The following is a 57671-nucleotide window of genomic DNA, read 5'->3' on the forward strand; positions in this document are numbered from 1 at the left end:
TTTCTGGGGCTCCTAAATACGAAGGTTTTAAACCTCCTGTATCAATCAGTATTTTTTGAAGCACAATTCCCGGATCTAAAACTCTGAAACGAAGCATATGTTTTCCTGGTTTCAGAATCGTATGTTTTGTTGTGGAATGAATCATGTGCTCTGCCTGCCATTTTCCTAATTCACCTTTATAATGTCCATTAAAATTGACCAGCTGCGGTTTTTCGCCATCAAAAGATATTTCATATCGAAGTCCTTTGTTGCTATTAAAATTAAGGGTTGGAGCCAGTAAAAGTTCAACATTGCATTCTCTCGCTGAAGCAAAATTAATCTCGTATTCTACAAATATATTATCTTCTGCCGTAGGATAACCATTTTGCGGAAAGGTCGTAATGCCGCTTTGTGTTTTTCCAAAATCTGGAATTATTTCCCAATATATTTTTTTAGAATTATTCATTTTAGAAAAATGTTCGGCATAAATAGAAACGTAGCCGTCTTTTTCTACAAAAACTTTCGGAGATACTATTTCGCTATCCGACAGGTATTTTAAATCTGGAAGAATATTTTTAGGACCATCATGCCAAGCTTTATATCCTATGCGCATCTGATCCATCATGTGAGGCCATTTGCCTCCTGAAATCTCATTATTGTATTTGTTTTGAAGAATCGAATCGCGTTCAAATTTAACTTTAACCTCATCGGCATAATAATTGGCAAGACTATTTTTTTGCTCTGCCAGTTTCTTATTTTTTGCTTGCGCGAAATACATTTCATAAAGATTGCAGCAGGCATCTATTGGATATAAAACCAACTGAAAATAAGCATCTTTATATTCGTTAGGAAGTTCGTTGTAAATTCTATAAGCATCCAATGCCAAGTTTTTATAATCGTTGACAACGGTTTCAAACTCATTGTAGTTTTCTAATGAGTAGGTTTTGCTGTCCAGCATTTCTGGAGTCACACGGCGGTTGAATTTTGGATAAGTATTTAATAATCTGGCGATTTCTTTAGAATATTTGCTCCCAAACTGTTCTGCTGTCCAGTTTTCTGTGTATTGGAAAAGATTTTGAGAGTTGAAGTTTTTAGGATTCCAAGCCATATCTAAAAAGAAGTTTATTGGAAATTCCATTGGTTTTAAATCGCCAACATTAACGATCCATACTTTGTCTACTCCATTTTCGTAGCTCAGATTCATCTGTTCCCAAACTCTTTGTATTGGACTTATGTTAATCCATTTTGAATTTCTTGGTGCGCCTACATAATCAAAATGATAATACATTCCGTATCCACCTTTGTGCAAAGGTTTAGAAAGATCTGGAAGTTTGCGGACATTTCCCCAGTTATCATCACAAAATAGAAGAATTACATCATCAGGAACGCGCATTCCCTGATCGTAATAATCTTGAACTTCTTTGTATAAAGCCCAGACTTGCGGTGTTTTATTGGCACTTTTACCAGTTTCTTTCTCAATAATTTTGCGCTGCTCTTTTACAATATTTTCGAGCAGACTTATATTGGTGCCTTCACTCATTGCTTCGTCTCCATCGCCACGCATCGCAATGGTTACGAGTTTTTCCCAGTTTTTGCTTCGCTGAATACCTGTTTTCCAGAATTCGTCCAAAACCGTTTTGTTTTTAGAATAATCCCAAATATTCGGCAAATTATTTTTCTTAATGTAACGTCGCCAGTCGGTTTGTGCCAAAGCCATTGGTTCATGATGAGAAGTTCCCATTACGATTCCCATTTCATTTGCTAAAGGTCCGCTGGCTGCATCATCATCATAAAACGCATTTCCCCACATGGCAGGCCAGATGTAATTGCCTTTCAGTCTCAGGATTAACTCAAAAACTTTTTCATAAAATTTGCTGTTAAAACCGCCAAAAGTAGCTTTTGCCCAACCGCTTAAGGCTGGCGCTTCATCATTAAGGAAAATGCCTCTGTACTTTACGGCAGGTTCTCCTTCTGTGTACGTTCCTTTAATGAAGTAAATGTTTTCTTTGTGTTTTACAGGCACATCAGCCCAATAATACCACGGAGAAACGCCAATCTGTTTAGACAATTCATACACTCCATAAATGGTTCCGCGTTTGTCGCTTCCTGCAATTACGAGTGCTTCTGCTACTCCTTTGAAAGGATTTTTAACCTCTTGTATGATGAATTTTTCATTCTTGCCTTTGAGCTCTTTTCCGTCTATTTTTTTTTGTTTAACTAAATCATCAATAACCGAATTAGATCCGATCATTCCAATAATAATGAGCGGTGATGAAATATTGGAATTTTGATTTAAAATAATGGGACGCTGACCTGTAACTTTTTCAAAATCTAACTGAAGATTATTTACAGCACGCAAAACTCCTGCATCTAAATTTGAATTTACAAAAAAAGAAAGTGAAAGCGATTTTTCTTTCAGCACCATAACATTCTGGCTTCTATCTTCTGTTATAAAAGGTTGAGAAGCCTTTAACAATGTACTTGATAAAATAATAATTACAGTGCTTATAAATTTCAAATAGTTTTTCATTAGATGCTTTTTATCAATTCAATCCAGATTCCATTTATTTTAAATCAAAATCTTCAGCTTATTTTGTATTTCTTATTTAAACAATAACTGTGAGTACAGAAATAAATCATGTCTCCATACCGGCCAAGTGTGTCCGCCAGGATATTCACTGTAGCCGTATTTAATGCCAAATTGATCGAATTTCTTCATCATAATTTTACAGTTCTCGTAGGCTATATCTTCTTTTCCTCCCATCGAAATCCAGAAATTCTTTAGATTAGCATTAATAGTCTGGGCATTGTTTTTCATAAAATCATATTGAGGATCTGATAATTTTGGGTTGTTTGCCCACCAGCCAGAACTGAATACTCCTAAACTTGAAAACATACCCGAATTTTGAATTCCGGCATAAAGCGTTTGCAACCCGCCCATTGATAAACCGGCTAAAGCTCTGTTTTTACTGTCTGTAGCCACTTTAAAATTGCTTTCTACAAAAGGTATTGCTCCGTTTTTCAGCTCGTTTTCAAAAGCTTTTAATGTCTCTTCTCCAAAAGCTGCAATACCGCCAGTACTTCCCATATTTCCGTCAAGCATTACAATAAGCATTTTCTTTGCTTTATTTTCTGCAATCAAATTATCCAAAATCAAATTTGCTTTTCCTTGAGTGCTCCAACCTCTTTGGTCTTCTCCGCCTCCATGCAAAAGGTATAATACAGGGAATTTTTCCGATGAAGTTTCGTATCCTGGCGGGGTATACACATACATTTCGCGCCATGAATTGGTTCCTTTCGAAAAGTATCTCATTATCCTTACCTCGCCATGCGGAACTGCTTTTAATTCATAAAAATCTCCGTCTCTTTTCGGAATTTCGATTCCGCTTGCCATACGGCTCATGCCATAAAAAGTCTCACTTGACGGATCTGCTACTGCCACGCCGTCAATTAAAAGCGAATAGTAATTAAACCCTCCGTTTATTACATCGGTTGTAACATTCCACACGCCTTGTCCATCTTTCTGCATATCGTATTTTCGTCCTAAATCGATCTGCACTTTTGTGGCTTCTGGCGCATTGACTTTAAAAATCACTCTGTTATCTGGCAGTATCTGAGGATATTTGGCATTTCGAATATTGGTTTGCGCTACTGTTCCTAAAACAGTGTATTTTGCAAAACTTGATTCGTCAACAGGTTTGAACAATAACTGCGAAAACATGTATAAACCGTTTTTCCAAACTTTAAAATCATGAACGCCTGGTTCTAGATAATAAATGTGAGGCACATTATTTTTATATAGATAATCGTGTGTGCGTTTGCTGTTTTCAAGAAGCCAGTCATTGTCTCCGCAAGAAATCCAAAGCAGTTTCAGTTTCTTTTTTGTTTCTTCAGGATTCGGCACTAACTCTTCTGTTTTCTTAGTGTTTGGAGCTGATGAAAAGCCTCCAATCCAAGCAAATTTATCTAAGTTTGTTAAACCGAAATTCAAAGACTGTCCGCCTCCCATAGAAAGTCCTGCAATGGCACGATGATCTCTATCTTTAAAAACACTGTATTTTTTTTCGATAAAAGGAATTAAATCCTTCAATAAATCTTTTTCAAAGTCTGAAAATGCCTGCACTTTGTCTGGCGCCATTATATTTCCTGTGGCGCTGTCATCTTTCATTGCTCTTCCGTTTGGCATAACCACAATCATGGGCTCTAATTTTCCTTCTGCATAAAGATTGTCCAATATAATCTGCGGACTTCCTCCATTTAGCCATTCCTTTTCATCTCCACCAATTCCGTGCAAAAGATATAAAACTGAATATTTTTTGTTTTTAGCATATCCAGGCGGCGTATAAACCGTTGCTTTTCTAACTGTTCCTACTGTTTTTGACTCATAACTTACCGTTTCAACTTTTCCTGCTGGAACTGCTGGATTTAGCTGGTCAAATCCAATTGGTGCCTGAACTATAAAAGGATCATTTGGATTATTGGATTTATACCCTAAAAGCGAAAGCATTTTTTCGGCATAACGTCTTCCTAATTCTCTGTAACCTGCCGGATTAAAATGCAAGAAATCTGGAGCAACCGCACAGCCTTTTGAAGAAATTACATATGATGTTGGAATAGTTTGAGGCAGAGTTGCAATGATTTTATTCATGCTGGCGCATTTCCCGTTTTGTTCTTCATGAACTACTTCTCCAGAAAGCAAAGGCACTTTTTTAGGATCTAAGTTCAAGTCTTTCATCAGATTGTCGTACACTATTTTGACCTTTTTTGGCCATAATGTATCACCTGTGTTAGATTCTCCCTGATGCAGTAAAATTCCTTTTATAACTCCTTTTATTTGTGCAATTTTTGCCATTTCCACAAGCCTCGCATACGGACTGCCATTATATTCTTTAATCATACCCAGCATCCAATCTGGCGCTGTTTTCATATAATTATCAAAATTGTCTTTATCAAAAAGTTCTATTTTGCATCCTCCTACCGCAACATTTACCACTCCCACTTTTATATTTTTGGGAAGATTGGCAACCATAGTTCGTCCAAAATTGTCTGTTAGCGTCAATCCTGTTTTACATCGGCATAATGGCGGAATTGCCGTGTACCATTTTCCCATTTCACGATTCAAATCTGGACAGTCTACTGCTTCCAGAACCTGAAAACGAGGATCTACATTTAGTTTGTCTTCAGCTTCTATTGGAGCCGCGCCTTCCATATTGGACTGGCCAAAACTTAAATAAACATGAAAATTTGGATCTTGAGAATATCCCTTCTGCCCCATAAATAAAAGAACAGCAACTGCGAAAAATCTAATTATTGATTTCATGATATCTTGTTAAATTTATTGTACTGCCAGAAACAACTGGCTGATATATCTTTTTAATAATGGTTAACCCGTTGCGTGAAATTACTTTTAACACATAGAATCATAGTCCCAAAACATCATTAAAAAAGGCGTTTCACTAATTTTAATTCACATAGCTATGTGTTAAAGCTTGCTTTTTCGACAATCTTAAACAAAAGCAAAAAAATCTATGTTTCTATGTGTTAAAAATTAAATCTGTTTTATTTAAATAAATTTAAATCTATTACTTCGCCCATTCTCTGATATCCTAACTCATTGGGATGCAAAAAATCGCCATCATGCATATTGCCTAAGATGGTTTTAGCATCTTCTTTTGAAGCCATTTCTTTGTCGAAATCTATTACCGCATCAAAGTTGTTATTTCGAATCCATGCATTTACAATATCTCTCGCCTCTTGTTTAAAAGGCGCATCGTAAAATGATTTTTGAAAGGGCAAAATCGTGCATCCGTAGACTTTTAAGCCTTTGACATGCGCTTTTTCAATCATAATTTTATAAGCGTCTATAATTTCCTGCGCTTTTGCAGGGGCATCTTCAGCTCGTTTAATTCCGCCGATATCATTTATTCCTTCCAAAATTACAAGCCATTTCGCGCCTGCTTGCGAGAGCACATCGCGATCAAAACGTTCTAAAGCCGTTGGCCCAAGTCCGCCTCTTACAACACAATTTCCTCCTATTCCTAAATTTAAAACTCCAATGTTTTTAGTCGTTTTATTTGTTGCAAGTCGAGCTGCCAAAATATCGGTCCAGCGGTTTTGCTTGTTTGTTCCAGATCCGCGTCCGTCTGTAATGGAGTTTCCTAAACAAATGATATTCGATGTGTTTTTTGATGCCATAACATCGAGTCCCATAATAGAATACCAATGATCTGTTTTTACTGCACCCGAGAAAACGTCATCGCTAAGATGATCGCCAGGCAAAATATAAGAAGTTGTTCTCGAGCCAGGATGTCCAGATGTTTTTTCTGATGAAACTCCGTAATAAATAGTGATGGCAAGAAGCTGACCTGCTTTTAACTGAAAATTCAAGTCATCTGAAAATACCTCAGCTCCGGGCTTTACTATTATTTCTTGATTTCCATTAAAACTGAGGATCTTTTGCGTGTTTTTATCTATTGCTGGAGCTTCAAGCACATTGCCTATGCTGACTTTTTTTAAAACTGTCGGCTGATCACTAAATAAATTGGAGAAGCGCAGTCGAATATGTTCTCCTCCAATCGAAACTTTTATAATTTGGCGCAATGTATTTTCGGCCAAACCTGGAGCTGGAGGCATATTGTGCGGTTCTACAAGCATTTGTGCACACGCCCACGATCCTACCCAATTTGCCGAAGCCGACTTTCCAGAAGAATTTACTAATGACTGATTGGTCTTACATTCTATTATTAAAATAAAAAGCGGTAAAAGCAATGCATATTTTAAATATCTTTTCATATTTACTTTTAAAGTTTAAAAGATTCTATTCTATCTAAAAGCACATTAATAAAGTACTTCTTTGCTGGCTATTGCTATTTTACATTTGAATTATTAGATGCAGTAGCATATAATCCTATCAAAGCTCCTGTAAATCCGCCTGCAACATTTGTGGAAAGAATGTCTCCTGAAACTGGGTTTCCAAGGTTCTGAAAATCAACACCGTTTAAAGCATAGCTAAACTGGTAATTGTCTCCTTCGGCTTTTACTTGCAGACGTAAAGTTCCTTTGATTTCTATTTTTGCGCTTGAAATAATTTCTGATTGTCCTTTTTCAGTTCTTTCTAAAAGTACATAAGTATCTTTTCCTTTTTTAGTTACACCAAAAACATAGTTGTACTGTTCATTTTGCAGACACACGATTCCTGCCAGATCATTTTCAGATTCTGGTTTATACTCTAATCCTGTTGAAAAAGTAAAAGTATTGTGCTGCTGTCTGTAAAATAAGGTAGACGTTGGTTTTAATTCTTTGATGTTTACCGGAAACGGATTAATCTGCAATCCTTTTTTAACCACAGAAATAAATTTTTCTCTTGGACCTCTTAACCCGATCCATCTGTAATCTAATTTTTCTGAAGTAAAATTTTCTGTAAATGTAAAATTGCCATTAGGGAAAAATCCTTCTTTGCCCGTTTTATTTACCACACCGTTTGGCATTTTTAATTTTGGTCCCATTGGAACTAATCCATTTTCAAAAACAGGAAAAGTGCCAGACCAGTCTACTGGCAGCATAAATGTTTCGCGTCCTGCATTTACTCTATCTTTTTCATTTGGACGAATTCCTAAAAATACACCATAATATTTGTTATCTGGCCCAAGTACCAAATCGGCGTGTCCTGCCCAATCTACTTTGTTTGGCCTGTTTTGAGGAAAATATCTCTGGGTTAAAATTGGGTTATTAGAAGATGGTTTAAAAGGCCCCTTTGGACTATCGCTAATAAAAACAACTTCGCTGTGGTTTCCTCCTGTACCACCTTCGGCACACATCAAATAATAATGATTGTCTTTTTTATACAAATGAGGCGCTTCAATCCAAATTGGTTTTTTAGAAAGATCGACACCACCATCTACTATAATTTTATCTGTACCTGGAATTACTTGATCTTTTTCCAAATCATATTCCCAAACCTTAATTACACGGTGTCCGTTATACAATTCCTTTCCTTTATCAGGAGCATCGTTATGAACAACATAACCTTTTCCATTATCATCGAAGAAAATAGATGGATCAATTCCGTTAAACGCTAATTTAATTGGGCTTCCCCAGCCTTTTTTAGGATCTTTAGTTTTTACAATGATATTACCTAAACCGCCTGTAAAAGCAGTAACAATCATATAGAAGGTATCATTGTGAGGATTATAAGTAATTCCCGGTGCGTAAACACCTGCACTGATTCCTGTATCGTGAGGGTTAAATTCTGAAACGTTATTTAATACTCCTCCTAAATCGGTCCAGTTTACTAAATCTTTAGAATGAAAAATTGGCACTCCTGGAAACATGGCAAATGAAGAGCATACCATATAAAAATCGTCTCCTTTTCTAGTAATGGCAGGATCAGGATAGCATCCTTGAAGAATAGGAGAATAAAACTCATCTTCTTTTAACGGATTGTTTTTATAAATTTGATCATCTCCTTTATAGATGACGTTCGAAAAAATTGGAGCTTTCCCGTTTTTCTTTTTCGAACTGCTTTCTTGAGCCTGTAAATTTGCAAAACTTAGCAGCAAAGATGCCATTAATAAAAATGTCTTTTTCTTGTTCATTATATTGTTATTTAAAGAAATATTTTGAAAATACAATAAAAAGCCGAGAGCATTACTCTCGGCTCTAATTCAAACTAACTTAAACCGTAACAGAAGTCATTTATAAAATTAATACTATTAGGAATGTTAGTTTTTAAAAAAATGAGAATTTAGTACCCTGGATTCTGATAAGTTGCTTTTTCATCAGCAGACATTTCCATTCCGTCAATCTGTCCTTGCGGAATCGGTCTTAGGTAATGGTGCGGGTCAATTGTTCTGGTCACTACTTCAGGTGTGTGTTGTCCATAGTTAGATCCTCCGATAGAGTATTTCCCCGCAATTTCATTCCATTTTTGTGTTCTCACTAAATCATACCAGCGGTAACCTTCTCCAAAAAATTCACGTGAACGTTCTGCAAGAATGTAGTTAATATCAATTACAGCTGGAGTCGCATTGGTCATAGCAGTACTATTATCCTGTATTTTAGCTGTATTTCCATTATTGTCCCATTTCCATTTTCCTGCTCTGGCTCTTAGCACATTTACAAGAGATCTGGCACTCCATGATCCTGTAGCTCCTTTAACAGCTGCTTCTGCTGCAACAAGGTATAATTCAGAGAATTTTGCCACTGGGAAAGGTCTTGTGCTTCCTGCATTAGGTTGGCCTAGTCCGCCTGCATTGTCTGTTCTGTATGGTCCAAGTTTCCAGAAACCTGGGTATACAATTCTGCTAATGCCTTTTGGAGAAATTACATAATCTGCTCTTCCTGGCAATACTCCTGCACCTACTCCGCTGTCTCCTTGTCCAGAAGGATAAGTTATGGCTGTTGCAGGCTCATCATTAAGGAAAGTTAAAACAGCATCTCCCGGTTTAATTGTCAAGCCATTAGCATTAGTTAAAGTAGCAACGCCTGTTAGACCTGTTCCTGTAAGATTCCAATTTCCTCTAAAAACAGTTGTGAATGTTCCATCGTATCTAGAATCGTTGGTTTTATCAGCAAAAGTGTTGGTAAAAACTTCGATTGGCGGCGCCATTCTTGTCCACGGACGTCCTAGGAATTGGTTTGCTTCTCTTTGAACTGAAGATACCGCAGCAGTTCCGTTTTTACTTCTAATAGCAGTATAGTTCCAAGTCACCATCCAGCCTGAAAAGTTGTCCGGGGCACCACCGCTACCATAAGTAAGGCTGGCTCCATTATAATATTCGCTTTCCTGTGTATGATCTGCATAAAGCATTACTTCTTTGTTTCTGTCATTTGCCCCCGCATTCACATCATAATAAGAGTCTAATAACCCATAAGAACCCGGATTATTTATTCCCTCAACAGCCAAGTCATAGGCTTTCTGAAAATACCATTGCGCATCATGCCCATCAGGATCTGTTCTTGGAGCATCTGGATAAGTTGGTATATTGTTAGGATTTTGCAACCACCAAGCATACGTTAGGTAAGCTTTGGCCAAAAACAAACGTGCTACCGTTTTGGTCACCGTACCAGTCAATCTCGGCGCATCAGGAAGATCTTTGACCGCTGTAACCAAATCCGGAAAAATGGCTTTTGTATATACTTCAGGAACTGTGTTACGTTTAGAATATCTTGATGGTTTACTGTTGAACTTTAATTCTCCAGCTCCTAAATCTAGCGGTACACCTCCAAAAGTCTGCACAAGCAAGAAATAATCAAATCCTCTGAAAAATTTCGATTCGGCAATTAAACTGTTGGCAACTCCAACGGCTGCACCATTTTCTATAATACCGCTAGCCGTATTAATATCATAATAAGAGTTATTCCATAAAACATCCGAACGGCTTGAAGTTGGATTAATAATACCTACTCCAGATAAATCGTGATCCTTAAAGTTTCCATCTGCACTCTGCGCATAAGTTGCTTCATCTGTACCTGTTTGGCAGGCATTATAAAAATAAGCCTGTCCGTAAATCCAGCGCAAGTGTGCGTAATGAGAAGTTAATCCCTGTTTAACTCCCTGCTCTGTTTTAAAGTAGCCAGGTTCATAAAAGTCATGAGGTTTTTCTTCTAATATATCAGAACAGCCAGCTAAGGAGAATAAAACCGCTGACCCTATAATTAAATTTTTAAAAATATATCGTTTCATGTCTTCGTCAGATTAAAATGTTAAATTAAGCCCAAATAAATAATTTCTGGTAGTAGGCGTATTGGTACCGATAACCGAAAATCTTCTCTGATAAGAGGCAACAGCCTGATTTTCGTCTCCAAATGAATTCGTTTCAGGATCCATTCCAGATTTATCATGATATGGAGAAAATAAAACAAACGGATTCTGTGCTGTGAAATATAATCTCAATTTGTCGATTCCTAAATTTCTTGTAAAGTCCTGATCTATAGTATATCCTAGAGTAAGCGCTCTAATTTTAACATAAGAAGCGTCAAAATACCCCATAGTCGACATGTACTTCGGATTATCACCGCTTCTGATACCTCTTGGGTTAGGGAATTCTGCATCTCTATTATCAGGAGTCCAATAATCTACATCAACATTACTTCTACGTCCGTTTAACAAGTTCATATAACTTGCTCCTCCATAAAGTGTACTAATTAACACTCCGCCACTTTTAAATGCTCCAACTAAATTAAAATCAAATCCTTTATAAGTTACGTTACTGTTGAAACCTCCTTGAAAGTCTGGATCTGTTTCAATAATCTGGCGATCACTCGCATTTATAGCACGTGTTGGAGAACCATCTGCGTTATAATCTCCTGTATATTTCACTTTAATAGATCCTACAACGGTTCCCTGCTGGTTAATTCCTGTTGGCCCTGGCTCATAAATTGACATATACGGATCTCCTTCTTGCCAGATTCCCACTTTTTGATAATCATAAATAGAGTTAATGTTATATCCAACAAACCAGTTGTTGGCTTCATCGCGGCTAGCTCCAGAAGCTAGAGCCACCAGCTTGTTTTCGTTTTTGTAGAAGTTAACTCCCACAGTCCAAGTCACACCTTTAGGATTATCTAAAATAACGCCGTTTAATGAGATCTCATAACCTTTATTCTGTGTTTCTCCCACATTGGCTACATAACTGTTTACACCAGATGTTGCTGGAAGTCCTACACGTTGCAATAGATTTTTTGTATTGGTTTTATAATATTCAACTGTGCCTGATAAACGATTGTTGAAGAATCCGAAATCTAAACCATAGTTCCATGTTGTTGAAAACTCCCATCCTAAATTAGGGTTTGGCAATTCTGTTACATATACACCAGTCGAATTAGTGCTTCCAAAATTGTAAGGTCTTGTACTTAAAGCTCCTAAAGTTGCATACGGAGATACTGCTTGATTGGATGTTTCTCCATATCCTGCTCTCAGTTTCAATAAACTAATAGAACTCACATTTTTAAGGAAAGACTCATTAGAAAGTGTCCATCCTGCTGAAACTGCTGGATAAGTCACCCATTTGTTTCCTGGAGAAAGTCTTGAAGAACCATCAGAACGAACAGTTCCCGAAATGAAATAGCGATTATCATAAGAATACATCAACCTTGCCATGTAAGACGTTAATCCCCATTGTGTATAATCCTGATCGGCTGGATTGATAACAGCTTCTTCCTCACTCTGTCCTAAATTATAAAATTGGAAGGCATCGGAAGTAATACCATTTCTAGTCACTCTTGAACTCTGTCCTGTATATTGCTCATTTGAATACAATCCCACAAAATTTATCGTGTGTTTCTGTGCAAAAGTTTTATCGTACGTTAGTAAATTCTCTAAAAGCCATTGCGTAGACCAACCGTTTGTGATTGCCGCATTAGAAAGTGTTGTTGGGTTTACATCAAATACTCCCTGACCTTCATAATATCCAGCATTTGATGTGCGGAAATTTAAACCTGTATTCAGTCTGTATTTTAAACCTTCAACCCCCGGAATTTTTACTTCTGCAAAAATATTATTGTACGAACTGAAAGCTCTGTTTAGGTTTACATAACCATCTCCTAAATTTTTAATGGATTGTCTTGTATAAACCCATTGGTCATCTGCAGCCATACTAACTGTTCTTTTCAAAGAACCATCTGCATTGTACGGATTTGCAAGTGGTGAAGTCTGCAAAATAGTTCCCGTTCCTATATTATCGCCATTCGTAATCGTGTAATTGCTATTGGTATTAAATCCTAAGCGGATAGATCTGTTGATCTGCTGATCTAAACCTGCTCTCAGACTAAAACGCTCGTAGCTTTGGCCAGGAAGTACAGACTCTTCTTTATAATAGCCTAAACCTGCGTTGTAAGCTCCAGTTTCGGTTCCTCCAGAAACGCTTATATCGTGGCTGATCATTTCTCCTGAACCATATAGTGAATCCTGCCAGTCTGTATTTACATTTCTTTTCTCATCAACCCCATCTGCATAAAGACCTGCATAGTCACGCAAAGCCGCAAATTTCTGTCCATCCATCATAGGATATTTAGACCACGCCTGTTTGATACCGCTGAAACCATTGTATGTAAATGTTGCTTTCTGATTTTTTTTCCCTCTTAAAGTAGTAACCAAGATTACACCATTTGCTCCTCTCGAACCATAGATCGCAGTCGCAGAAGCATCTTTTAAAATGTCGACAGACTTAATATCTGAAGGATTTATATCTCCAATTGATCCTGCAAATGGCACTCCATCCAATACCACCAACGGATCGTTACTTCCTGTTAATGATCTAGTTCCTCGTATTCTGATCTGCATTGCTGCTCCAGGTTTTGAAGAAGTCTGAGTCATTTCGACTCCAGGAAGTCTTCCTTGAAGCGCTTGGGTAATATTGGCTGCTGGAACCTCGTTCAATTCCTTGCCACCAAGAGAAGCAACAGATCCTGTAACCGCTTCTTTAATTTGTGTACCGTATCCGATTACCACAACTTCTTTTAAGTTATTGGCATCTTCTTCAAGTGTTACATTAATATTTTTCTGTCCGTTTACAGCTACTTCTTTGCTTTTTAATCCGATGAAACTAAAAATAAGTACTCCGTTTGCCGGTACATTTATAGAATAAGTACCATCAAAACTGGTGCTTACACCGTTTTTGGCTCCTTTTAAATTAACATTAGCCCCCGGAATCGGGCCGCTAGCATCAGTTACCGTTCCTGTAACTGTTGTCTGTGCTTTAGATTGAAATGAAAACGCAAACATCAGCATAAAAAAACATAAACATTTTAAATGTCTCTGTTTACTTGCAGTAAAGTGGTTAGTCATAAAAATTGATTTAATTATTAATTGGTTTTTGTTAGTAAGTTTTCCAACTTATATATAGGTGTAAAAAACACCACTACAGATAAGTGTATTTATTACAAATATAGAAAACAATTTTTCACACACAATCGGTTGTGTAAATTATTTTTTATCGAATAAGAAAAAAAAGGCTAAAAAAAAGATGTTTATCGTATAATTAACTATAAAATATTGGATATAAATCAAAATTAACTACAACGTTATAGCAATATTTAGGAATAATATTAGGATTACGCAATATTCTTAAAGAAACCATAAAATTGAAGTTTTTATGCTTTTTTTCTGTGACTTAAAAACTTTGTAATAGCTGTAATTACTTAGGCTTATGAATTTTACAGTTAAATATTACAATTTTTAAAATCGACCCATTGTATAGGAAATACAAAAACATAAAGCAATCGATTGCTTATTGAAAACTCAAAATTGAGAGGAAAACTTAAGAAGGGAAAAAGGCTAAAATGGAATAACGTTTAAGTGATTTTAGACTCCACTTATATAATTAAGGAAAGAACAAATTTATCTTTCAAAATAAAAACGTTCTTGAACTATCAGAAAAGATATTTGAAAAGGAATTTAGTCTAAAGCCAATCTATCAAAAAATGAAATTAAATTTTGCATTCCAACTTACCTCATCTTTTGGAACATTTAGGCTGTAAAATTGAGCTGCTCGATAAGATACTCCTTCTTCTTTTTCATCTAAACTGCACACCAATCTTCTTTGCAAAATCTTTCTTCTAAAATTTACTTTGTTGATTTTCATTCCTAAAATTTCCTCATACAATTTGACAACTTGGAGCAAAGTAAATTTTTCCGCCAAAAGATTAAAGCCCACTGCACTGCAGCATATATTTTTTTTCAGCTCCTTAAGGCTAAAATCTAAAATTGTTCTGTCGCTGCTCTCTAAATAAGTAGCATTATTTGCTTCTATCCAAATTACATCAGAATTTAAGTCTTCCTCCTCAATTGCATTTTCTTTTCTCACCATTGCATAATAGACAATTGAAATATTTTCTTGTAATGGAGAATGATGGCCAAATGCTTTTAATTGATCCAAAAAGAAATCATCTGAAGAAATATGTTTTTTTAATATTTCTTGTGCCGTTTGTAGCATTGGCTTTCCAGCTAAGCCTGCACTAGGCAATTTCCATTTAAAGCCGTTAAGACTAGTTTCATTTTTAACCAGGAGAACTTTTAGTTTTTTCTCCTCAAAACAGAATATCACACAGTTTATTTCGATCTTACTTTCATGATGTGGATTCTGGCAAATTCTCTCCTCTGATTCTTCTTTTTCCATAGAAAATAAAATTAAAATTATTCTTAATCGACCAGTCTTCTTATTCCGTGAGGATACGCCTTTTGACAGCCTGGAATCATGGTAGAACAGATCCCATACGCATCGACATCGCAGATCGAGATTAAATTTTCACTTAAAAACAATCGGTTGTGTAAAATTATGCAAAAAAATGTATTATGCAAATTTAGTTCACTTTATTTAAAGAGTTTTTAAAATAACAACCGATTGTATATAGTTTTGGTAATTACATTTTTCTCTGTAGTTTTTTAAATCAGGAAATTGATATTAAAGTGGACATAAAAAAAAACAGCTCTTGCATTTATGTGCAAGAGCTGTTTTTTTTATGAATAAGAAATTTAAACTTTTTTTGATGATTCACGAACAAGCACTTCTGTATTTAAGAAAGTAATTTCTTTTACTTCCTCTTCCTTATGAGACTCTATATTATCAATCACAATATTTGCCGCTGCTTTTCCCATTTTCTCTGCGGGATGCGTAATGGTTGAAATATTAGGTTCGATGATCTCCGAAATAGGGTCGTTATTAAAACCAATTACCGCAAAATCGTCGGGCACTTTAATGCCTCTCTTTTTGGCCGTCTGTACAGCACTAACAGCAAGAATGTCCCCTGGAGCAAAGAGTCCGTCTGGCGGGATTTTTAGGCCAAACAATTTGTTGCAGGCTTTAACGCCAGCATCGTAGGTCATGGCCTTCAGATTTATAATCAATTCTTCGTTTAAGGGTATGCCGTGTTCAGCCAAGGCATCAATATAACCTCTCTTTCTCTCGTTGTACAAATTGCCAAATTCTGCACCGGCGGTCATGTGTGCAATTCTCTTGCATCCTTGATCGATAAGATGTTTGGTTGCTTTATAACCCGCTGTATAATTATCGATTACCACTCTAAATGCATTAAAACCTTTAGGAACGCGGTCGACAAATACAAGAGGAATATTATTGTTTAAAAACTGTTCAAAATGCGAAGTGTCTTTTGTTTCCATAGCCAGCGAACAAATAACACCGCTTACTCTACTGCTATAAAGCGACTTTGCCATATTAACCTCCTCTGCATAAGAATCATGCGACTGCATAATAATGACTGAATAATTGGATTTTCTTGCTGCAACTTCAATACCGCTAATTAATGACGATAAGAAAGGTTGGGTTATCGTGGGAATCAAAACCCCAATTGTTTTAGATTTATTTCCTCTCAATCCTGCTGCCAAAGTATTTGGAACAAACCCCATTTCTTCGGCTGTTTTTTTAACTTTCCTAATGGTTTTGTCACTTATGCTATGATGGTCTTTTAATGCTCGTGAAATTGTAGATGTGGCTAGATTAAGTCTCTCCGCAATATCATAAATAGTTACATGTCTATGTTCTTCCATTACTATACAATTAGTCGTAAATATAATATAATTTTAAAATGAGTTATGCAGCTATGAATATTATTTTTACAACTATATTCATAAAATTTATTAATAAAAAATATAATGCGTAATTTTTGTCATAAAAAACAACAAATAAGATAATATAAAGTTATTTTTTTTTGATTAAAATTTCAAGTTATATATATTTTTCTTTTCTTTACGCAATCGGTTGTATCATTTTTTACAAGCAGTTCGAAAATTTGGTAAACTTCAAAATAAAAAAATCATTTCTTATGAAAACAAAAAATATAAAGTATTCTATTCTGATCTTATTCTCATTTTGGTGTTCAGCCCAAAATAAAGTAACTAAATATCCTTTTCAGAATACGGATCTTACTTTTGAAGAACGAGTCGAAAATTTAGTCAGCCAATTAACATTAGAAGAAAAAGTAGCGCAGATGCTAAATGCTGCACCCGCAATACCTCGCCTTGGAATTCCGGCTTATGATTGGTGGAACGAAACGTTGCATGGCGTAGCCAGAACTCCTTTTAAAACAACGGTTTTTCCGCAGGCTATTGCAATGGCAGCAACTTTTGACAAAAATTCACTTTTTAAAATGGCTGATTATTCTGCTCTAGAAGGTAGGGCAATCTACAATAAGGCCGTTGAGCTTAATAGAACCAATGAACGTTATCTTGGATTGACCTATTGGACTCCAAATATTAATATTTTTAGAGATCCAAGATGGGGCCGCGGACAAGAAACGTATGGCGAAGATCCGTATCTTACGGCAACTTTGGGCGATGCTTTTGTAAGAGGGCTTCAAGGTGACGATCCTAAATATTTAAAAGCCGCAGCTTGTGCAAAACACTACGCCATTCATAGCGGACCAGAATCTTTACGCCATACTTTTGATGTTGATGTAACACCATACGAACTTTGGGATACTTACCTGCCTGCTTTTAAAAAATTAGTAACCGGTTCTAATGTTGCAGGAGTTATGTGCGCGTACAATGCATTTAGAACGCAGCCTTGCTGTGCCAGCGATATTTTAATGACTGATATTCTTAGAAATCAATGGAAATTTACCGGATATGTAACATCTGACTGCTGGGCGATAGACGATTTTTTTAAAAACCATAAAACACATCCTGATGCAGAATCGGCGTCAGCAGATGCTGTGTATCACGGAACGGATGTAGATTGCGGAACTGATGCGTACAAATCTCTTGTGGCGGCTGTTAAAGACGGAAAAATTACTGAAAAACAAATCGATATTTCTGTAAAACGTCTTTTCATGATTCGCTTCAGACTAGGAATGTTTGATCCAGTTTCAATGGTGAAATATGCCCAAACTCCTTCTTCGGTTTTAGAATGCGATGCACACAAAGATCATGCTTTAAAAATGGCTCGACAGTCTATTGTATTGCTTAAAAATGACAAAAACACGTTACCATTGAGCAAAAAACTGAAAAAGATCGTAGTATTAGGTCCAAACGCTGATAATGCAATCTCTATTCTTGGAAATTATAACGGTACTCCATCAAAACTAACCACGGTTTTACAGGGAATAAAAGAAAAAGTAAGCCCAGAAACCGAAGTAGTTTATGAAAAAGCTATCAATTTTACTAATGATACCTTGCTGGTTTATAAAGATTTTAAGAACCGTTATTCTTATGAAGGAAAACAAGGCTTTAAGGCAGAATATTTTAACAACACCACACTATCTGGCAAACCTGAAACGACAAGAACAGAATCTGAAATCAATAATTTCTGGCAGGAAGGCGCCATGGTTACCCAAAATATAAAAGCCAATAATTTTTCGGCACGCTACACTACTAATTTTAAAGCGGATGAAAATGGTTTTATAAATTTCGAAATCCTTGCAGATGACGGATATAGATTTATAATTGATGGAAAAGAAGTTATAGATTCATGGGACAAAAACCGCTGGGGAGAAAAAACATATAAACTGCAAACCAAAAAAGATGCAGTTTACAAAATAGTGCTGGAATACTGGCAAGGAGAAGGAAAAGCAGAAGTATCTCTACAGACCGGAAATTTTGTAAAAACCGACTTCAATACTTTAATCGAGCGTCATAAAAATGCAGATGCCTTTATTTTTGCGGGAGGTATTTCACCTCAGCTTGAAGGAGAAGAAATGCCTGTGAATGCGCCTGGTTTTAATGGCGGAGACCGTACCTCTATTTTACTTCCAGAGGTGCAGACAAACCTTTTAAAAGCGCTTAAATCTTCTGGAAAACCAGTAGTTTTTCTGATGATGACAGGCAGCGCGATAGCAATACCTTGGGAAGCTGAAAATATTCCGGCAATACTCAATACTTGGTACGGAGGGCAATCTGCAGGAACAGCCTCTGCAGATGTTATTTTTGGAGATTACAATCCGGCGGGCAGGCTTCCTGTTACATTTTACAAAAATGATTCTGACTTGCCTTTGTTTACTGACTATAAAATGGATAATAAAACATATCGCTACTTTAAAGGCACTCCGCTTTATGGATTTGGGTATGGACTTAGTTATACCGAATTTAAATACAGTGGGTTAAAAACTCCGCTTAAAATAAAAAAAGGAAAGCCAATTACTGTATCTGTCAAAGTAACCAATACAGGAAAAATGGAAGGGGAAGAAGTTGCACAGCTGTATTTAATTAATCAAAATTCAGCAGTAAAAACACCATTAAAAGCGCTTAAAGGATTTGAAAGATTTAACTTGAAACCTGGCGAAAATACTATTGTTAACTTTAATCTTTCTCCTGAAGATCTCTCTTTTGTTACAGAAGACGGAAGCTTAAAACAGTTTGCCGGAAAAGTTCAAATTGCAATTGGAGGCTCTCAACCTGATGAAAAAAATCAAACCAAAAGCAATGTTGTAACCCAAATTGTAGAGATAGAAAATTAATAACTGAATAAAAACTTATAACATTAATTAAAACAAAAAACGGATGAGCGCTTAACACTCATCCGTTTTTTGTTTAATCGCAAAGGAAACTGACTGCTCCCAATAAGGCCGCAACTTCATTATCATTTGAAATGGAAACCTCAACTTTCAATCCTGATTCCTGAATTGTTTTATTGAATGCGGATAAAAACAAATCGCTCGCATTGGCAATTTTTCCACCAATAATAATATGATCTGCCGTAAAGTTTTTAATCCACGGAATAACAACTGCCGCTAAGTCCTCTCCCATTCTTTCAAATACTTGAATCGCTAACTGATCGCCGTTTTTTGCTAGATTATACAATTCTAAGCCATTCTGCAGCTCAATTCCGTTTAAGGATTTGTAATGTGATAAAAGACCTCTTACGGAAACATAATCTTCTGCAATGCCATCTTGATAAGGCAGATTGTAAATTTCTCCATCGGCAGGAACAGAATTTCCTGAACTTATTGAGACTCCTTTATCAATAAAACAAGCTCCAAGTCCTGTGCCTAGAGTTACCGCCATTACTTTTTTAGAAAGATTTTCTTGCTGTTTAAAAACTTCTCCTTTTCCAAAACAAACGGCATCATTTTCAAAAAGAACAGGAAAATCCGCTGAAAAACCAAGCGTTTCCAAAAGCAGCTCTCTAATGTTTAATCCGTAAAAATGTTCGTATTTAGACTGGTCTTTAATCCAGCAGATGCCATTTTTATAGTCAAATGGTCCTGGCATGCAAACCGCTATTCCGGTAATATCTTTTATTTTAGAATTTTCGATTGAAGTGCAGATTACTTTTTTCCAGATATTCATGACCTGATCTGTAGGCAAATTCGAATCAAAAGATTCTTTACAGAGCGAAAAGTCCAAAACTTTCATATCTGTTTTATTAATTACCGCAGCGGTAATATGCGTTCCTCCTATATCCAGCCCAATGGCGTGTGATGTATTCATTCTTACTTATTTAGCTTTTTTGTACTAGATATTTTTGTCTTTTAAAATTTGAGGATAATGAAGGCTCGTGTGCACAATCATTTCGCCAAAAAGTGTATTGGCCCAAGCAAACCATTTGCGGGTAAACTTGTTGACATCGTCTTTATGAAATGATTCGTGCATGAATCCAGTATCGGCATTGGTTTTAATTAAATTGCTAATGCAGGCTTTTATTTCTTTTTCATCTACACTTGTAATCGCCCTTAAAACAATACTCATGGGCCAGATTGTATCGACTCCAGTATGCGGACCACCAATACCTTCTCCTGCTTTTCCTTTATAGAAAAACGGATTGTTTTCTGATAATACCACTTTTCTTGTATTGAGATATAATGGATCGTCTGGAGCAATAGCGCCTAAATAAGGCAATGATAATAACGAAGGCACATTGGCATCGTCCATCATGTGGAAACTGCCATATCCGTTGACTTCAAAGGCAATAATTTTTCCGAATTTTGGATGATTGATGATTCCGTGTTCGTTTAAACCTTTTTGCACCTGATCTCTTAATTCTGTCGCTTTTTCAACCAGATCATTGTCTTTTAAAGCAGGAAGAGAGAAAATCTCGATCAAATAACCTAGTACTTCAATAGCAAACATATTACTCGGAATCAAATAACCGAACAAAGTAGAATCATCGCTTGGTCTGAAAGTCGAAACAATCAATCCGCAAGGTTTCACTGGATAACCGTAACCGCCTAACGGAACTCCGTCTGTAGCCCAAGCCGTTTGACGCTGAAAACTGTAAGGTCCGCCTTTTCCATCTAATCTTTGCTGTTCTTTAAAAGTCTGTAGCACTAAAAGCATGGCTTCTTTCCATTTTGCATCAAACAAACTGATGTCTCCTGTTTCTTTCCAATAACCGTGCGCTAATCGAACTGGATAGCACAAACTGTCGATTTCCCATTTTCTTTCATGAATTCCAGGCTGCATTTTGGTAAGGTCGTTTTTCCATTCGCTTTCCTTCGTAAAATCTTTATAAAAGGCATTCGCATACGGATCTAGCAGAATACATTTCGCTTGACGATTAATAACTCCTTTTACCAATTCTGCCAGTTTTGGATCTTCTTTTACAAACGGGATATACGGCCAAATCTGCGCTGTACTGTCTCTCAGCCACATGGCATCGATATCTCCTGTAATTACATACGTATCTGGTTTTCCGTCAATAATTTCAAAATCAACTGTCGTGTCTAATGTATTAGGAAAACAGTTTTCGAATATCCAAGCCAATTCAGGATTAGCGATTTGTTTTTTAATGCGTACGATAGCAGCTTCAATTGCTTTGCTTGTAAATTTTCTTTCGCCAACAGGAGGCCTTTTCGAAACAAAATCTTTTAGCGGCAACTGAAAAGTGTCTGAATTAAACCCGAAAGCTTCTGTTTGGAGTGCTAATAATCCTGCTGAAAAAATGCCTGCGTTTCTTATAAATTTTCTACGTGACTGCATATCTTTTTATTTTGAAGTTGAATAAGAATATGGGTATGCTTCTTTTGTTGTGCCTCTTTTTAAATTAGGAGAACTAGTCATCTCAAAATTTAACTCTCCGCCTTTTAATACATCAAAATGATTGATATAATTTTTGGTATAAAGCGTATTATCCCATTTTAATTCGTTTACATATCTGCTGATTTCTGAATTATTTGGCGCATTAATAATCAGCTGTTTCCCATTTTCTAATTGTAAGGTTGCTTTCTTAAACAATGGCGCTCCCAGAACGTATTCTTCTGTTGCTGGACACACGGGATAAAATCCCATAGCCGAAAATATATACCATGCAGAAGTCTGGCCGTTATCTTCGTCTCCGCAATAGCCATCTGGAGTTGGTTTGTACAAACGGTTCATCACTTCTCTAGACCAATATTGCGTTTTCCAAGGCTCTCCCCCATAATTGTACAAATAAATCATGTGTTGGATAGGTTGGTTTCCATGAGCATATTGTCCCATATTCATAATCTGCATTTCACGGATTTCGTGAATAACAGATCCGTAATAACTATCATCAAAAACTGGAGGCGTTGTAAATACAGCATCTAATTTTGCTGTAAAATTTTTCTCTCCACCCATCAAATCGATCAAACCTTGAATGTCATGAAAAACACTCCAGCTGTAATGCCAGCTGTTTCCTTCGGTGAAAGCGTCACCCCATTTAAACGGATTAAAATGGGCTGGAAAACTGCCGTCTTTATTTCTGCCGCTCATTAATCCAACAGAAGGATTGTAGAGATTTTTATAATTCATCATTCGCTTTTCGAGCAGATTGATTTCTTTTTTAGGACGGTCTAATGCTTTTGCTAATTTCCAGATTGCAAAATCATCATAAGCGTATTCCAGAGTTCTGGCTGCATTTTCGTTAATTTTTACATCATACGGCACATATCCTAAAGTGTTGTAATATTTAACTCCTTTTCGTCCCACTGCATCCATTGGCCCTTCATTATTGGCTCCGTGCTGTAAGGCTTCGTACAAAGTATTAATGTCGTAACCGCGAAGTCCTTTCATATAAGCATCTGAAACGACAGAAGCAGAATTATTTCCAACCATTACATTTCTAAAGCCAGGACTTGACCATTCTGGCAGAAATCCGCCTTCTTTATAATCGTTTATTAATGCTTCCTGCATTTCTTTGTTTATTGAAGGATAAACCAGATTTAACAAAGGATACAAAGCGCGAAAAGTATCCCAAAATCCGGTTCCTGCGTACATGTAACCCGGAAGTACTTTTCCGTTATACGGACTATAATGCACTATATCTCCATCTTTATTGATTTCGTATTGTTTTTGAGGAAAACAAACGGTACGGTATAAGCAAGAATAAAAAGTTTTTAACTGGTCTACATTCGTATCTTCAACAGTTATTTTTCCTAAAACTTTATTCCATTCTGCTTTAGATTGGGCAACAGTTTCTTCAAAAGAAGCGGTGCCGAGTTCGTTTTTTAAATTCAATTCAGCTTGCTCAAAACTTATAAAAGACGATGCTATTTTGACATTTACTTTTTCTCCTTTATTCGTTTTAAATCCTACTACAGCACCCGCATGACCAGCAGTTAATTCTAACTTTCCTTTTTCTAAAGTAGTATCACTAAAGGTAGAATTGGTTAAAAACGGCTTATCAAAATACAAGACAAAATAGTTTTTAAAATTATCTGGAACACCGCCGCTATTACGGGTCGTGTATCCTATAATTTTATTTTCTGATGGAATAATTTTAATATAAGATCCTTTATTAAAAGCATCAATTACAATATAAGAATGTTCGTTTTCTGGAAAAGTAATCTGAAAATGAGCGGCTCTTTCTGTTGTAGTAATTTCGGTTGTAACGTCATGATCAGCCAAATAAACGCTGTAATAATACGGTTTTGAAACTTCTGCTTTATGGCTGAACCAGCTTGCGCGATCGTCTTCGGCGAAAGCCAATTTACCTGTAACAGGCATAATCGAAAACTGTCCGTAATCGTTCATCCAAGGCGAAGGCTGATGCGTTTGTTTAAATCCTCTAATTTTCTCGGCTGTATACGTATAAGCCCAGCCATCGCCCATTTTTCCCGTTTGAGGCGTCCAGAAATTCATTCCCCACGGTCTGCAGATTGCCGGATACGTATTTCCATTCGAGAGATTATGCAGCGATTGCGTTCCCATCAAAGGATTTACGTACTCTACAGGATCTACCGTTTTTACCTGTGCATTTAAAAAAAAGCAGGACTGTAATATTCCTAAAAAAATTAAACTCTTTATTTTCATATTTTTTGCTTTATGCTTTAAGCCGTAAGCTTTAAGCTTTTAATCTTTGTCTAAATACATACAAGGAAATCTAAAATCAGAAATCTTAAATTATTGAGGTCTATCTTCCTTTTTAACTCCCCAAGTTGCTGATGGTTTGTTTCCCATATACAGTTTTAATTCTCCACCTTTTACAATCATATCTTGTGTGATGTACGATTTTGTATATGGTTTTCCGTTGTATTCTGCTTTTTGGATGTAGATATTTGAAGCGCTGTTGTTAACCGCATTTATCGTAAAAGAAATATCTTTTGTGTGATGAATTATGGCTTTGTTTACTAGCGGACTTCCTAAAACATAAATTCCATTTGCGGGATTAACGGAATAGAATCCCATTGAAGACAGAATATACCAAGCCGACATTTGTCCTAAATCTTCATTACCGCATAATCCGTCTGGTTTTGTAGAATAAAATTTATCATCGATTTCACGAATTAATTTTGCTGTTTTCCAAGGCTGTCCTGCATACGCATACAAATACGGAATGTGATGGTTAGGTTCGTTTCCGTGAGCATATTGACCAATTAAACCACTAATATCTGGCGAAACATCTTCGCCTTCTACTTTATCTGTCAGTAAGAAAAGTGAATCGAGTTTAGCAATAAATTTTTCTTCGCTTCCAAATAAATCAATTAAACCGTACGGATCCTGAGGTACCAGCCAAGTGTATTGCCAAGCATTTCCTTCAACATAATCGTCTTTACGGTGCGCTGATGAAAGCGGATTAAATGGTGTTCTCCAATTTCCGTTTGTCAATTTGCCACGCATAAAAGTGGTTTCTTTATCGAAATACTGTTTGTATAAATTGGCTCTTTTGGTAAAATAATTATAGTCGTCTGTTTTGTTTAAAGATTTCGCCATCAAAGCAATACAATAATCATCGATTGCATATTCTAAAGCATTTCCAACAGATTCTAATAATTTATCCGCTGGGATATATTCTAGTTTTTGAACATAATCCATACCGTCGCGCGTTTGCATCGCTGTTTTTTTGATGGCTTCGTAGGCTAAATTGATGTCATAATCACGATATCCTTTTAAGTAAGCATCAACAATAACGGCTATAGAATGGTTTCCGTTCATTGTATTGGTTTCGTTACCCATTAAATGCCAAACTGGTAATCTGCCTTGCTGCTCATAAATTGCTAGGAACGATTTTACAATATCATTGATTTTTTCTGGCTGCGTAATCGTGTATAATGGATGTAATCCTCTATAAGTATCCCAAAGCGAAAAAGTCGTGTAATTGGTAAAATTGGCTTTCTCGTAGACTTTTTTATCTGTTCCTCTGTAATCTCCATTAGCATCATTAAAAATAGAAGGCGCAAACATCGTATGATACAACGAAGTATAGAAAACTTTCATTGTTTTTTCATCTGCTTTAATCTGAACTTTATGGAGTTCTTTATTCCATTTGGAATCTGCTAATTTTACAATGGCGTCAAAATTCCAATCTGGAATTTCTGCTTTTATATTCGCAGATGCATTTTCTGTACTAACTGGCGAAATACCAACTTTTACCAGAATCTGTTTGTTTTTTAAGGTTTTAAAATCTAAAACGGCTTTTATTTTTAAGCCTTCTCCTTCTGTTCCTTCCACCACAGCTGTACTGTCATAAACCATCATATTGCTAATCGGTTCAGAGAATTCCATTGCAAAATAAATACGCTGATCTGCCGCCCAACCTGTAGAATAGCGATATCCTTCAATCTTAGTATCGCTAACTTTTTTAATGAACGTTTTTACAGGTCTATCCCAACCAATTCCGTCAGCAAGATCAATTAAAATATGTGAATCGTTTGTGTTTTCGAAAGTATATTTATGAAAACCAACTCTTTCGCTGGCCGTTAATTCGGCCTTGATTTTATATTTGTCTAATAAAACACTGTAATATCCAGGTTTGGTTATTTCATTTTTATGAGAGAAATACGATCCATAACCATTTTCCATATCCTCTTTCGTTCCCTTAGTCAAACCGACTTTTCCGCTTACTGGAAGTACCAAAATATCATTTAAATCGCCAATTCCGGTTCCGCTTAAATGTGTGTGGGTGAAACCTAAAATGGTATTGCTGGCATAGTTGTAACCGCTGCACCAATCCCAGCCCTCAAAAATATTTACTGGACCTAACTGCACCGCTCCAAAAGGAACATTTGCGCCCACAAATACGTGTCCATGACCTGCAGATCCGATAATTGGATCGACATACTGTGTGTAATTAACAGTATTCTCTATTTTCTTTTTTTGAGAAAATACAGCGCCGCAAAACAGATTAAAAATTAAAACTCCGCTAAAAATTAGTTTGCTGTTTATCATTTGTAATTTTTTATTTTTTTCGAATTCATAAGGAGACGCACTGCGGTGCGCCTCTACAGAAAACCTTTGTCACTTTGTTTCTCTGTACCTTTGAACCTCTTATTTATTTCTTTCTAAAACATCGAACAAAGAATAAATCTTAATCTCTGATTTTGTTATTTTTCTTTCAAACGAAATTGTTTTTTCTTCTCCCGCCGCTAAATCAAAATAATTGTCGCTCCATTTTCCTGTATATCCTTTGGCCGAAATGCAAATATATTTAGCAGCTTTTGCTGCTTTTAGAACAATTGCATTTCCTTTTATCTGCCAAGTTATTTTTGGATCTTCGAGTTTTAAATTTATCGGACGCGTTAAATCGATTTCTGGTTTTATATCATCTCTATACGCTTCTTTTATAGCGTACCAAGCTGCTTTCGGCTGCCGGTTCTCGTAATCAGTAATGCTCCAACTTGCAACTGGCCAACAGTCGTTTAGTTGCCATACTAAAGTTCCCATATTATAAGGCGCTTTCGAACGATGGATGCCCACAATATTTTTTATGGAATAATACTGCATGCACTGGCTCAAGTACGTGTAATCTTCCAAATTCATCGTTTTTATTTTAGATGGATCGATAAAATATTTTCCCAAATAGGAATCTAATTTTTCAAAACCTTTGCCTGCCTTTAAATGTAGTTTTAGTATATCAGAATATAAATGACGGTCTTCTGGCGATGTAAAACTTTCAACTGAAGCATAATTTGGCAAAGAAAGCATTCCGTATTCGCTCACAAAACGTCCTGTTTTGGTGTTAGCCTTTTCAATATCTTCCAATCCCCACCAGATTCCCCAATAATGGCTGTCTCCTTCGGTGATACTTTTGGCTTTTGACCAATGGTGTAACGGTGACGAACTTAAATACGGACGTTTATCATCTACTTCTTTTACCCATTTCGGGATGCTGTCATGAAACAAACGAGTGTAATCTTTCCACAAACGAATAGAATCTTGCTTGGAAATTTTAAAGCTTTTCATCCAGCCCCAATTTTTAAAGGCTTCATCAGCTTCGTTGTTTCCGCACCATAAAACGATGCTCGGATGATGGCGCAATCTTTTTACTTGGTACTGGACTTCTTTTTTTACATTATCAAAAAAAGCATCGTCTCCAGGAACCATTGTGCCTGCAAACATAAAATCCTGCCAAACGTTTATTCCGTATTTATCGCACAGGTCGTAGAAATAATCATCTTCGTAAACACCTCCGCCCCAAACGCGAAGCATATTCATATTGGACTCTTTTGCTAATGCAATTACTTTTTCATATTCTTTTTTGGTTACTCTCGAAAGAAAAGCATCAGACGGAATGTAATTGGCTCCTTTCATGTAAACCGGTTTTCCGTCAATTTTAAAATAAAAAGAGCGGCCCAAACTATCCCGTTCTTGTATTAGTTCGATCTTTCGATTTAGAACATACGGTTTCTCAGGAGTCTTTTCGTCATAAGCTTCTAATCGAGGAATTTTGGTAATGCCGCAAGTTGTAAATTTTGGTCCCCAATCCCAACCGAAATGATATTGGGCTTTGCGTACATAAGCACGCGGATTGTCTGGAATTACAAACGGGTAATCTTTTTTTGCCAGTGAATCGACAACATTTTGCGCCGATTGAAAAACGATCCTCAAATCGTTATTTCCTGATTTCAAGATTTTCTTGACCTCAACACGCCATTGGCGAAACATATTATCGGCTTTTAAAACCAACTGCTTATTGACGTAAACTGACGCATAAGTATCTAATCCGTCAAAAACTAATTCTGCATTTTTCTTTTTCAGCATGTTTGGTGTGACCTGAAAAGTGGTTTTATATTCCCAGTTTTTTCGATCAATCCATTGCAATTTTTCTTCGTTATCTCTGTAAAACGGATCTGGTATTAATTTGCTATTGAGCAAATCGGTATGAATTTCTCCTGGAACAGTAGCCGTATACCATTTTTGTGTTTTTTCTTCACGGTAAGTCCAATTGCTTTTTAAATCAATACTTTGCGCAAAAGCAATTGAAGTAAAACCTGTCAAAAACAGGCATCTTAGCCAATGAAGTTTTATTTGATAATTCATTCTACGGAGTATTCTATATTAATACCTTCTAAAATTAGTAAAAAGGCATATAATTTGGCAGTTTAGAGAAGGAAACAAATGACCAAGTTTATTCCTTCTCTTCAGAAATTTATTCTTTGTTAGTAACTCTAAAATACAACTAGAAATTTTTTCTTTACTACTGCCATTGCTTTATTTGGGTTTGATATGGATCGTTTTTAATTCAAATAATGAATAAACTTTAAGCATCTAATTTTAAATCTTTAAAAGCAGGAAATAAATCCATCTTTTTCAGCAGAATCTCTCTCAGTTTGCTGCGAAAAAAAGGCATTTGACTCTGCAAATTAACTTTTGAAATTGTCTCCTTTTTAGTTTACTCTTTTAATTGATTTAAAAATAAGCCGGGTATGCTCAGTACCCGACTTATTTTAACTAACCAACCAAATTTAAAAATTATTTATCCCACCAGATTCTTGTGGTCATTAAATCTAAACCTTGACGTTGAATTGCTTCTTTATAATTAGCCTCGTTTGTTATAAGTTCTGACTGATCATAAATTAATCTTCTCGGAATTGTTCCTTTTGTATCTCCCGTTGGGTCATTAACTGGAACTAAAACTGGGTAACCTGTTCTTCTATATTCTGAGAATGCTTCAAAACCATTGAACAATAATACAATCCATTTTTGGGTAATAATCTGTTCTATTTTTTGTGCTTCTGTTCCGGCAGATTTAAAAGGATAAGTGGTAATGTAAGTGTTGTATTCTGCTGGTGAAACGGCAGGCACTTTGTCACCAAAAATCGTTAGAATATTCATAGCACCTCTTACCCCGTTTTCATAATACGTTTGGGCAGATCCGCCAACGTTCCATCCTTTTACTGCTGCTTCTGCCAATAAGAACTGAACCTCAGCATACGACATGATTAATGTTGGAGCATCTAAACGCAATACTGTAGAGGTATTTGGATCTGAGAAAAGTTTTTTGTCTCCTCCCGGAAACTCTTTTGCATCATTTGCCAAACCTTGCTGATTTGCCGGATTATTATCTCCTGTTGCTTCTAGTTTTGCATAAATTCTTAAACGAGGATCGTTTGTATTTTTCAATAAATCGATAAAAGTTTTACTGAATTTGATGTTTGAATCACCGCCGTTCAAATCGTTTCTAACCCATGAAGAAGTAATTGGATTGGTTTTAACTCCTGCTGGACCTGCATCATGGCGTAAAACCAAACTGTCATCATTTGAAGTAAAAACTCCTTTTGAATAGGCTTTTTCTACAAATTCTTTTGCTTTTGCAGGGTTTACTTTAGACAGACGCATTGCTACTCTCAGCATTAAAGAGTTGGCCAATTTCTTCCATCTCGCTACATCGCTTTGGTAATACAAATCGGCACTGCCTACAAAAGGTTTCCCTGCGTCTAGTGCAGTTCCTGCCTCATCCAATTCTTTTAAAAGATCGTTGTAAATAGCTTCTTGCGTATCATATTTTGGAGAAAATACGTTTCCGTTGTATCCTTTTCCGGCTTCAAAATATGGAACTTCTCCATAAGTATCAGTCAGTTTTTGAAACAAAAACACTTTCATAATTCTACAAGCCTGAATCATATTTGAATTTTCAGGCGTATTTTCTACCACAGATAATAATTGGAAAATCTGATTTAATCCTTTTCCGTAAGTTTCTCCAAAAAGCGCAGCCGAATATTCAGAAGAATAAGTGTATTTTGAACCTGGTCCTCCAAGTGAAGAAAATTGCTGTACAATTTGTGCTGCGTATAAATTGTTTCCTCTTGTATTAGAAAAATCCTGTCCGTCTACATAAATCTCAGCAAGCGTAAACATTGATTTTACCGCTGGATCTGTTAAAGCATTAGGATTCTTATTCATTTCTTCGAATCCTTTATCGCATGATGCCAATGTCAAAGCACTAACAATTGCGACACAAAATATTTTGATATATCTATTTTTCATCTTTTTTAGTATTAGAATTTGACATTAAGTGCAAAACCATAATTTCTTGTCAAAGGCATAGAAGCTCTCTCCATACCTTGCGCATTACTGTTTGAGTAATTTGACTCAGGATCGATGTTTGGAACTTTGTCATAAATAGTCCATAAATTATGTGCTGAAAATGATAAACTAATAGCCTGGAATGGTGTTTTTTGCAAATATGTTTTCGGGAAATTATAAGCAAATGAGATTGCTCTAAGCTTCACAAAATCGGCATCGTAAACAAAGTTTGATGTTACGTCGCTATAACTTCTCCAGTAATTGTATGCCGAAACTGTTGTATTAACTGGGTTTCCGTTAACATCTGTTCCGCTTACTTGAACACCATTTTCACGACCTGGCAATGTGATGTCACTTAATCCGTAACGAGTTCCTAACTGGTTTGTAGCTGAGTAGATTTCTCCTCCAAATTTAGCATCCACAAAAACAGAAAGAGTGAAATTTTTATATGAAAAATCATTTGAAAGTCCCATAGATGTTGGCGCAACACCTTGTCCTGCAATGATTAAATTTCCTCTTAAGAATTTTCCGTCCGTGCCAAGCACTATATTTCCATTAGCATCTCTTAAATAGTCGTACGCTTTAATAACTCCAAAAGGCTGTCCTTTTTCTAAAACTACATTAGCTCTTCCGTCTCTGTTTCCTTCTAATGTTTTTGTTGTGATTTTATCAGAAAGATTTAGAACTTCACTATGGTTGTAAGCAAAGTTATAACCTACATTCCAAGAAAAACTTGGTGTTTTAATTGCTTTTACATTAACAGCAAACTCTACCCCTTTATTTAAGATTTCTCCAACGTTGATTTTTGTAGTTCTATATCCTGAAGCCTGAGAAACATCTGCATCTGTAATATCATTGGTTGTTTTTTTGCTGTAGAACGTTAAATCTGTACTTACTCTGTTGTTGAAGAATGTGTTTTCAAAACCAAACTCGATTGTACTTACATTGTATGGTTTTAAAGTTCTATTTGGAATTGTTTCTCCATTTACACCCAAAATTGGCTGTCCTAATGAATCTGTTTGTCCGTCTGGCGTTGTGTACGTTAAAGATAAAGCGTAAGCGTCTGGCAATGCACCTCCTACGTTACCCCATCCTGCTCTAATTTTACCGTAAGAAATCCATTCAGGAAGACCGATAACTTCAGAGTAAATAAAACTTGAACTTACAGAAGGATAAAATGTACTATTATTGGCTGGATCTAAAGTTGAGAACCAATCTTCACGTCCTGTTAAACTAAGAAATAAGAAATCTTTATATCCAAGATCTGCAGAATAGAAAAGAGAGTTTACTTCGCTTTCAGAATATAATTTTTCTGTTTTATCTGGCTGTGTATTGCCGTAGAAATATTTGTAAGGAACAATAAAGTTGTTTCCTTTCATTTTGATACCGCTGTATCTGTTATGCTGACGGTTTGCACCGATAAAAGCGTCTAAAGAAAAATCTTTGGCAATATCTCCTTTGTAACCTAAGAAACCAGAAGCATTTACTTCAGAACGAGTTTCAATTCTGTTTTCTATAGATCCGCCTGGATTGTAATTAATTCCTGTAGGCTCAATTTCAGTATATTCGTAATTAACATCATCAATACCAATAACAGCTTTAGCATAAATTTTATCGGTAATGTTATAATTTACTTTTGCCGACCCGATAAAACGCTTTCTAAGGTCATCGTTTAAAGGAGATTTTGTAGCAAAATAAGGATTGGTATGATATACGTTTGCTCCTAAAAAGTCTTCTTCTCCGCCGTTTGCATCATACGGATTGCTTAACCATCTAATATCTGAACTTGGAGTCATAAAAGTAGTTGGAAAAGATGGGTTTCTTGGCGAATCGTTTAAGTACGGACGGTTATGGCTTTTCTCAGAAATATACTGCGCATTACTTTCTATACTGATTCTCTTATTTGGAGCAGAGTTTAAACTCAAAGCCACGTTGTTTCTGCCAAAGGTTGTTTCTGGCATAATAGATTCGTCTTTTGTATTTCCGAAAGACAATCTAAAGTTTGTTGACTCATTTCCGCCAGAAATAGCTAAAGTATTACTGAAAGAATATCCTGTTCTGTAGAAATTCTCCACGTTATCTTTTCCATAAGCTTGATAAGGTCTTGTTTTACCATCAAGAGATAAAGATGGCGTTCCATCGTATTTATCTCCCCATGCAAAATAGTACGAGTCTCTAAGTTCTTGCAAATTAGTAAATCTAGTTGGCACACCGCTAGCATTTGGAGCTCCTGCACCATATTGATCTTGCCATTTTAAAAGACTTGCAGGTGTGTTAAAAGAAGAATTAGTGCTGAAATCTATTCCTATTCCTGTTCCGCTTTTACCTTTTTTGGTTGTAATCAAGATAACACCATTTGATCCTCTGTACCCATAAAGAGCAGAAGCGGCACTACCTTTTAATACAGACAGCGAAGCAATGTCGTCTGGGTTAAAAGAAGACATACCATCTCCTTTATCCGCACCACCCCACATTCCAGCATTTCCTTGTTGGGTATTGTCAATCGGAATTCCGTCTACCACATACAACGGCTGGTTCAATCCTGATGCAGAAGTAGCACCACGAATTACAACTCGGCTTGAACCTGAAGGTCCTGTAACTGGAGCCGAAACGTTTACACCGGCAATTTTGCCCTGCAAAGCATTTCCTAAATTGATTTCTTTATTTTTTGTCAGATCCTCGCCTTTTAGTTCTCCAACGGCGTAACCTAAACTTTTCTTTTGTTTCTTAACTCCAAATGAAGTTACTACAACATCCTTTAATTCCTGAGTATTTTCAATTAGTGTAACAGCAACTCTTGTTTCTTTTTCCTGTAATACAACTTGTTTTGACTGAAACCCCATAAATGAAACATTCAGGGTAACTTTACCTTCCGGCACATTCATTTTAAATCGACCTTCAGCATCTGTAACTCCGCTAAATGGTTTTCCTTGAACTTCAATTGATGCACCTACAATTCCCTTGTTTTCTGCATCTGTAACTATGCCGGTTATTAATCGATTTTGCGCGGCAGCACTTAAACTGCTAAGCAATATCACTCCTAATACTGCTAATATTTGTCTCATAAGCTTTTTTTTGGTTTTGGTTTTGATTTTCGTTTGTGTTTTGTTCTTCTGTTGTTTGCTTTTAAATAATTAATAAAAATTTGTAACTCTGTTTTCAATATTCACAGCCAGCAGTTTAAAGCTACAGCTGCTTGTTCTTTTTAACTAAATCGTTTTAGTGAAAAGATTAAAAAAAAGGGATCCTTTTTTAAATACTAATTTTTTTAAACTGATTCTCTAATTATTAAATTTCCTTTTTTGAGAATTTTTTCAATTTTATGGTCTTCAAAACTGGTCATCTGGCTCATTAGCAATTGTATGGACTTGACTGCTATATCTTCTATGGGCTGAGCTATAACCGATATTGTAGGTGTATGCAGTTTGAAGCTGTCGTGATCATCAAAGCTGATGACCGAAATGTCGTCTGGAATTTTATATTTTAAAGTTCTAAAAGCCTGAAGTCCTGCTAAACCAAGATAATTGGCTAAAAAAAGAACGGCGTCGATCTTATCATTTTCTCTAAAAAAATCTATAATTGCCTCTACTCTGCTTTGTTCGCTTGAATGATAATCTAAGTGCAGCGTATACTTTTCGTTATAAATTCCTTCTTCTTTCAATGCTTCTACATATCCTTTTTCTCTTAATTTCATCTGGATCATTCCAGTGCTATTATTGACCACCGCAATATTCTTTCGTCCTTTGCCAATTAAATATTTAGCGGCCGAGTAAGAACCTTCGTAATTATCCATTGCAACATGACTTACTTTCTGATTGGCAAAATATCGGTCGATCAACACTACTGGCTTTTGCAATTTTAAAAGCTGGCCAATTGTTTTTTCGAGATTTCGGGTTGGCGTAATAATGAATCCTTCAACATTTGCCTGCAAAAGACTTTGAACCAATTCTTCCGAACGATTATTGTCGTCGCCTGTACTACAATAAAAAACTCTATAATTAATATTTTTTGCTTCGTCTTCGATTACTCTTGCCAAATCTGCAAAAAACTGATTGGATATATCTTCTACAATAAGTCCGATAGATCTTGTTTTTCCTGTTCGCAGACTGCTTGCAATCATACTTGGTTTGTACTGCAACTTTTGTGCAACATCCTGAACTTTTTTAATCACTGATGGACTAATAGCCATTTTTTCGCCTTTTCCGTTGATAACAAAAGACACAGTAGAAATAGAAACTTCTGCCTGTTTAGCAATATCTCTAATTGTAATCTTTTTCATCAGACAAAAAATTTATAGTTGCATATTTTAGTACATCACAAATATATGTAAGTGATGTTTACAAAAACGTTTTAGTAAATTTTTTTTTCAACAAATCGCTTTTTTATTCGCAAATAAAAACGAAATATTCAGTAAATACAGGATTTTGATTAGTTATTGTCATTTTGACTTTTAATGTTTGTTTTATGATTTTCATAGAAATTTAATCGATTGCACAACTATTTGCTAGCCATTTTTTAGTGTTATTTTTTCGAAAAAAAACTCAAAAAAACCAAAATTGCTTAAAATCGTGTTTTTTAGAAAAAACGTCAACCAACTAAAAACAAGATGTCTCAAGTAAGAAAAAAAATCATTATTTTTAACTAACCTTCATTTTTGCATTATGACCGATAAATCACAACTCTTAAGTTCCATTTTCAGACATCTTGATGGCTTGGTTACTGCTCCTGTAGCAATCGCGCTTAAAAATAAATCTGTGCTAGAATTTATCTTAAACAAAAAGCAAATAGAATTATCTGAACTTACAACTGCTTTTAATGCTAACGAGGGCTATCTAAATGTCGCTTTACGAGTTCTCGCTTCTCAGGGATTTTTAGAATATGTGATCGATAATAAAACACAGAAAATTACAATTTCTGTAAATGAGAAAACGGAAACTGCTTTTTCGCTGTTTTATCTCTACGAAGATGTGGTCGAATTGCTTCAGTTATCGATACATTTTCATCCGCGTTTGTTTGAAGATACGCCGTTTGAAAAACTCAATGCTATTTTTGAAAAATATAAAAAAAGATACGGAATTGAACCTTCCAATGATCCTCTGACCAATAGCATTCAAGAGCAAATTTTAAAACATATTGAAGGCTACCTCATCGGCCCCACTATTGTTCGACTGGCCATGAACGGAATGTTTCATAAGTATTTTATGGAAACTTCTTTCAGACCCGAAGAGTTTCATAAATCACCCGAAAACTTTAAAAAAATATTAGATTTTTTTGTGCATTTAGGCTGGTTTTTAGAAAAAAAAGGAAATTATCAATTCACCGAAGCAGGTTTGTTTTTTGCCAAAAGAGCCAGTGCTTATGGCGTTACGGTTTCTTATCTGCCCACATTTGCTAAAATTGAAGAATTAATTTTTGGAAATCCAGATGCTTTACGAACTGCTGAAGGTGAAAACGAAATTCATGTCGATCGTGAAATGAATGTTTGGGGAAGCGGCGGTGCTCACGATACTTATTTTAAAGTGGTTGACGAAATTTTGATCAAACTTTTTAATCTTCCGATTGAAGAACAGCCAAAAGGAATTCTAGATATGGGATGCGGAAATGGCGCTTTTCTGCAGCATATTTTTGAAGTAATCGACAGACAGACTTTACGCGGAAAAATGCTTGACGAATATCCGTTATTTTTAGTCGGTGCCGATTATAATCAGACGGCTTTGAAAGTCACGAGAGCCAATCTTATCAATGCAGATATTTGGGCCAAAGTAATTTGGGGCGATATCGGACGTCCTGATTTGCTGGCAGATGATCTGAAAGAAAATTATAATATTGATTTGAAAGATCTTCTGAATGTGAGAACTTTTCTAGACCATAATAGAATTTGGCAAGATCCGAAACATAGTAACGAAAATAGGGGGAGCACCTCAACAGGCGCATTTGCTTACAGAGGGAAAAGAATTAGCAATAATTTGGTTGAAGATAATCTTCTGGAACATTTACAAAAATGGTCGCCGTATGTGCGTAAATTTGGTCTGCTTCTGATTGAGCTTCATACCATAAATCCGAAACTTACAGCTAATAATTTAGGCAGAACTCCCGCAACAGCTTATGATGCTACTCATGGTTTTTCGGATCAGTATATTGTTGAAATTGATGTTTTTAATACCATTGCGGCCGAAGCAGGATTATTTCCAGATCAATCTATTTTTAAACGATTTCCCGATGCGGATACGGCAACAGTGAGTATTAATTTATTGAAAGGAAAATAGATAAGCTTAATCTCTCTTTGTGTTCCCAAGGTTAAAACCTTGGGCTATGTTTGAATAAGGTTATCTACAAAAATTAATGTATTGTAAATATATTTCGTCCCCACGAGACCTACCCATATTTCGTCCCGCTGGGACTTTTTCAAAACATTTTCAAGCTCTGGAAGAGCGAAATATTTATAGCTGAAAAATTCAAAACACAAATCAAAAGCTCCAGCGAGCGATATATTTCGCCCCTATGGGGCTATTTCTTTATACCTTAAATATATTTTCTACCTATATTTTGCCCCTACGGGGCTTTTGTAGAAACATTTTCAAGCTCTGAAAGAGCGAAATATTTATAGAAAAAATTCGAAACATCAATCCAAAGCTCCAGCGGAGCGACACATCTTAGATAAAAACCAAAAAAGGAGCTGTCTTTCCAGACGCTCCTTTTGAATTCTATCATTTGAAAAGAAATTATTTCCCTCCAATCAACTCCATAATCTTGTCATAAATTGCTGTATTCTGGTAAACTCCCATGAATTTTTCAGAACCTGGACCGTAAGCAAAAACTGGAACCGGAATTGCCGTATGATCGTTGGTGCTGAAACTTCCGTGAACGTAGCCTTTTTCGATACTTCCATCGATAAGAGATAATCCGCCCGTTTCGTGATCGGCGGTTACGATTAACAACGTCTCTGGATTTTTATCTACAAATTCCATTGCTTGACCAACCAATTTGTCAAAATCAAGCATTTCTCTCACCACATATTCTACGTTGTTTTGGTGTCCGCCGTAATCAATTTGAGCACCTTCCGCCATAATAAAAAACGGACTTTTTGTTTTTGAAAAAGTAGTTGTCGATTTCGCTAAAGATTTGGTTAAAAAATCCCCTCGGCCATTTTTCATAGAAACCACCGCAGCATCTTCTAAAACTACAAATTTGCTGTTTTTAATGGTATCTAAACTCGAGAATTTATCTGAGAAAGTATATCCTTTTTCAATTAAGGTTTTAGACAAATCTTTACCATCTTTTCTAGCAATAAATTCTTTTTGTCCTCCTCCAATTAAAATATCGGATGGACTCGAAAGGAAATCATTCGCAATTGGTTCGCTTAAACTTCTTTCTGGCTGATGCGCATAAAACGCCGCTGGAGTTGCATCGGTAATATTTCCAGCAGAAATAATCGCTGTTTTATAGTTTTTCTTTGCCAATTGTTCTGCAATGGTCTCAAGCGGTTTTCCTTTTTCGTCAACACTTATAAAACGATTACTGGTTTTATGTCCTGTTGCCATAGCCGTTGCTCCTGCCGCAGAATCTGTAATATAACTGTCTGAAGATTTTGTGATCGATAGTCCTTGAGTTGGAATATTAAACAAACTCAGCTGCCCTTTGTTTGCCGTATAACCAGAATAGATTTGCGTTAATCCCATTCCGTCTCCAATTAAGAGAATAACATTTTTCGGGCGTTTATTCTTGAAACCATTTTTAGGCGCATAAGCTTGATGAAATTCCGTATTCTGATAAAATGTGGTTTTGATATTATTGATAAATTGAGTTAACTCAGCCACTTTATCTGTTCCAATAAAATCAACTTTTAAATTCATCAAAGTCATGTACGTATTCACGTTGTCTTGCGTAGCCCAGAATCTTACTTTTTTGTTTTGATCGTGGACTTTTTTGATAATGGCTTGGATTTTTTCTACATCTGGCTGCGTCAAAACGCCTTTTCCATTCCAAACTGTGATTTCATGCAGATCTTCACTGATCATTTCAACTTTCGCCAATTGCTCTGGAGTATAGTTTTCATTTGGCCTTCCATCAAAATAAATAAAATCTGGATATGTTGCCCAAAGCGAAGGCAAAGGTCTGTTTCCAGAAATAACCACTTTGATGTTTTTATTCGAAATGATATCTGGAAAAGTCTTTAATTGTTGGGTGATTGCTTTCAAAGTCGAATCGGCATCTGACTTAATATCAATCATTAAAATCAAAGGTTTGTTGCTCGGATACGCTTTTCCTTCCAACGTTTTTAATTTGTTAGAAAGCGGTTCTAAATACATGCTTTTAAGCGTATTGTGAGAAGCAATTCCTTTAGAAGTATGTGCCACAAACAATTCGTTATTCACTAAAAAAACATCGGCTTCTATAACGCCTGTTTCGTTAGAATAAGCCCCGTAAAATGGCAATTTACTTTCGTAATCGTTGTGGGAATGAATGTTAGACGAAGTGTATTCTTGCGCTTGAGCAAACAAGCAAAATTGAAGGCAAAAAAGGGTGATTATTTTTTTCATCGAAAATGATTTTTATTCTTTTAAAGCTGTAGGTAACTTTATGAGAAATGGGTTTTGCTATTCTTGTTTTAAACACATAGAAACATAGCTTTTCTTTATGTGTAAAGGCGTTTCACTTATTTAAATGCACATAGTAAAAGTAGTCTTGTCATTCTTCGTTCCTCGGAATGACAATTTTTTTTTACAACTGCAGTCTCCTGACCAAGACTGCAGCGTAAAAAACTATAAAAACACAACAAAATTATTTATTACCAGCCTTGGTTTTGAGTCAAAGCTCCTTTGCTCACTGCGATTTCATCTGGCGGTATTGGCCAAACGTGGTGAATCGCAGGATTAAAATTACGAGCAGGATAAATTACGCTTCCGTTATAATGGTGCAATGGTTTTGCATAAGCTTCTTTTGCATCTCCCCAACGCACTAAGTCAAAATGACGATCTGTCCACTCCCCTGCCAATTCGCATCTTCTTTCTCTTTTCAAATCGACCATTGTTGCGCCAGAAATATCGGCAAGACCTGCGCGATGGCGAATCATATTGATTTCTGTATCTGCATTTTGACCTTTCATTAATTTTGCTTCCGCTAACATCAAAATGACATCTGCATAACGCAAAAGAGGCACATTTAAAGCTGTTGAAGGTTTGTCTCCATTCGCATTTACGTAACGAATATCTACTCCGCCCGAAGTTGTTTTTGGATAACTAAAAGGTTCCATGTATTTTTTAAACTGATAACCAGTTCTGTTACTTGAACTCACGACATGACTTCCTTCATTGAATGTTACTGTTTCTCCGAAATAAACAAATTTGTCTCCTTTTTGTAAAATCGTAGCACTACGTCTTTTATCGTTTGGATCATACGCATCGAATAATTCTTTTGTTGGATAAAAATTTCCCCAACCGTTGTAAACTCCCCAACCTTTATCTTCTAAGCAAACTCCAGGAAAAATCGAACCTAAAGAAGTATTTTCTGCACTTGAAGTTACCGACCAAATATATTCTGAAGACCAGTTATTGCTGATTTTAAATACATCTTCAAAATTGTCTAATAATTTATGTTTTCCACTAGCCACAATCATATTGGCATATTTGATAGCATTGTCCCAATCTTTAGCATACAAATAGGTACGAACCAAATAAGCCCATGCTGCAGTTTTATGAGCGCGCCCATAATTGTCTGGTGTAAGCTGATCGAAATAAGGCAATAAATCGGCTGCTTTGATTAAATCGGCTGCAATGTAAACGTAATTTTCTGCTACATTTTTAGCGCGAGGCACATACACATTGGTTGGATTTTGTCTGTCTTGAATCGGAATACCAGCGCGATCGTCTCCATAATGGTAAGCCAATTCTAAATGCATTACGGCATGATTAAAATAAGCTTCTCCCAACATTCCGTTTTTTGTTTTTTCATCTAAAGAAATATTAGGAATGTTACGAATCACGTCATTACAGCGTTTCATAATTTCGTAGTGAATTCTCCAAATATCTTTTGTATCCGATTCTGATCCGTCTACTATAAAATTTTTGATTCTTTCTGCATTTTGTCTTGGTTTTGTTCCAATATCATCGCTGGCATTATTTAGCCAAAAGAAACCACGACCGTACATATTATCATCAGAATACAAAGCATAGATTGCATTTACTCCTGCTTTTGCATCTGCTGGTGTTTTCCAGAAATTTCCGCTAGAAGGAGCTCCTTGCGGCACAACATCAAGTTCGCTTTCGCAAGCCGAAGCACTTATCAAAAGCACAAAACTCAATAATAAAAGACTTAATTTTTTCATTTTAATTGTTTTTTATTTTTTAAAAAGTTGCGTTAACACCTGTCATGTAAATACGAGAAAGCGGATAACGACCTAAATCCATTCCGAAACTTTTAAGTCCAACTTCAGGATCCATTCCAGAATATTTCGTGATTGTAAATAAGTTTTGTCCAGAAATAAAAAATCTCAATTTCGCTTTTCCGTTCAACCAACTTTCTTTAATCGTATAACCAAGCGAAACGTTTTTCAATCTTAAGAAAGAAGCATCTTCAATATATAAATCAGAAATACGCCCGAAGTTGTTATTGTTGTCTGTTGCTGAAAGAATGGGAACATTGGTGTTGGTATTGGTTGGCGACCAAGCATCTTTAGAATCTGCCAATAAGTTATAACCCGGGAAAGAAGCATTTAATCCTGTATATTTTACGGCATTGAAAACGCTATTTCCTGCAGCTCCCGTGAAGAAAATGTTCATATCAAATCCTTTGTACTTAAAGTTTGCATTTAAACTATAGGTCGTTTTTGGAAACGGACTTCCTAAAACAACTCTATCGCTGTTGTTGATTACGCCATCTCCGTTTTCATCTTTAAATTTAATATCTCCCGCAACAGCATTTGGCTGATACATCACTCCATTTTTGTTTACATATGCTTTCACCTCATCATTGCTTTGAAATAATCCGTCAGTAGCATATCCGTAGAAAGCTCCAACTGGGCTTCCTACTTGGTAAATATTCGCTAAAGGCAAACTACGAACTCGGCTCAAACCTAGAGGTTCTAAGGAATTTAAATCGTCTTTAATAGAAACAATTCTATTGCTTAAGAATCCAGCATTTGCCGTAACATCAAATTTAAATTCTCCACGTGTTTTTTGATACGTCAAACTCACCTCGATTCCTTTATTTTCAACATCACCAGAGTTAACGATTCTTCCTTGCGGCGTTCCAGAAACTCCAGGCAATTGGTCACGTACCAACATGTCTTTGTTTTTCTTTACATAAGCATCAACAGATCCTACCAAAGTATTATTTAGCATGGTAAAATCTAAACCGATATTGGTTTGCTCAGAACTTTCCCATTTTAAATTCGGGTTTGATAATTCGCTTTCTGCATAACCATAATTGATGGACGGAACTGCTCCAATTAAAGCCTGGGTTTGTACCAAAGGCACACTAAATTGGTATGGTCCAAGGTTTCCTAAGTTTCCAATTTGTCCCCAGCTTGCGCGAAGTTTTAAGTTGCTAATGATTGGCTCGATGCCTTTCATGAAATTTTCTTCAGAAATTAACCAACCTGCAGAAACAGAAGGATATACTTTCCAGCGGTTATTTTCTAATAATTTTGAAGTTCCGTCACGACGAACAATTCCTGATATTAAATATTTCTGATTGAAATCGTAATTGATTCTTCCCACATAAGAAGAAATAATTTCATCTGATCTTCCTGCTGCGGTCTGCTGAATTAATTTTGCATTCAACAAATAACGCTGCGATGGATCTTCGTTGTCAAAACCAGTTCCTTCAATGGTGTAAAAATCTCTTTTGGTTTCTTGATACGTGTATCCTGCTAAAGCTTTTAAATTGTGCTTTCCGAATGATTTCTCATAAGAAATAGTCTGCTCGCTCAATAAATCTGTAGTCGTTATGTTTTTCAACGTCAATCTGTTGAAATCGAAAATCTTTCCTGGTTCCGTAACTTTTACTGTAAAGTCTGTTGCATTATCTTGAATTCTCGTGTAACCCCAGTTTGATTTTACTTTTAAACCTGGAACAATTTCCCATTCTGCATAAGGATTGATCAAAATAGTAGAAATTGGATTCTTATTGTCTAATCTTTTTAAATACGCTACAGGATTGATAACGTCTCCATAAGAACCAACATATTTTTCTGGAACACCACCAAATTGGCCAGAACCATCTTCTCTGTAAATCGTTGCGTTTGGCGGATATAAAATCGCTGCTTGAATTGCTCCTGTGTACGAACTTGCTGTATTAGCCGTTTGACCATCGGTTAAGGAGTACGAAATATTTTCTCCGATGGTGAAATTATCAGCCAATTTGAAAGATGAATTGGCTCTTACGGTGTAACGTTCGCCATACGTATTCAGCAAAATACCTTCGTTTTTTCTATAACTTCCAGAAAGAAAGAAATTTGATTTTTCTGTTTTTCCGTTTACCGAAAGAGATAAATCTTGAATTTCTCCTGTACGGAAAATTTCGTCCATCCAGTTGGTTTTTGTTGTTCTTGCTGTTGGTTCAAAAGCAGGATCAAAAGCAGGAATTCTTGGCAAACCAGCATTATCCCTTGATAAATTCATTGCATCGGCATATTCTGCCGCATTTAAAACTTCTAATTTTTTAGCTACATTCTGAAAACCACCTTGGTAATTTACATTGACATTAATTTTATCTGAAACCCCTTTTTTGGAAGTGATTAAAATTACTCCGCCAGAAGCTCTCGCACCGTAAATTGCTGCCGAAGCCGCATCTTTTAAAACGTTTATCGAAGCAATATCATTTGGATTAATTGTATTTAAAGAACCGCTGTAAATAATTCCGTCCAAAACAATTAAAGGTGTTTCAGCATTCAAAGACCCAATACCACGAATGTTGATTGTTGGCGAAGCCGTTGGGTCACCACCATCGTTTATTACGGTAACTCCGGCAACAGTTCCTTGCAATAATTCAGCAGCATTGTTGTACGTTCTGCTTGAAGTTTCTTTCATAGAAACAGAACCAACAGCTCCTAAAACTTCATTTTTTTTCACGCTTCCGTAACCCATTACTACCACTTCTTGAAGCTGTTTTACATCGGCAGCTAATTTTACTGTAATGTTTTGCGAACTAGTAACTTTCACCTCTTGCGTAACATAACCTACGTAAGAAAAAATAAGCGTCGCTTCTGAAGCGTTTACTTCCAGTTTAAATGTTCCGTCAAAATCTGTGGCTGTGGCTGCATCAGAAAATTTATCTTTAATCCCGACACCTGGCAAAGGCATATTATCGTCGCCTGCCAAAACAGTTCCCGAAACAGTAATTTTATTCTCTGCAAGTTTCTGATTTTTTTTGATTACGATATTGTTGCTCACAATCTCATACTTAAGGACATTGCCGCAAATTTTATCCAACGCTTGTTCTAGCGTTACGTTATTCAATTTTAAGCTTAATTTCTGATTAGCGTTTACTTGGCTGCTTTCGTACATAAAATGCACATCAACCTGATTTTCAATTTTTTGAAATATATTTTTTATACTTTCATTATCAACTTTTAAAGTCACTCTTTTGTTAATGTCAACATTACCGGCTTGTACTGTTAGTGCTGCAAAAAACAAAGCCATAAACAGGAATAATTTGGTTCCTATTGTCCTTATGCTCTGACATTTTGCGGCATACCGCATTAGTTTTTCACTCATAGTTTTTAGATTTAGTGTAATTGTTTTGTTTATTAGTTTGCTACGTAGTTTTATTTTTATTGTTTAAAAAATTATTCGATTTTGTAAACCCCAGAATCCATTTTGTATTGAGCGTTGATGATATTGCACACCAAACCAATCACCTGATCGGCAGGCAGTTCTTTAAAATAGGCGCTAATTTTTAACGCATTTAGATTCTTGTTTTTGACTTCAATTGAAACATTATAATTGCGATTGATTGTGGCTACGACTTCTGGCAAAGGCGTTTCTTCAAAAACCATAATATTTTTTCGCCATAGCGAAATGTTATTTACTGGAATATCCTTAAAAGCTTGAAGTTTGTTGTCTTGCGATTTAAAAACCGCTTTCTGACCTGGAGTTACATACACATTTTCTTCTGTAACAGTCGATTTCACGTTTACTCTTCCCGTTGCCACCGAAACCTCTTGTGTAGTTTGATCCGGATAAGCTTGAACATTAAAACTAGTTCCGAGAACTTTAGTATCCATTTTATTGGTATGAATGATGAAAGGATGCTTTTTGTCTTTGGCTACATCAAAAAAAGCTTCTCCGCTTAAATACACTTCTCTGGTGCCTCCTTTAAATGCTATAGGATATTTAAGAACACTTCCTGCATTTAGCCAAATTTGTGTTCCGTCACTTAATTTTATATGAGCATGCTCTCCTAATTTTACTGCAAATTGTTTGCTTTCAACAGCATTTGATGTTTGGTAAAAAAACACCGATAATCCGATTAGAAAAACTAAAGAGGCCGCTACAGCCCAGTTTTTATAGTGAAGAGCAATAACTTTGTTGGTATTCTTTATTTGTCTTAACTCTTTTTTCAGTTTTGATCGGTCAGATTGAACCATTTCCATATTATCAAAAAAGTCATCTGTACGATCGTACCATTTATTCCACATTTCTTGTCCTTTCGGAGAATACTTTCCTTCTAGAAAATTTTTGATTTCGTTATTTGAATTTTCAGGCATTATAATTTCTTTATGTCTTTAATAGTATGTCTTGGGAATTGTAATTTTAGGTAGGCGCAAAAGGTTACGCTTCTGTTAAGAAAAAAGCTGAGTTCTTAATGAGAAATTTACTTTTAGTTGAATTCGCCCAAATACGTACGCATGAACTTCAGCGAATACGTAATATGGTATTTTACCGTTTCGATCGAAACATTCAATTCTTCGGCGATTTCTTTATTAGTGTACTGTTTTACGCGACTTAGAATAAAAACCTCCTTAGATTTTTTAGGAAGTAATGATGTCGCTTCATCAACCGCTTTTTTCAATTCGTCGTAATAAATAGAATCTTCTATTGCGTTATAACTACTTTGCGAAACGGTATTTTTTTCTAAAACTTCTTGAATGTATTGATCGGTAACTTCGTGCGATTTGATATAATCTAAAGTCATATAGCGAACCGAAGTATAGATGTATGCGGCAAAACTTTTCTGGATCACAATTGTTTTGCGTCGTTCCCAAATAGAGGCAAAAACTTCCTGCACAATTTCTTCTGAAATAGCAATCGATTTCATTCGGAGATATACGAATCGAACGAGCAAATCTCGATATCGAAAATAAAGTTCATCAAAAGCTTTATCCTTGCCCGATTTTAATAATTCGACAAGTTCTTCGTCTGTAAACTTCTTATACATAATTTGGTTTTAAAATTGGCATATAGAAAGTATTGGGTTCTTCTTATATGTCTCCAAAATTAAAACTGGGGGTAGGTCGATTAGGTTACGTTTACATTAATAAACCACCTCTAAAACGAAACATATTATTAACATTTGAAGTCGAAAAAAAGCTGTAAAGTGAGACTTTGTAGTATTTGAAGTAAAAAATGAAAAACGCAGTTTCATATAATCATCTTTCTCTTATAAAAAGCAGAATTTAAGACAAAAAGTGCTTAACAAATACTTAATGAAAATGCCTCGAAATGATTTTTAATCTCTTCAAAATTCTTTTCAAATGAAATAAAAACTAAAATTAGTTGACAAAAGCAACTAAATTTATATATTTGTACCTCAACAATACAATATTTCCAATCATGAATACTACAACTTCAAAAATTAGAAGTTTCAATAGATTTTATACTGCTCATTTAGATATTTTAAGTCAACATTATTTAGATAGCGAATATTCTTTAACTGAGATACGAATCTTATATGAAATCAGCGAAAGCAAAATAATAACGGCTCAGAAAATCACCGAAATTTTAAATCTGGATAAAGGATATTTAAGCCGAATTTTAAAGCGTTTTTTAAAGGAAAATTTAATTGAGAAAGTCACTTCTTCTGAAGACAAACGCGCTTTCAATATTAAACTGACAAATTCTGGAAATGAATTATTGAGTGTTTTAAATGATAAATCTGAAAATAAGATTGAAGGTAAAATCGAAAAATTAAATTCTTCCGAAAAAGAGATTTTAGTCGATTCTATGAATACAGTTAGAAATCTGCTTACAGAAAATAAAATAGCGCGAGAAGATATTACCTATCGCTATGAAATTACTCCTGGTGATATTGGTTACATTATTTATCTGCACGGTGCGATTTACGGAAAAGAGTATCATTTCTCAACTGATTTTGAGAAATATGTAATCAAGACTTTTTACGATTTCTTAGAAAAATATTCCCCAGAAAATGATCGAATTTGGATGGCAGAATACAATAATAAAATTGTGGGTTGTGTTGCGATTGTACATCAGTCTAACGAAGAAGCACAACTAAGATGGTTTCTCCTAGATCCCGCTTTTAGAGGATTAGGAATTGGAAAAAAACTCTTAACCGAAGCGATAGATTTCTGTAAAGAGAGAAAGTTCAAAAACGTTTTTCTGCTTACTACTAACTTGCAAGACAAAGCACTTCAAATGTATAAAATGATGGGATTTGAATTGACAAAATCTGAAGAGGTTGAGGAATGGGGAAAGACGTTTTTTGAGGAGCGATATGATTTGGGGCTTATTGGATAAATAGAGTATTTACCGATTAGAACTAATATAAAAAAGCGCAAAAATCTTTTTGATTTTGCGCTTTTTTTAATCTTTCAATCTAAGATTCTAAGGAAATTACTTAACTGGTTTCTTGATAAACAAATTTTCTATTTCATCAATAATTCTGAGTCCTTCAGCTATTTCTTTTGTTGTTTGAGTCTTTTTCACATTTCTCTGCAGAGACAGAAACTCTATTTTACTTTTATAAAACTCTATTTGCTCTGATAAAAATTCAAGTTTTTGTTTTAAGAAGTTATTCTCTGTTAATAACATTTTATGAACCAAATCTTGATTCTCATCCGTACTTTTTGGATCTTCAATTTTATACCTACCAATTTCAATATTTTCGGAAAGTAGATATTCGAAACTGATTTCGAACAAATCATGCAACTTAACAATAAAATCAAGTTTTGGCATTGTACTTTTTCTGTAGTTTCGAATATTTGCCTCGCTTGTATTCATAACTTTTGCAAAAGAACTATTGTTCCCCCTAAATTCTTTAATTGCTATATCATCAATCTTTTCATTTATTGTACTCATCTAAAAAAGTGTTGCGAAATAATACCTAAACAACATTCGATATTAGTTTCGAATTATTGACAAATTTAAAAAAAAATAATAGAATGTACTTTTTTAAAAAGAAACGTGTCTTTGTCTTGCATAAACTATGATTTTAAACCCATTTACATCATGGTATTAATACGTATACTAGCTTTTATTAATGCCAAAGCAGAAATTTTTGAGATATGAATGTCCTTCGGCTGATGATGTGAATTCTGGCTTACCAATTTTACATACTCCTGTCCCTGTTCTGACTTCTGAACATATTTCACTGTAATGTATTCTTCCCAGTCATTTAGCTTTACACTTAGAAGATACATTTCGCCAAAAAAGATATTCTCAAATTCTGTTTCCTTATACAGAATAATATCTCCAGATTTTAATAATGGATACATACTGTCTCCTGTTACAGAAATTGCTCCGTCACATTTTGGCAAATTTGGAATTTTTATGGTATCTAAAATTCTTTGCGGCTCCCCGCTGCTAAATAATTCTCTCAAACCCGCCACGGCTTCCAAATCATACAACGGTATTTCCTGACTTGCATGTAGCGAATCGACTGTTTTTCTGTCATTGTTCATAATCATTAGACTTGTATTTTCTTCTTTAATCATTGATCCGTTTCCTGTTAATAACCACTCCGAATTCAGGTCTGGATAGTAGTGTAATATTTTACACGCCTTATCTGTTCCCATATTGCTGCTATTATCCAAAAATTTATTAGAAAATCCTAAATCGTTACAGAACTTATACTTACTAATCCCTTTATAATCAAGATATTCCCGCACTCTTTCTGTTGACCCCATAAAAAGATGTATTATTTTACGTTAAATATTTGTTTTAATGTATTATTTTACATTATATTTGCAAAGTAAAGAAAAATAAAATTGAAAAACAAGGGGTTAAGCCAGAAAATATTGGGGAAACAAAAATTAAAGTATTTTAAAATAAAATGTAAAATCCTGATTTAAAATAAATTAAACTATTAAAAATTTAAAAATAAAAATATTACCCTAAAATCTCAAAAAGATGTAAAATACTACTAGTTTAAAAATAATCATTTCTAGAAAATCTAAAAACAATAAATACCATCAAAACTTTAATCCGAATTAAAAATGGGAACAATTCAAATCAAAGAGAAAATTCAGGAATTGGAAAATTGGCTGATTGAAAATCCAAATAGTCCTGAAAGAAGTTTAATCGAATCTGACATTAACAAATTAAAAAATCAATTAAAAGAAAATCATGAGTAACACACAAATTCAACAACGCATTGCACTACTTTATTTAGCCTTACAGTTTTGTTCTGAAAAAATTAAAACATTTACGGCTGGAGAAAGAATCTGCATTAACCAGGAACGTTTTCAGTGGATGCACATTTTAGAAAATGAAAACGCGACCCCAAGACCTGTTTCATCAGTTATAGAAAACAAAATTATAGAAGTTTCCAAACTGGCTCTGAAATACAATTTTAAGCCTTATCACGAAGATCCGCTTAAAGAAGAAATTAACACCGTATTCTAAAACTTAAAACCAATAAACTATGAACACATCAATTATCAGTAACCAAACAATCGACTTGTCTCAATTTTCCGCTAAACAGCTAAAAGAAGCCTTAATTAGAGTCGAAAGCAAAAAAAATCAAGAAAGAGACACTTATAAAAAATTAGTCGCAGAAACGATCCCGAAAGCGCTATTAAAACTAAAAAAGACTTCCGAAATGATTCAAAATGTAAAGACAGAAACATTTCAACTTTTTGAAACGATTTTAGATTTAAAAAACCAAGTCTACGGTTTTAAAGAAAAACAAATGTCACACACCTTTTCTAATGAAAAAGAAGAAATCACAATTGGATATCGAATTAACGAAGGTTGGGACGACACTGTAACAATCGGAATTGAAAAAGTGCAAAATTACATTGCATCACTTTCTACAAATAAGGAAACTGCCTCACTTGTAAAAATTGTCTTTAATCTTTTAAAAAAAGATGCTAAGGGAAATCTAAAAGGATCTAGAGTTCTAGAATTGCAAAAACTTACCAAAGAATTCAACGATGAAGAATTTACAGATGGAGTCGCAATTATAGCTTCCGCATTTAAACCAATTCGTTCAAGCTGGTTTATTGAGGCAAGCATAATTAACGAAAACGGAACGAGAACAAATATCCCTCTATCTATGTCTTCTGTTGATTTTATTCATGGATATGTATTCAATTTCTTTAACCAACAAAATGAACACACCAATGCAGCCTAATAACGACATCTATGCATCAGCACTTTTAGCACTTTTATTAATTGCAACCAATCTGAAACCTATTCTTATGTTTCATGAATGGCTAAATTTCAAAATAGGAACAACATATAAACAATATAGAAATGAACTAAAAAACAAAATCAAAAACAAAACCTAGAAATTCTTTTTTAACGATAAATACCACAATTACTTCACTACATTATTTCATCACTTTAATCCTTTTACCATGTCAGTATCAACTCAAAGAAGCCTCGGAATTCAAAAAAACAAGTTACTTCGATATAAACTTATAAAAGATTTATATCAAAAACATAAAACGGAAGATATCCCAACCACAGTTGTTTGGCGTAAATATATTTATCCTGTTTACCCCATCTCAAGAACTACACTGTACGAAATTCTCTGTACACCGATAACAATTGAATTGAAAAAAATCGAAGAATTAAGCCAAAAAATGGCATCGTAAATCCTCTAACAACGCAACCTCAAACATTCTTTCATTTTACTGTACAAGTCTGTAAAAACCTCGAACATGGATGTTCAAAGACCTTGCACTCTCTTTTATTAAGCATCTAAAGTTCTCATCTTTGCTTTTACAATAGGATCCATAAATTTCCTGCAATAAAATGCTGAATTAAAATCTCAAATTAATTTAAAACACAATAAAAAATTACGTTCTCTTGAAATCCTAACAAAAGAAAAAGCCTGTAACAATTTATTTTTACAGGCTTTTTCTTCTAAACCATTTACAACCCAGTAAAACAACAAAATGTTAAATAAATAATAAAGACAATATAAAAACCATCAAAATAAATCTAGGATTTTCAACAAATACAATTATTGAGAATTTATGATTTTTTTCAGAAATTGAATTATCAAAAAATAGTTTTATCAAAAAAAAGACCTCCTCTCTTTCTTATAAGCAAAAAAGACAAAAAAATAGCCTCATTTATAAATGTTAATTTTTAAGAGAATTTTTCAAGATATCATTTTAGGCACATAATCCTTTACGGGAAACCTCAAATATTGGATATTGAATATTACGAATTTTACTACTTAACCTATAATAAACATAATCATGCTTACCAAAAAACAAGAGTACATAAAACTATTGCGTAGACTATTTTTAGAAGGAAAAATTAGTATCGAATTATTAGAGCTCCTATTGATTTGTGAAAAAGAATCATTCAACTAATTTGGAAAAACATTTTTAAATCTCCTCATAAAGCATAGCCCGTCCTTATTTTTTTTGTGATTAGGGCTATTTTATCCTCTTTAAGCAAAACACACTTGCATCCTACAATTAAAAAGCAATTTACAGCAATTCAATCTTAATCTTGTGAATTTGCTGTCTTAAAAAAACAGTAAGCTTCTACATTTGCAAACTTCGCCAAAAATCGAAACTTTTTACGAAAACCACTTAATAAAGCTTTATCACTATCTTAAAAATAATTTATTGTAGTCTATAAAATATAAATCTGAAAAAGCATTCTATGCTAAAAAAGGTAAACAAATAAAGCATTTTAATTCTAATTTGTTTACCATCAGCATCTCAAAACTCCTCGTAAATCGCAGAATGCAAAATTAATCGAAAAAAGTTTCGATTTTATTTTGTTATTCGAAATAACTTTCGATATTTGTAAAAAAAACAAATGTCTTTATTTACAAAATCAACATTTAATACTAAAATTCGTGAACACAATTATGCATAAAACATTTATCAATCTTAAATCCAAATCAAAATGACTCTTTCTCAAATTATCGAAAAAATACAGGAACTAGAATCCTGGCTGGTTAAGAATCCTAATAGCGCGGAGAGAAACCTAATTGAATATGATCTAAAAAAATTACGAACTATTTTACAATTGCGAAAACATGAATAAATACCAAATTAAAGAGCGTATTGCACAGCTATATGTTGCGCTTCAATTTTGCTCAGAAAAAATAAAAACTTTTACTCCCGGAGAGAGAATCTGTATTAATCAAGAGCGTTTTCAATGGATGCATATCTTGGAAAATGCAGAAGCTGAACCTCGCCCTATTTCAGCAGATCTTGAAAATAAAATAAAAGATGTTATCAGACTAGTAACGAAATATCATTTTAAGCCCTACTATGCGGATCCTTTTATAGAAGAAGAGTTTATTTCAGAAAATAGCGAATCGCAATTCAATTAAAAACCTAAAAAAAAATCAAAAACAACCCAAAAACACTATAAATCAATGTTACCAAACCATGACATTTACGCTTCTCTACTTCTAGGAGCTCTTTTAATTGCAACGAATATAAAACCGATATTGATTTTTCGCGAGTGGATCAATTTCAAAATAAATTCAACTTTTAAGCAATACAAAAATGAGCGTAAAAATAAGCCCCACCAAAGATCCTAAAAGCTATCAGGTTAACGATCATATTGTTTATTATGATATGGTTTGAAATTGAGTTTCTCAAAATGTAGTATCATTTACAGAAAAGACGAGCTTTTAATAAATTAAGAAGAGATGGTTCATTACCAATCCTCAATTTAAAAAATGCACAAAGCGGCTTATCAAATTTAATTTGATTGCCATCTTGCTCCGAACCTGACAGTTTTTAAAATCAAATTAAAACTGCAGTAATTAAAAAAGGTTCCTGTTTTCTTAACTTTTTTAAGAAAATCAGGAACCGAAAAAGCGGGCGCTTTCTGCCCTTATCAAATAACACAAAACCATTCTTTTTCCCAGATTGTTCCAAGTTTATAACTCTGGAACGGTATTGTCGTGCGGACTCTGCTGACTTAAATTATTAAGTGCTTATGCAAGAATGGCTTCAGGACGAAGCTCCAGACGATTTTCGGCATTAGGAGAGAGTGGCCATTGATATATTAGGATCAAATGGTTTTGGTTATCTGTAATGCATTTACAATTATTATTAAGCCTTAAATGGCCGTATTTCTTTAATCTAAAACAATTCTTTCAATCATTTTTACTCTTTCATTATGGCAATATCTAACAACAGAAGTCTAGGCATCCAAAAAAATAAACTCTTACGCTATAAGCTTATCAAAGAATTGTATCAAAAACACAAAACTGAAGATATTCCTACTACTGTGGTTTGGCGCAAATATATTTATCCGGTCTACCCTATTTCTCGTACCACTTTGTATGAGATTCTTTGTACTCCGATAACTTCTGAACTCAAAAAAATAGAAGAACTGCTTTCGAATCAGACTAAAACTTTATAGAACAGTAAAACGATATTGTTAACTGGCATTTCATCTGGATCGCTTTGCAAAGATGTGCTGTTTTTTTCATTAAAAACAGCAACTGTTCGTTGACTGAACAACTTTGTAAAGCACCAGAATACAAGTGTTTAAACACCTTTCATTCGTTTTTTTTACCCCTTTTTTAAGCCAATCTTTGTACTCGAAAAAGAAACATCTACAGCAATTACTACAGAAAATTAAGGCCACATTTCTTCCAAAAAAAAAATACTCCAAGCTGTTTCTCAAAAACAAATTTTAATCCTAACAAATATTTTTAAAACATTAATGGAACAGTTTCTATACCCCACTCTTACCGCATTTTTTGCCGCATTTATTACCTGGTTTTTCTCGATGAGAAAATCATTAGCTCAAGACAGAGCCGCCGAACTTGACAATGCCGTGAGCGCCGTAAAATATTATCGTGACTTGCTTGATGATCTTACCGCTCGACTGACCACTGCAACCGAAACCATCAAAAAAATGGAAATACAACATAGAGAGCTCATGCTGGTAAATCAGCAATTGGTAGACGAGCTGCAAAAATTTAAACAACTAAACGGAAAACAACAATGACATTAGCCGAAAAAACCTTAGAAACTGCGCTTGCTCAAGTTGGTGTCGAAGAAATGCCACGAAATAGTAACGCTGGTCCTGAAGTCGAGATTTATTTAAGAAGCGTCGGACTGCCAAAAGGATATCCCTGGTGTATGGCTTTTGTTTACTGGTGTACTCAAAAAGCCGCATTGCAATTAGGAGTCAAAAATCCTTTAAAGAAAACTGGAGGTGTACTAGACCAATACAATTCTAGTAAACCTTTAGTGAAAAAAGAACCACAACCTGGTGATGTTTTTATCATCGACTTTAATAATGGATCTGGCCATGCCGGAATTGTAGATAAAGTTGCAGGAAGCCTTATCTATACCATTGAAGGCAATACAAACGACATGGGAGGACGAGAAGGCTATAAAGTAGCCCGAAGAAAAAGAGAAATTAAAAGTATTAAAGGCTTTTTACGACTCTAAAACACATTTAATAAACAAATTATAATTTATGATGAATAATTTAAAACGTCTTGTTTTTTTGTTTTTTTCAGTCTTAGTTCTGGCTTCGTGCAAAAGTCCGAAGCCGGTTCTAAGTGAGGAAAAAACCAAAACGATCACAATCAAGGAAACGGTACACGATACTGTTTTTAAAATTCAGAAAGACAGCAGTTCTTTCAAAGCATTGCTCGAATGCCAAAACGGAAAAGTAGTTATTAAAAATGTTACTCAAGCCGAACCAGGGCGTACATTAAAAAGCCCAAAGGTTCGTCTTGATAACAACAAACTCAATGTAGACTGCGAACTCAAAGAGCAGGAACTCTACGCCCGATGGAAATCGCAACAAGTAAAAGAAACCGAAGTAAAAACCATTAACACCACAAAATTTGTCAATTATTTGACTTTCTGGCAAAAAGTGCAGATCTGGTTGGGGAGGATTTTTCTGTTGGTGTTGGCTTATTACTTTGTAAGATTTATAAACAGATTCTACCATTTATTTTAGAATCAAGTAACCAATTTTAAACAACAATTCGCTCTAAAATTTTCAATTGAATTTTAGATTTAAAAACTAAACACATGTCGAAAATATATTTTTTTACAAAAGAAAGCTCAATAGAAACCGATCAATTAGCAGAACTAGCTTTTGGACAGCAGCCAGATGTCGGCAATGTTGAAAAATACAATTTGGATAATAATTTTTCTGTTTCTGAAAACGCTCCTGCTTATGCCATTACAAAATCATTAGTTCTGGCAATTCCAAGTAATACGAATTCTTCGTTATTAAACATTGCATTACTTCCTTTGAATACGTATGTGAGTGGCTTCCCTGTAAAAATGTTTATTTACAGAGGAATTAAAAAGTCCTCATTGGTTGATAATGTTGGAAACATCCTCGAATCAGATGGTTCATGGGCTTCTAGCAATATCCTTAAAGTCATAAAAGAGGTACAAGATAAACTGAATTCAAAAAATGGCACCAATTTAATTGCGAAATCAGATTGTTTAGGTTTAAACTTTTCAGAACTTCCTGACACTACTTTTATCGAAAAAATATTCTTCGATGACACCGATACTTTCCATCCTTTAATTGTTGAAGGAGGGTGCCAAATCGGAAAATTTGCCGGTGGATCTACCCTTGCAGGAGTTGAAGTTATCCTTGATATGATTGGCTACGAACCAACATTTAAATTACTAAAAGCTTCAAACCATACATTAGAAATCGACAAACTAGTTATTGACAGCAACGCAACTGAAGCTGATAAACTGAAACTAAAATTTAACAACAGATTCCAAAAAGAAGAAATCTTAAGTTATCTGGATATTACCGCATTTTATGGTGCTGCAAAAAATCAAGGCTTAAGAATTAAAGGAGCCGATAACGGTGATAATTTCTTGCAGAAGTTTTACAACAAAAATACGGTCTACATTGACATCAGAGATGATTGGGGTTTTTCATACAATCACTTCTTTAAATTTAAGGATGAGTTAAATGTTGGTTTTTATTCTGCAGATAGCGCTATCAAAGATCCTGTATATTCTGGCATGAATTATTATACTAATTGGCCGATTCTTAAAATTACCGATCAGGTTTATAACAATAATAAGAAGTGGTTTCATATCAAAATTCCAATATATATAGGAAGTCCGATAAACGCAAATTTTCTATCCTCTTACGTAGGCAAAATTTCAACAGAAATAGATACTACCCAAAAGAAACATTTTATAATTGCAGATGGAGACGGAAGTAATAAAATACTACTCAAAGAATCAGAGGCTGTTAAATTAAAAAACTGGAAATATAATGACAATAAACTAGGCAGTAACTATTTTCTTTTAAAAAAATCCACGAAAGGAGATACAAAGAACACGCAGAATATTTCATCTATCTGGAATAATTTTTTCTCTTTAAAGATGAATAATATTTTTGGTTTCAATGATTTAATTGATGGAGATTTTAGAATTTACACTTATTCTTCCATAAATTTTCCATTAGTAATTGACTCTAAAAAAGGTGAAGCTTATTTACCAACTGCAGGAATTGCTATTGATAAAAATCATGTCACCTTTTTTTCTTACAAAGACGAAGTCGCCTTTAAAAGTGTAAGCAATAAAGCTGACAATCCCGTCGCTATAATTGGAAAAGGCAAATTCAATTTAAAATTTAATACTGCAGATTACGATTATGAAAACACTACGAATCCGCATACTGGATTTTTAAATCAGATCGTTAAAACATCAAAAATTGGAAACTTTGAATTAACAAAGTATTCAATTTCTGATACCGAAAACACATCTAATACTGTTAAGTTCCTTACTTATTCAAAATCAGGGGATACGAGTATTAATGATGCTATATTTGAAACTTTTGAGTCGATTACTTTAACTCATAATGAATACAATTCTTTAAAAGCATATCTAAGTGCAAATAGTGATTTTCCTAACCAACCACTATTTATAAAATGCAAAAAATATACTTCTAAAGCTTATCAAACTTTTACACTTGAAGAATATACCTTAACGTTAGGAATTCCAACTTTTGTTAATTATGAAAATCCTGATCTAAATTATATGGCAATTGCTGATTCTCCAAACGAAATCATTTACGACAATTTGCCCATTACCTTAACAAGTATTAACTAATCTTCAATCGCTTAAATTATGTCCTTACATATATCCAAAAACGCAATTAACAATATACCATTAACAGATGAAAATCTCACAGATGACAAAATTGGAGGAGTTCTGTTAAATGAACCACTATCAACTAGTAAATATTTAGTAAAACTAGCTAAAAACGATGTCGCTAATCAAAAACTTGGACTTAAATACAAATCTTTTGGAGAGCATATTACAATTCTAAAAATGGCCATAACAGCCATTGATGCAATATACGATGAATATACAATTCCAAATGAATTAATAGCAACAGGAATTTTTGATGTCAATCTGGAAAATGCAATAAAAACTTTCCAAGGAACTGCAATTTTTACAGCAAATAGATCTATTGATATCAATGGAATTGTTGATTCAAAAACTTTATTAGCAATTGATGCGGCATTGAGTCGAGATAACATTTTTGACTACGAAAAGAAAAAATATGTTGGAAAAGTAAACTCGAGATCGTCTTTTTATATTGGCAGTGATATATCTAATCCGCATCCCAATTATAAAATTATAATAGAAGGTGGTGATGAAATTACCATTGAGGCCAAACCAGAATTCGGTTTCTCTTATATCAATTCTGGAAATGATGGCAAACATGTATATGGTGTTCCAAATGAAAAA

At 34.9% G+C, this 57671-nt stretch carries 38 protein-coding genes (2 of these 38 running past the window's edge); 15 read left to right on the plus strand and 23 right to left on the minus strand.

Annotated elements, in window-relative coordinates:
- The 8 genes from J7574_RS20800 to J7574_RS20835 form a co-directional block, all read right to left on the minus strand.
- Window positions 1–2509, minus strand: partial view of a glycosyl hydrolase 115 family protein gene (locus J7574_RS20800; RefSeq protein ID WP_290973374.1) — the 5' portion only. 20 nt of this gene lie to the left of the window's left edge; 2509 of the gene's 2529 nt are visible here — the first part of the coding sequence; its start codon is at window positions 2507–2509; its stop codon lies off the left edge, out of view.
- Window positions 2510–2581: 72 nt separating this feature from the next.
- Entirely contained in the window at window positions 2582–5299 is a 2718-nt protein-coding gene (locus J7574_RS20805) for an alpha/beta hydrolase-fold protein (RefSeq protein ID WP_290973376.1), read from the minus strand.
- A gap of 239 nt (window positions 5300–5538) precedes the next feature.
- Complete coding sequence (locus J7574_RS20810) at window positions 5539–6771, minus strand: SGNH/GDSL hydrolase family protein (RefSeq protein WP_290973378.1); 1233 nt, start codon at window positions 6769–6771, stop codon at window positions 5539–5541.
- Between the two features lie 74 nt (window positions 6772–6845).
- On the minus strand, window positions 6846–8573 hold the full coding sequence (locus J7574_RS20815; protein ID WP_290973380.1) for a glycoside hydrolase family 43 protein: 1728 nt from the start codon (window positions 8571–8573) through the stop codon (window positions 6846–6848).
- A gap of 149 nt (window positions 8574–8722) precedes the next feature.
- The gene (locus J7574_RS20820; RefSeq protein ID WP_290973383.1) at window positions 8723–10663 is read right to left on the minus strand and encodes a RagB/SusD family nutrient uptake outer membrane protein; all 1941 of its coding nucleotides are present in this window, start codon (window positions 10661–10663) and stop codon (window positions 8723–8725) included.
- Window positions 10664–10675: 12 nt separating this feature from the next.
- Window positions 10676–13765: a TonB-dependent receptor gene (locus J7574_RS20825; RefSeq protein ID WP_290973385.1), complete on the minus strand. Its 3090-nt coding sequence runs from the start codon at window positions 13763–13765 to the stop codon at window positions 10676–10678.
- 628 nt (window positions 13766–14393) lie between these two features.
- Window positions 14394–15095 carry an NUDIX hydrolase gene (locus J7574_RS20830; protein ID WP_290973388.1) on the minus strand — a complete coding sequence of 234 codons (702 nt, stop codon included), beginning with the start codon at window positions 15093–15095 and terminating at the stop codon, window positions 14394–14396.
- A 356-nt stretch (window positions 15096–15451) separates the two neighbouring features.
- Window positions 15452–16483, minus strand: a complete 1032-nt coding sequence (locus tag J7574_RS20835) for a LacI family DNA-binding transcriptional regulator (protein ID WP_290973391.1) — start codon at window positions 16481–16483, stop codon at window positions 15452–15454.
- A 275-nt stretch (window positions 16484–16758) separates the two neighbouring features.
- Here J7574_RS20835 and J7574_RS20840 point away from each other — a divergent pair, with 275 nt between their 5' ends.
- Window positions 16759–19386: a glycoside hydrolase family 3 C-terminal domain-containing protein gene (locus J7574_RS20840; RefSeq protein ID WP_290973394.1), complete on the plus strand. Its 2628-nt coding sequence runs from the start codon at window positions 16759–16761 to the stop codon at window positions 19384–19386.
- 73 nt (window positions 19387–19459) lie between these two features.
- Here J7574_RS20840 and J7574_RS20845 read toward each other — a convergent pair whose 3' ends face one another.
- From J7574_RS20845 to J7574_RS20880, 8 genes are all read right to left on the minus strand, one after another.
- Window positions 19460–20359, minus strand: a complete 900-nt coding sequence (locus tag J7574_RS20845) for an ROK family protein (RefSeq protein ID WP_290973397.1) — start codon at window positions 20357–20359, stop codon at window positions 19460–19462.
- Window positions 20360–20383: 24 nt separating this feature from the next.
- Window positions 20384–21847 (minus strand): glycoside hydrolase family 125 protein, encoded by a 1464-nt coding sequence (locus tag J7574_RS20850; RefSeq protein WP_290973400.1) that lies wholly within the window; start codon window positions 21845–21847, stop codon window positions 20384–20386.
- Window positions 21848–21853: 6 nt separating this feature from the next.
- On the minus strand, window positions 21854–24139 hold the full coding sequence (locus J7574_RS20855; RefSeq protein WP_290973402.1) for a GH92 family glycosyl hydrolase: 2286 nt from the start codon (window positions 24137–24139) through the stop codon (window positions 21854–21856).
- Window positions 24140–24229: 90 nt separating this feature from the next.
- Window positions 24230–26494, minus strand: coding sequence for a GH92 family glycosyl hydrolase (locus J7574_RS20860; protein ID WP_290973404.1), 2265 nt, complete (start codon window positions 26492–26494; stop codon window positions 24230–24232).
- 99 nt (window positions 26495–26593) lie between these two features.
- Complete coding sequence (locus J7574_RS20865) at window positions 26594–28585, minus strand: glycoside hydrolase family 2 protein (RefSeq protein ID WP_290973406.1); 1992 nt, start codon at window positions 28583–28585, stop codon at window positions 26594–26596.
- Window positions 28586–29017: 432 nt separating this feature from the next.
- Window positions 29018–30532: a SusD/RagB family nutrient-binding outer membrane lipoprotein gene (locus J7574_RS20870; RefSeq protein ID WP_290973407.1), complete on the minus strand. Its 1515-nt coding sequence runs from the start codon at window positions 30530–30532 to the stop codon at window positions 29018–29020.
- 11 nt (window positions 30533–30543) lie between these two features.
- Window positions 30544–33636, minus strand: coding sequence for a SusC/RagA family TonB-linked outer membrane protein (locus J7574_RS20875; protein WP_290973410.1), 3093 nt, complete (start codon window positions 33634–33636; stop codon window positions 30544–30546).
- A gap of 203 nt (window positions 33637–33839) precedes the next feature.
- Entirely contained in the window at window positions 33840–34850 is a 1011-nt protein-coding gene (locus J7574_RS20880) for a LacI family DNA-binding transcriptional regulator (protein WP_290973414.1), read from the minus strand.
- 382 nt (window positions 34851–35232) lie between these two features.
- Between J7574_RS20880 and J7574_RS20885 the strand changes: the two genes are divergently transcribed.
- Window positions 35233–36837 carry a class I SAM-dependent methyltransferase gene (locus J7574_RS20885; protein WP_290973417.1) on the plus strand — a complete coding sequence of 535 codons (1605 nt, stop codon included), beginning with the start codon at window positions 35233–35235 and terminating at the stop codon, window positions 36835–36837.
- Window positions 36838–37293: 456 nt separating this feature from the next.
- Here the strand turns inward: J7574_RS20885 and J7574_RS20890 are convergent, their stop codons facing one another.
- The 5 genes from J7574_RS20890 to J7574_RS20910 all read right to left on the minus strand — a co-directional run bounded on the left by J7574_RS20890 (window position 37294) and on the right by J7574_RS20910 (window position 45949).
- Window positions 37294–39111: an alkaline phosphatase gene (locus J7574_RS20890; RefSeq protein WP_290973419.1), complete on the minus strand. Its 1818-nt coding sequence runs from the start codon at window positions 39109–39111 to the stop codon at window positions 37294–37296.
- 248 nt (window positions 39112–39359) lie between these two features.
- Entirely contained in the window at window positions 39360–40895 is a 1536-nt protein-coding gene (locus tag J7574_RS20895) for a RagB/SusD family nutrient uptake outer membrane protein (RefSeq protein WP_290973422.1), read from the minus strand.
- Window positions 40896–40914: 19 nt separating this feature from the next.
- The gene (locus J7574_RS20900) at window positions 40915–44286 is read right to left on the minus strand and encodes a SusC/RagA family TonB-linked outer membrane protein (protein WP_290973425.1); all 3372 of its coding nucleotides are present in this window, start codon (window positions 44284–44286) and stop codon (window positions 40915–40917) included.
- 71 nt (window positions 44287–44357) lie between these two features.
- Entirely contained in the window at window positions 44358–45278 is a 921-nt protein-coding gene (locus J7574_RS20905) for a FecR family protein (RefSeq protein WP_290973427.1), read from the minus strand.
- A gap of 113 nt (window positions 45279–45391) precedes the next feature.
- The gene (locus J7574_RS20910; protein ID WP_290973429.1) at window positions 45392–45949 is read right to left on the minus strand and encodes an RNA polymerase sigma-70 factor; all 558 of its coding nucleotides are present in this window, start codon (window positions 45947–45949) and stop codon (window positions 45392–45394) included.
- A gap of 395 nt (window positions 45950–46344) precedes the next feature.
- Between J7574_RS20910 and J7574_RS20915 the strand changes: the two genes are divergently transcribed.
- Window positions 46345–47268 carry a bifunctional helix-turn-helix transcriptional regulator/GNAT family N-acetyltransferase gene (locus J7574_RS20915; RefSeq protein WP_290973431.1) on the plus strand — a complete coding sequence of 308 codons (924 nt, stop codon included), beginning with the start codon at window positions 46345–46347 and terminating at the stop codon, window positions 47266–47268.
- 96 nt (window positions 47269–47364) lie between these two features.
- Here J7574_RS20915 and J7574_RS20920 read toward each other — a convergent pair whose 3' ends face one another.
- Both J7574_RS20920 and J7574_RS20925 read right to left on the minus strand, forming a co-directional pair.
- On the minus strand, window positions 47365–47829 hold the full coding sequence (locus tag J7574_RS20920; RefSeq protein ID WP_290973433.1) for a hypothetical protein: 465 nt from the start codon (window positions 47827–47829) through the stop codon (window positions 47365–47367).
- 143 nt (window positions 47830–47972) lie between these two features.
- The gene (locus tag J7574_RS20925) at window positions 47973–48656 is read right to left on the minus strand and encodes a S24 family peptidase (RefSeq protein WP_290973435.1); all 684 of its coding nucleotides are present in this window, start codon (window positions 48654–48656) and stop codon (window positions 47973–47975) included.
- A 309-nt stretch (window positions 48657–48965) separates the two neighbouring features.
- Here J7574_RS20925 and J7574_RS20930 point away from each other — a divergent pair, with 309 nt between their 5' ends.
- The 12 genes from J7574_RS20930 to J7574_RS20985 form a co-directional block, all read left to right on the plus strand.
- Complete coding sequence (locus tag J7574_RS20930; RefSeq protein WP_290973438.1) at window positions 48966–49103, plus strand: hypothetical protein; 138 nt, start codon at window positions 48966–48968, stop codon at window positions 49101–49103.
- Complete coding sequence (locus J7574_RS20935) at window positions 49096–49374, plus strand: hypothetical protein (protein WP_290973440.1); 279 nt, start codon at window positions 49096–49098, stop codon at window positions 49372–49374. The genes J7574_RS20930 and J7574_RS20935 overlap by 8 nt, the downstream gene beginning before the upstream one ends.
- A gap of 19 nt (window positions 49375–49393) precedes the next feature.
- Window positions 49394–50104 carry a DUF3164 family protein gene (locus J7574_RS20940; RefSeq protein WP_290973443.1) on the plus strand — a complete coding sequence of 237 codons (711 nt, stop codon included), beginning with the start codon at window positions 49394–49396 and terminating at the stop codon, window positions 50102–50104.
- Window positions 50094–50261: a hypothetical protein gene (locus tag J7574_RS20945; protein ID WP_290973446.1), complete on the plus strand. Its 168-nt coding sequence runs from the start codon at window positions 50094–50096 to the stop codon at window positions 50259–50261. Before J7574_RS20940 ends, J7574_RS20945 begins: the two co-directional genes overlap by 11 nt.
- Before the next feature lie 69 nt (window positions 50262–50330).
- The gene (locus J7574_RS20950; RefSeq protein ID WP_290973449.1) at window positions 50331–50570 is read left to right on the plus strand and encodes a hypothetical protein; all 240 of its coding nucleotides are present in this window, start codon (window positions 50331–50333) and stop codon (window positions 50568–50570) included.
- 1409 nt (window positions 50571–51979) lie between these two features.
- Window positions 51980–52279: a hypothetical protein gene (locus tag J7574_RS20955; protein WP_290973452.1), complete on the plus strand. Its 300-nt coding sequence runs from the start codon at window positions 51980–51982 to the stop codon at window positions 52277–52279.
- 800 nt (window positions 52280–53079) lie between these two features.
- Window positions 53080–53325: a hypothetical protein gene (locus J7574_RS20960; protein WP_290973454.1), complete on the plus strand. Its 246-nt coding sequence runs from the start codon at window positions 53080–53082 to the stop codon at window positions 53323–53325.
- A 306-nt stretch (window positions 53326–53631) separates the two neighbouring features.
- Window positions 53632–53919: a hypothetical protein gene (locus tag J7574_RS20965; RefSeq protein WP_290973458.1), complete on the plus strand. Its 288-nt coding sequence runs from the start codon at window positions 53632–53634 to the stop codon at window positions 53917–53919.
- Window positions 53916–54368 (plus strand): CHAP domain-containing protein, encoded by a 453-nt coding sequence (locus J7574_RS20970; RefSeq protein WP_290973460.1) that lies wholly within the window; start codon window positions 53916–53918, stop codon window positions 54366–54368. Before J7574_RS20965 ends, J7574_RS20970 begins: the two co-directional genes overlap by 4 nt.
- Before the next feature lie 28 nt (window positions 54369–54396).
- The gene (locus tag J7574_RS20975; protein WP_290973463.1) at window positions 54397–54888 is read left to right on the plus strand and encodes a hypothetical protein; all 492 of its coding nucleotides are present in this window, start codon (window positions 54397–54399) and stop codon (window positions 54886–54888) included.
- Between the two features lie 879 nt (window positions 54889–55767).
- On the plus strand, window positions 55768–55875 hold the full coding sequence (locus J7574_RS23190; protein WP_367272610.1) for a hypothetical protein: 108 nt from the start codon (window positions 55768–55770) through the stop codon (window positions 55873–55875).
- Between the two features lie 1169 nt (window positions 55876–57044).
- Window positions 57045–57671 carry the 5' portion of a hypothetical protein gene (locus J7574_RS20985; protein ID WP_290973468.1) on the plus strand. 2997 nt of this gene lie beyond the right edge of the window, so 627 of the gene's 3624 nt are visible here — the first part of the coding sequence; its start codon is at window positions 57045–57047; its stop codon lies off the right edge, out of view.

Origin of the sequence: Flavobacterium sp. (assembly GCF_017744675.1) — a bacterium.
Classification (GTDB): Bacteria; Bacteroidota; Bacteroidia; order Flavobacteriales; family Flavobacteriaceae; genus Flavobacterium.

Coding starts and splice junctions, on each gene's coding strand:
- J7574_RS20805 (WP_290973376.1), bottom strand. CDS start 5,299: ATGAAATCAATAATTAGATTTTTCGCAGTTGCTGTTCTTTTATTTATG.
- J7574_RS20810 (WP_290973378.1), bottom strand. CDS start 6,771: ATGAAAAGATATTTAAAATATGCATTGCTTTTACCGCTTTTTATTTTA.
- J7574_RS20815 (WP_290973380.1), bottom strand. CDS start 8,573: ATGAACAAGAAAAAGACATTTTTATTAATGGCATCTTTGCTGCTAAGT.
- J7574_RS20820 (WP_290973383.1), bottom strand. CDS start 10,663: ATGAAACGATATATTTTTAAAAATTTAATTATAGGGTCAGCGGTTTTA.
- J7574_RS20825 (WP_290973385.1), bottom strand. CDS start 13,765: ATGACTAACCACTTTACTGCAAGTAAACAGAGACATTTAAAATGTTTA.
- J7574_RS20830 (WP_290973388.1), bottom strand. CDS start 15,095: ATGGAAAAAGAAGAATCAGAGGAGAGAATTTGCCAGAATCCACATCAT.
- J7574_RS20835 (WP_290973391.1), bottom strand. CDS start 16,483: ATGGAAGAACATAGACATGTAACTATTTATGATATTGCGGAGAGACTT.
- J7574_RS20840 (WP_290973394.1), top strand. CDS start 16,759: ATGAAAACAAAAAATATAAAGTATTCTATTCTGATCTTATTCTCATTT.
- J7574_RS20845 (WP_290973397.1), bottom strand. CDS start 20,359: ATGAATACATCACACGCCATTGGGCTGGATATAGGAGGAACGCATATT.
- J7574_RS20850 (WP_290973400.1), bottom strand. CDS start 21,847: ATGCAGTCACGTAGAAAATTTATAAGAAACGCAGGCATTTTTTCAGCA.
- J7574_RS20855 (WP_290973402.1), bottom strand. CDS start 24,139: ATGAAAATAAAGAGTTTAATTTTTTTAGGAATATTACAGTCCTGCTTT.
- J7574_RS20860 (WP_290973404.1), bottom strand. CDS start 26,494: ATGATAAACAGCAAACTAATTTTTAGCGGAGTTTTAATTTTTAATCTG.
- J7574_RS20865 (WP_290973406.1), bottom strand. CDS start 28,585: ATGAATTATCAAATAAAACTTCATTGGCTAAGATGCCTGTTTTTGACA.
- J7574_RS20870 (WP_290973407.1), bottom strand. CDS start 30,532: ATGAAAAATAGATATATCAAAATATTTTGTGTCGCAATTGTTAGTGCT.
- J7574_RS20875 (WP_290973410.1), bottom strand. CDS start 33,636: ATGAGACAAATATTAGCAGTATTAGGAGTGATATTGCTTAGCAGTTTA.
- J7574_RS20880 (WP_290973414.1), bottom strand. CDS start 34,850: ATGAAAAAGATTACAATTAGAGATATTGCTAAACAGGCAGAAGTTTCT.
- J7574_RS20885 (WP_290973417.1), top strand. CDS start 35,233: ATGACCGATAAATCACAACTCTTAAGTTCCATTTTCAGACATCTTGAT.
- J7574_RS20890 (WP_290973419.1), bottom strand. CDS start 39,111: ATGAAAAAAATAATCACCCTTTTTTGCCTTCAATTTTGCTTGTTTGCT.
- J7574_RS20895 (WP_290973422.1), bottom strand. CDS start 40,895: ATGAAAAAATTAAGTCTTTTATTATTGAGTTTTGTGCTTTTGATAAGT.
- J7574_RS20900 (WP_290973425.1), bottom strand. CDS start 44,286: ATGAGTGAAAAACTAATGCGGTATGCCGCAAAATGTCAGAGCATAAGG.
- J7574_RS20905 (WP_290973427.1), bottom strand. CDS start 45,278: ATGCCTGAAAATTCAAATAACGAAATCAAAAATTTTCTAGAAGGAAAG.
- J7574_RS20910 (WP_290973429.1), bottom strand. CDS start 45,949: ATGTATAAGAAGTTTACAGACGAAGAACTTGTCGAATTATTAAAATCG.
- J7574_RS20915 (WP_290973431.1), top strand. CDS start 46,345: ATGAATACTACAACTTCAAAAATTAGAAGTTTCAATAGATTTTATACT.
- J7574_RS20920 (WP_290973433.1), bottom strand. CDS start 47,829: ATGAGTACAATAAATGAAAAGATTGATGATATAGCAATTAAAGAATTT.
- J7574_RS20925 (WP_290973435.1), bottom strand. CDS start 48,656: ATGGGGTCAACAGAAAGAGTGCGGGAATATCTTGATTATAAAGGGATT.
- J7574_RS20930 (WP_290973438.1), top strand. CDS start 48,966: ATGGGAACAATTCAAATCAAAGAGAAAATTCAGGAATTGGAAAATTGG.
- J7574_RS20935 (WP_290973440.1), top strand. CDS start 49,096: ATGAGTAACACACAAATTCAACAACGCATTGCACTACTTTATTTAGCC.
- J7574_RS20940 (WP_290973443.1), top strand. CDS start 49,394: ATGAACACATCAATTATCAGTAACCAAACAATCGACTTGTCTCAATTT.
- J7574_RS20945 (WP_290973446.1), top strand. CDS start 50,094: ATGCAGCCTAATAACGACATCTATGCATCAGCACTTTTAGCACTTTTA.
- J7574_RS20950 (WP_290973449.1), top strand. CDS start 50,331: ATGTCAGTATCAACTCAAAGAAGCCTCGGAATTCAAAAAAACAAGTTA.
- J7574_RS20955 (WP_290973452.1), top strand. CDS start 51,980: ATGAATAAATACCAAATTAAAGAGCGTATTGCACAGCTATATGTTGCG.
- J7574_RS20960 (WP_290973454.1), top strand. CDS start 53,080: ATGGCAATATCTAACAACAGAAGTCTAGGCATCCAAAAAAATAAACTC.
- J7574_RS20965 (WP_290973458.1), top strand. CDS start 53,632: ATGGAACAGTTTCTATACCCCACTCTTACCGCATTTTTTGCCGCATTT.
- J7574_RS20970 (WP_290973460.1), top strand. CDS start 53,916: ATGACATTAGCCGAAAAAACCTTAGAAACTGCGCTTGCTCAAGTTGGT.
- J7574_RS20975 (WP_290973463.1), top strand. CDS start 54,397: ATGATGAATAATTTAAAACGTCTTGTTTTTTTGTTTTTTTCAGTCTTA.